At 46.5% G+C, this 57,671-nt stretch carries 52 protein-coding genes (1 of these 52 only partly in view); 37 read left to right on the forward strand and 15 right to left on the reverse strand.

Annotated elements, in window-relative coordinates:
* The 7 genes from ABCW47_RS00180 to ABCW47_RS00210 all read left to right on the forward strand — a co-directional run.
* Positions 1-8,406 carry the 3' portion of a GLUG motif-containing protein gene (locus tag ABCW47_RS00180; RefSeq protein WP_343207842.1) on the forward strand. The gene continues 7,686 nt to the left of window position 1, outside the view, so only the last 8,406 of its 16,092 coding nucleotides appear in the window; the start codon falls outside the window, past its left edge; the stop codon is at positions 8,404-8,406.
* Between the two features lie 12 nt (positions 8,407-8,418).
* On the forward strand, positions 8,419-8,928 hold the full coding sequence (locus tag ABCW47_RS00185; protein WP_343207843.1) for a hypothetical protein: 510 nt from the start codon (positions 8,419-8,421) through the stop codon (positions 8,926-8,928).
* Positions 8,925-9,527 (forward strand): hypothetical protein, encoded by a 603-nt coding sequence (locus ABCW47_RS00190; protein WP_343207844.1) that lies wholly within the window; start codon positions 8,925-8,927, stop codon positions 9,525-9,527. The genes ABCW47_RS00185 and ABCW47_RS00190 overlap by 4 nt, the downstream gene beginning before the upstream one ends.
* A gap of 50 nt (positions 9,528-9,577) precedes the next feature.
* Positions 9,578-11,353, forward strand: coding sequence for a peptidase associated/transthyretin-like domain-containing protein (locus tag ABCW47_RS00195; RefSeq protein ID WP_343207845.1), 1,776 nt, complete (start codon positions 9,578-9,580; stop codon positions 11,351-11,353).
* On the forward strand, positions 11,337-11,837 hold the full coding sequence (locus tag ABCW47_RS00200) for an immunoglobulin domain-containing protein (protein ID WP_343207846.1): 501 nt from the start codon (positions 11,337-11,339) through the stop codon (positions 11,835-11,837). Before ABCW47_RS00195 ends, ABCW47_RS00200 begins: the two co-directional genes overlap by 17 nt.
* A gap of 95 nt (positions 11,838-11,932) precedes the next feature.
* Positions 11,933-12,496, forward strand: a complete 564-nt coding sequence (locus ABCW47_RS00205; RefSeq protein WP_343207847.1) for a hypothetical protein — start codon at positions 11,933-11,935, stop codon at positions 12,494-12,496.
* 231 nt (positions 12,497-12,727) lie between these two features.
* Entirely contained in the window at positions 12,728-13,942 is a 1,215-nt protein-coding gene (locus ABCW47_RS00210) for an ABC transporter substrate-binding protein (protein ID WP_343207848.1), read from the forward strand.
* A gap of 226 nt (positions 13,943-14,168) precedes the next feature.
* On the opposite strand, the gene ABCW47_RS00215 is transcribed toward ABCW47_RS00210, so the two are convergent.
* The 5 genes from ABCW47_RS00215 to rpsL all read right to left on the reverse strand — a co-directional run bounded on the left by ABCW47_RS00215 (position 14,169) and on the right by rpsL (position 19,318).
* A complete protein-coding gene (locus ABCW47_RS00215) occupies positions 14,169-14,345 on the reverse strand; it encodes a DUF4250 domain-containing protein (RefSeq protein WP_343207849.1) in 177 nt (58 codons plus the stop codon).
* Between the two features lie 205 nt (positions 14,346-14,550).
* Complete coding sequence (tuf, locus tag ABCW47_RS00220) at positions 14,551-15,744, reverse strand: elongation factor Tu (protein WP_343207850.1); 1,194 nt, start codon at positions 15,742-15,744, stop codon at positions 14,551-14,553.
* 177 nt (positions 15,745-15,921) lie between these two features.
* Entirely contained in the window at positions 15,922-18,042 is a 2,121-nt protein-coding gene (gene fusA, locus ABCW47_RS00225; RefSeq protein ID WP_343207851.1) for an elongation factor G, read from the reverse strand.
* 156 nt (positions 18,043-18,198) lie between these two features.
* A complete protein-coding gene (gene rpsG, locus ABCW47_RS00230) occupies positions 18,199-18,669 on the reverse strand; it encodes a 30S ribosomal protein S7 (RefSeq protein ID WP_343207852.1) in 471 nt (156 codons plus the stop codon).
* A 229-nt stretch (positions 18,670-18,898) separates the two neighbouring features.
* Positions 18,899-19,318 carry a 30S ribosomal protein S12 gene (gene rpsL / locus ABCW47_RS00235; protein WP_343207853.1) on the reverse strand — a complete coding sequence of 140 codons (420 nt, stop codon included), beginning with the start codon at positions 19,316-19,318 and terminating at the stop codon, positions 18,899-18,901.
* A 355-nt stretch (positions 19,319-19,673) separates the two neighbouring features.
* On the opposite strand from rpsL, the gene ABCW47_RS00240 reads away from it, so the two are divergent.
* Positions 19,674-19,877 carry a DUF1858 domain-containing protein gene (locus ABCW47_RS00240; RefSeq protein ID WP_343207854.1) on the forward strand — a complete coding sequence of 68 codons (204 nt, stop codon included), beginning with the start codon at positions 19,674-19,676 and terminating at the stop codon, positions 19,875-19,877.
* Positions 19,878-20,009: 132 nt separating this feature from the next.
* Here ABCW47_RS00240 and ABCW47_RS00245 read toward each other — a convergent pair whose 3' ends face one another.
* Positions 20,010-20,795, reverse strand: a complete 786-nt coding sequence (locus tag ABCW47_RS00245; protein ID WP_343207855.1) for an adaptor protein MecA — start codon at positions 20,793-20,795, stop codon at positions 20,010-20,012.
* Between the two features lie 422 nt (positions 20,796-21,217).
* Here ABCW47_RS00245 and ABCW47_RS00250 point away from each other — a divergent pair, with 422 nt between their 5' ends.
* From ABCW47_RS00250 to ABCW47_RS00270, 5 genes are all read left to right on the forward strand, one after another.
* Complete coding sequence (locus tag ABCW47_RS00250) at positions 21,218-22,585, forward strand: serine/threonine protein kinase (RefSeq protein WP_343209562.1); 1,368 nt, start codon at positions 21,218-21,220, stop codon at positions 22,583-22,585.
* On the forward strand, positions 22,560-23,147 hold the full coding sequence (locus tag ABCW47_RS00255; RefSeq protein ID WP_343207856.1) for a hypothetical protein: 588 nt from the start codon (positions 22,560-22,562) through the stop codon (positions 23,145-23,147). The genes ABCW47_RS00250 and ABCW47_RS00255 overlap by 26 nt, the downstream gene beginning before the upstream one ends.
* A 17-nt stretch (positions 23,148-23,164) precedes the next feature.
* On the forward strand, positions 23,165-23,995 hold the full coding sequence (locus tag ABCW47_RS00260) for an SAF domain-containing protein (RefSeq protein WP_343207857.1): 831 nt from the start codon (positions 23,165-23,167) through the stop codon (positions 23,993-23,995).
* A 769-nt stretch (positions 23,996-24,764) separates the two neighbouring features.
* The gene (locus ABCW47_RS00265) at positions 24,765-26,504 is read left to right on the forward strand and encodes a glycosyl hydrolase family 18 protein (protein WP_343207858.1); all 1,740 of its coding nucleotides are present in this window, start codon (positions 24,765-24,767) and stop codon (positions 26,502-26,504) included.
* Positions 26,505-26,623: 119 nt separating this feature from the next.
* Positions 26,624-27,316, forward strand: coding sequence for an N-acetylmuramoyl-L-alanine amidase (locus ABCW47_RS00270; RefSeq protein ID WP_343207859.1), 693 nt, complete (start codon positions 26,624-26,626; stop codon positions 27,314-27,316).
* Between the two features lie 169 nt (positions 27,317-27,485).
* Here the strand turns inward: ABCW47_RS00270 and ABCW47_RS00275 are convergent, their stop codons facing one another.
* Positions 27,486-28,916: a four-carbon acid sugar kinase family protein gene (locus ABCW47_RS00275; protein ID WP_343207860.1), complete on the reverse strand. Its 1,431-nt coding sequence runs from the start codon at positions 28,914-28,916 to the stop codon at positions 27,486-27,488.
* 41 nt (positions 28,917-28,957) lie between these two features.
* Entirely contained in the window at positions 28,958-29,617 is a 660-nt protein-coding gene (locus tag ABCW47_RS00280) for an aspartate/glutamate racemase family protein (protein WP_343207861.1), read from the reverse strand.
* A gap of 264 nt (positions 29,618-29,881) precedes the next feature.
* Between ABCW47_RS00280 and ABCW47_RS00285 the strand changes: the two genes are divergently transcribed.
* From ABCW47_RS00285 to rpiB, 4 genes are all read left to right on the forward strand, one after another.
* Positions 29,882-30,766: a MurR/RpiR family transcriptional regulator gene (locus ABCW47_RS00285; protein ID WP_343207862.1), complete on the forward strand. Its 885-nt coding sequence runs from the start codon at positions 29,882-29,884 to the stop codon at positions 30,764-30,766.
* Positions 30,767-30,995: 229 nt separating this feature from the next.
* Positions 30,996-32,063 (forward strand): L-threonylcarbamoyladenylate synthase, encoded by a 1,068-nt coding sequence (locus tag ABCW47_RS00290; RefSeq protein ID WP_343207863.1) that lies wholly within the window; start codon positions 30,996-30,998, stop codon positions 32,061-32,063.
* A 30-nt stretch (positions 32,064-32,093) separates the two neighbouring features.
* The gene (locus tag ABCW47_RS00295) at positions 32,094-32,546 is read left to right on the forward strand and encodes an arsenate reductase/protein-tyrosine-phosphatase family protein (RefSeq protein WP_343207864.1); all 453 of its coding nucleotides are present in this window, start codon (positions 32,094-32,096) and stop codon (positions 32,544-32,546) included.
* Between the two features lie 99 nt (positions 32,547-32,645).
* The gene (gene rpiB, locus ABCW47_RS00300; protein WP_343207865.1) at positions 32,646-33,080 is read left to right on the forward strand and encodes a ribose 5-phosphate isomerase B; all 435 of its coding nucleotides are present in this window, start codon (positions 32,646-32,648) and stop codon (positions 33,078-33,080) included.
* A 96-nt stretch (positions 33,081-33,176) separates the two neighbouring features.
* Here the strand turns inward: rpiB and ABCW47_RS00305 are convergent, their stop codons facing one another.
* On the reverse strand, positions 33,177-33,659 hold the full coding sequence (locus tag ABCW47_RS00305) for a DUF402 domain-containing protein (RefSeq protein WP_343207866.1): 483 nt from the start codon (positions 33,657-33,659) through the stop codon (positions 33,177-33,179).
* Positions 33,660-34,311: 652 nt separating this feature from the next.
* Between ABCW47_RS00305 and ABCW47_RS00310 the strand changes: the two genes are divergently transcribed.
* From ABCW47_RS00310 to atpC, 10 genes are all read left to right on the forward strand, one after another.
* A complete protein-coding gene (locus ABCW47_RS00310; RefSeq protein ID WP_343207867.1) occupies positions 34,312-34,548 on the forward strand; it encodes an AtpZ/AtpI family protein in 237 nt (78 codons plus the stop codon).
* 10 nt (positions 34,549-34,558) lie between these two features.
* Positions 34,559-34,960 carry a hypothetical protein gene (locus ABCW47_RS00315; RefSeq protein WP_343207868.1) on the forward strand — a complete coding sequence of 134 codons (402 nt, stop codon included), beginning with the start codon at positions 34,559-34,561 and terminating at the stop codon, positions 34,958-34,960.
* 16 nt (positions 34,961-34,976) lie between these two features.
* Positions 34,977-35,708 carry a F0F1 ATP synthase subunit A gene (gene atpB, locus ABCW47_RS00320; protein WP_343209563.1) on the forward strand — a complete coding sequence of 244 codons (732 nt, stop codon included), beginning with the start codon at positions 34,977-34,979 and terminating at the stop codon, positions 35,706-35,708.
* 117 nt (positions 35,709-35,825) lie between these two features.
* A complete protein-coding gene (gene atpE, locus ABCW47_RS00325) occupies positions 35,826-36,092 on the forward strand; it encodes an ATP synthase F0 subunit C (RefSeq protein WP_343207869.1) in 267 nt (88 codons plus the stop codon).
* A gap of 23 nt (positions 36,093-36,115) precedes the next feature.
* Positions 36,116-36,670 carry a F0F1 ATP synthase subunit B gene (gene atpF / locus ABCW47_RS00330; RefSeq protein ID WP_343207870.1) on the forward strand — a complete coding sequence of 185 codons (555 nt, stop codon included), beginning with the start codon at positions 36,116-36,118 and terminating at the stop codon, positions 36,668-36,670.
* Entirely contained in the window at positions 36,658-37,224 is a 567-nt protein-coding gene (gene atpH, locus ABCW47_RS00335) for an ATP synthase F1 subunit delta (RefSeq protein ID WP_343207871.1), read from the forward strand. The genes atpF and atpH overlap by 13 nt, the downstream gene beginning before the upstream one ends.
* Positions 37,225-37,266: 42 nt before the next feature.
* Positions 37,267-38,781, forward strand: coding sequence for a F0F1 ATP synthase subunit alpha (gene atpA, locus ABCW47_RS00340; RefSeq protein ID WP_343207872.1), 1,515 nt, complete (start codon positions 37,267-37,269; stop codon positions 38,779-38,781).
* 78 nt (positions 38,782-38,859) lie between these two features.
* Positions 38,860-39,720: an ATP synthase F1 subunit gamma gene (gene atpG / locus ABCW47_RS00345; RefSeq protein ID WP_343207873.1), complete on the forward strand. Its 861-nt coding sequence runs from the start codon at positions 38,860-38,862 to the stop codon at positions 39,718-39,720.
* Between the two features lie 125 nt (positions 39,721-39,845).
* The gene (gene atpD, locus ABCW47_RS00350; RefSeq protein WP_343207874.1) at positions 39,846-41,243 is read left to right on the forward strand and encodes a F0F1 ATP synthase subunit beta; all 1,398 of its coding nucleotides are present in this window, start codon (positions 39,846-39,848) and stop codon (positions 41,241-41,243) included.
* 17 nt (positions 41,244-41,260) lie between these two features.
* Complete coding sequence (gene atpC, locus ABCW47_RS00355; RefSeq protein WP_343207875.1) at positions 41,261-41,668, forward strand: ATP synthase F1 subunit epsilon; 408 nt, start codon at positions 41,261-41,263, stop codon at positions 41,666-41,668.
* Between the two features lie 215 nt (positions 41,669-41,883).
* On the opposite strand, the gene ABCW47_RS00360 is transcribed toward atpC, so the two are convergent.
* The gene (locus ABCW47_RS00360; protein WP_343207876.1) at positions 41,884-42,264 is read right to left on the reverse strand and encodes a hypothetical protein; all 381 of its coding nucleotides are present in this window, start codon (positions 42,262-42,264) and stop codon (positions 41,884-41,886) included.
* A 202-nt stretch (positions 42,265-42,466) separates the two neighbouring features.
* On the opposite strand from ABCW47_RS00360, the gene ABCW47_RS00365 reads away from it, so the two are divergent.
* From ABCW47_RS00365 to ABCW47_RS00395, 7 genes are read left to right on the forward strand one after another with little or no spacing between them, the layout of a single operon-like run.
* Entirely contained in the window at positions 42,467-45,007 is a 2,541-nt protein-coding gene (locus tag ABCW47_RS00365) for a hypothetical protein (protein ID WP_343207877.1), read from the forward strand.
* A gap of 19 nt (positions 45,008-45,026) precedes the next feature.
* Positions 45,027-46,145: an aminopeptidase gene (locus tag ABCW47_RS00370; RefSeq protein WP_343207878.1), complete on the forward strand. Its 1,119-nt coding sequence runs from the start codon at positions 45,027-45,029 to the stop codon at positions 46,143-46,145.
* Between the two features lie 26 nt (positions 46,146-46,171).
* Positions 46,172-47,338 carry a phosphopentomutase gene (locus tag ABCW47_RS00375; protein ID WP_343207879.1) on the forward strand — a complete coding sequence of 389 codons (1,167 nt, stop codon included), beginning with the start codon at positions 46,172-46,174 and terminating at the stop codon, positions 47,336-47,338.
* Between the two features lie 15 nt (positions 47,339-47,353).
* Positions 47,354-48,064 (forward strand): purine-nucleoside phosphorylase, encoded by a 711-nt coding sequence (deoD, locus tag ABCW47_RS00380; protein WP_343207880.1) that lies wholly within the window; start codon positions 47,354-47,356, stop codon positions 48,062-48,064.
* Positions 48,065-48,092: 28 nt separating this feature from the next.
* The gene (locus ABCW47_RS00385) at positions 48,093-48,758 is read left to right on the forward strand and encodes an HAD family hydrolase (protein ID WP_343207881.1); all 666 of its coding nucleotides are present in this window, start codon (positions 48,093-48,095) and stop codon (positions 48,756-48,758) included.
* Between the two features lie 23 nt (positions 48,759-48,781).
* Positions 48,782-49,228, forward strand: coding sequence for a cytidine deaminase (locus tag ABCW47_RS00390; protein ID WP_343209564.1), 447 nt, complete (start codon positions 48,782-48,784; stop codon positions 49,226-49,228).
* 21 nt (positions 49,229-49,249) lie between these two features.
* A complete protein-coding gene (locus ABCW47_RS00395; protein ID WP_343207882.1) occupies positions 49,250-49,843 on the forward strand; it encodes a nitroreductase family protein in 594 nt (197 codons plus the stop codon).
* Between the two features lie 101 nt (positions 49,844-49,944).
* Here ABCW47_RS00395 and ABCW47_RS00400 read toward each other — a convergent pair whose 3' ends face one another.
* Together ABCW47_RS00400 and ABCW47_RS00405 are read right to left on the reverse strand one after the other, a co-directional pair.
* Positions 49,945-51,201, reverse strand: a complete 1,257-nt coding sequence (locus ABCW47_RS00400) for an MFS transporter (protein WP_343207883.1) — start codon at positions 51,199-51,201, stop codon at positions 49,945-49,947.
* A complete protein-coding gene (locus ABCW47_RS00405; protein ID WP_343207884.1) occupies positions 51,198-52,460 on the reverse strand; it encodes an MFS transporter in 1,263 nt (420 codons plus the stop codon). Before ABCW47_RS00405 ends, ABCW47_RS00400 begins: the two co-directional genes overlap by 4 nt.
* Before the next feature lie 310 nt (positions 52,461-52,770).
* Between ABCW47_RS00405 and ABCW47_RS00410 the strand changes: the two genes are divergently transcribed.
* Positions 52,771-53,556, forward strand: coding sequence for an alpha/beta hydrolase (locus tag ABCW47_RS00410; protein WP_343207885.1), 786 nt, complete (start codon positions 52,771-52,773; stop codon positions 53,554-53,556).
* A gap of 119 nt (positions 53,557-53,675) precedes the next feature.
* Here ABCW47_RS00410 and ABCW47_RS00415 read toward each other — a convergent pair whose 3' ends face one another.
* Complete coding sequence (locus ABCW47_RS00415; RefSeq protein WP_343207886.1) at positions 53,676-54,242, reverse strand: DUF6691 family protein; 567 nt, start codon at positions 54,240-54,242, stop codon at positions 53,676-53,678.
* A gap of 20 nt (positions 54,243-54,262) precedes the next feature.
* On the reverse strand, positions 54,263-54,832 hold the full coding sequence (locus ABCW47_RS00420; RefSeq protein WP_343207887.1) for a YeeE/YedE thiosulfate transporter family protein: 570 nt from the start codon (positions 54,830-54,832) through the stop codon (positions 54,263-54,265).
* Positions 54,833-55,099: 267 nt separating this feature from the next.
* On the opposite strand from ABCW47_RS00420, the gene ABCW47_RS00425 reads away from it, so the two are divergent.
* On the forward strand, positions 55,100-55,651 hold the full coding sequence (locus ABCW47_RS00425; protein WP_343207888.1) for a helix-turn-helix domain-containing protein: 552 nt from the start codon (positions 55,100-55,102) through the stop codon (positions 55,649-55,651).
* A gap of 93 nt (positions 55,652-55,744) precedes the next feature.
* Here the strand turns inward: ABCW47_RS00425 and ABCW47_RS00430 are convergent, their stop codons facing one another.
* Positions 55,745-56,404 (reverse strand): phosphatase PAP2 family protein, encoded by a 660-nt coding sequence (locus tag ABCW47_RS00430; RefSeq protein ID WP_343207889.1) that lies wholly within the window; start codon positions 56,402-56,404, stop codon positions 55,745-55,747.
* Positions 56,405-56,712: 308 nt separating this feature from the next.
* Here ABCW47_RS00430 and ABCW47_RS00435 point away from each other — a divergent pair, with 308 nt between their 5' ends.
* Positions 56,713-57,660, forward strand: coding sequence for a hypothetical protein (locus ABCW47_RS00435; RefSeq protein WP_343207890.1), 948 nt, complete (start codon positions 56,713-56,715; stop codon positions 57,658-57,660).
* Positions 57,661-57,671 lie beyond the last annotated feature (11 nt).

The following is a 57,671-nucleotide window of genomic DNA, read 5'->3' on the forward strand; positions in this document are numbered from 1 at the left end:
AATATAACGAATTGTTTTTCATCCGGAATGGTGGAAGGAACACAGTACGTAGGAGGGCTGCTCGGTTTTGGAGGGTCATCAAGCGGTAAAATATTAAGGTGCTATGCTGGAAATACTGTCTATGGAGTTGACACGGTAGGAGGCATTGCCGGAAGAACATATAATGTAGTTGAAAATGTTTTCAGTACTTCTGTTGTCAGGGCAGAGACAAACAAGGGTGCATTAATCGGATTCCAGTCACCTGCGGCTACTACAAACTCATGTTTTGACCTGCAAATGGCAGGCTGTACAAATGCAGTTGGAAATGCGACGGTTGGTGCTTCTGTTACCGGAAAATTAACAAGTGAATTAACCGGTACTTCTATCAGCGGTATGAGTTGGATTACAAGCAACAGCAGCTGGACCTGTTCGGAAGGACTCTATCCACGGTTAACTACATTTGCGGCCAGCGAGGAGGCGCTTGTAAGCGCAGTACCGCTTCTGCTTGCTGTGAATGCAGATGGCACATATGATTCTGCCGGAAATCTTACCCAGGCTTCGGTTGCACTTCCATCTGCGGCAGGCGGGCAGAATCTGACCTGGAAATTGGATGGAGAACCGGCAGATAGTTCGGTGCAGCTTATATTAAGAGAACAATTCCTTACTGTCTCTATCAATGGAGGAACGAGAGAAAAGATATTTTTACTTGTTAATTCTAACAGCCATACTATTCCGTTGAAAAATCTGGAGGATTGGGAGAAGTATCTTGGAAAAAATGCCGATCCGGAGTATTTAAGCTGGGATTATACTTTGGACTTTCCCGGAGAAAGCTGTGATTTTTCTGGATTGACAGCCAGTGTAGGAACATCAAAAGCACCTTTCACCGGATCTCTGGAGGGAAATAATAAGAGAATCACAGGTTTAACAAAACCTTTGTTTCTTTATATGAACGATGCCAGCGTCAGTAACCTGATTCTAGCGGGAGATATTTCTGAGTTCAGCTCCAATTATGTTGGGATGCTGGCGGGGACAATCGCCGGTGAGAGTGGTACAAGCATCGTCAATTGTCATGTATTCGGCAGTATTTCTGTGGAAGGCACTGATTATATCGGTGGAATCGCCGGTTATGTAAAAAGTGTTCCGGGAAAATCTGACAGAATTCATATCTTTCGGAATTGTTCTGTAAATGCCGAATTAACAGGGCAGAAATACATTGGAGGAATTGCGGGCTATGCCCAATGTACCTCATTTGAAGCGTGTTATGCGTCAAGTGCTATTACTGCAGATACCTATACAGGACAGATTGTGGGCAGGGCGTATGGATCTACAATGAAGAATTGCTATGGCAGCGGGAATATCAGCGGTAATCTTTCAGGTGGGCTGGCGGGGGATTTATACAATGGTATTATGAAAGACTGTTATTCGTCTGTCCAGCTTTTGTCTAAGAGTGAAGCAGGAGGTCTGCTGGGAAGTGTGACAGGAGAAGACAATACAATTGATCACTGCTATTATGATATGCAGCTTTCTGGCACTGATATCGGAATTGGAACAGGAACTATAAGCGAAACCATTAAAATAACCGGTATGGGGACTGACGAATTAATAAATCAGTCTGCTGCGCTATTTACCGCGGAAAGTCAGAATTATTGGCTGGACAATGCATCCCAATATCCTCAATTAAAACAGATTGCCGAATCAGCGGTACCTGAGGTAAAAATTGCATCAGAGGTGTCCTCCTATACAATTCTATTAAAAAATGGAGAATCTTCACGGCTGTCCAGGAGTGGTTTTGAATACAAGGAGGGATTATTTAACTGCAGTCAGGATCAACAGACCTTTCTTCTGAATAATGGATCTGGTACTGTATCAGACAGTATAAAGGGTGGAAAAGTTCAGACTACGCTTTATTTAGAGAAGGGAGGGTTCAAAAAGGCTATTTCACTTACCGTTGTTGGAACTCCCATACAGATAAGAAGTTTGACTGATTGGGAGACTTACTTCGGGACAGGAGCAGACCCTGAAAATCAAGGAAAAGTGTATGAATTGAACTTTGCCGGTGCAAAAGAAAACTTTGAAAATCTGTCTGCCACGACCGGTACAAACGATGAACCATTTTGCGGGATAATATATGGCAATAATAATGTTATATATAATCTTGATAAACCATTGTTTGGGGTTGTTGATGGAATGATTATTAACGATCTTACCTTAAAAGGTGACATAGCCTCCGACAGTAAAAGAATTGGGCTCCTGGTGGATAATGCTAAAACTGTTGCAGGGGATATTACTCTGAATAATTGTCATGTCTATGGAACAATTGAGGCAACTGGCACCAATGTTTACGCAGGCGGGTTTATCGGAGCCGCGCTGACCGGGACATATAATATAGTATTAAATGAATGCTCATCTGCTGTAAAAATGTCAGGATCATTATTAGCAGGCGGGGGATTTATAGGAAGAGCCCTTAGTGTAAATGTCGACAATTGTTTTACTAATGTAGAGATAAAGACGACAAATACTTCGGTTAATGGTGACGGCGGCGGTTTTATAGGCACCTGCGGCATTTTAGCAGTCTGTAATAGCTACACAAGTGGATCACTATGTGATTTCACCAGTATGGGCGGATTTGCAGGACAGGTTGAAGAGGAATTTACAGCTGAGAATAGTTATTCCGCAGTGTCTGAACAGGGGGCAGCACGCGCAGGTGGACTGATTGGCGAGGTAAACGGTTCCTATACAATTTCTTCCTCTTATTTCGACAGCCAGTTAAGCGGGGGTACGGCGGCAATCGGCGGATTAACAGATGAAAACAGTTGGGGAAAAGCAACAAATGAGATAACCAGCTCTGCTATGGCCGGAAATCTGGGAAGCAACTGCTGGTATTATGAGGATTATAGTTATCCCCAGCTTAAAGTAATGAAATCATCTGCCTCTGAGCTGGTCAGAAATGCGTCCGCTGTCTCGTCTGCGGCACTGTTTCTGAAGGATAAAGAAAATTCTCAGCAGGTTCAGAGTCCGATGACATATTGCACCACGGAAGGTACCTGGTGTTCTCAGATTCCGGAAGCAGTAAAGATAGTAAATGACCAAATAATCCCCATGAGATCAAACCGGATTAATATTACCTATTCCAGTCAGGGATTGACAAAGACCATAGCTATCCGGGTCATTGATAATTCTTTGGCAACTTCTATCCGCTCACTGGATGACTGGGAGCGGTATCTGGGCAGAGAGGCTACCGCTGACGATTTGAATGGGATATATCAACTGGATTTCACAGGTGATGAATGTGATTTTTCGACACTGGAAGTTAGCGTGGGGCTTACTTCTGATAAGCCATTTACCGGTATGTTATTTGGAAATAATCAGACAATAACCGGATTAAAAAAGCCACTGTTTCAATATATTTCAGGGGCGACATTAAGTGATATCATTGTAAAAAATGGAGAAATTCGGCTTAATACAACGGAAGAGCATGTAGGAATGTTGGTTGGAACCATAATTTCAGGAAAATCCAGCTGTGTAGAATCATGTCACGTTTCAGGTATTGTTGAAAATGGCGTGAAGACATCTTACTATTCAACAGACTTGGGAGGAATGATAGGAAGAGCTGAAGGAGGCGAGGGGAATCCTACTATAATCAGCAATTGTTCGGCCGACGTAGAAGTGACGGGGATGAGATCCAACAAAGCAGGAAAGGGCGGTCTTCTTGTTGGATTTACAAACTGGACTAATATAAGTCAATGTCATGTCATCGGGAGGCTTGCTGGCAATTTAGAATCGAACGGAGGTATATGTGGTTATTTCAGGAATGGAACAATAACAGGTTGTTCTGCGGATGTCGTCTTAAAGGATTGCAGGCAGACGGGTGGTATTGCCGGTGCGGCAGTAGATGACTGTAAAATCATAGATTGTCATGTGGAAGGAAGCATATCGGGAGATAATTACCTGGGAGGAATTGTGGGCTACCGTTCAGGCGTAGTCTCATCCTTCCAGATTGAAAACTGCTATATGCAGGGAAACATAGAAGCCAGCAATGTGTCAGGCGCGGGCGGCATACTTGGATATGGCGCTGCACAATTTAAAAACTGTTACTTTAACGGGGATATATATGCGGTATTCGGATCTGTTGGAGGGCTGTGCGGCTATGCGGGAATGAACCTATCGGCTGAGAACTGCTATGCAGTAGGAAATCTACAGGTGGAGTATCCTGGTTATGGCATAGGCGGATTAATTGGAAATACCAGCTATTCGTTTACTATGACAAGATGCTATTTTGCTGGTCTGGTAGAAAAGTACTATGAAAAACCAGATCAGCAGACGGCAGGCGGATTAATTGGGAACTCCAGTAAAAGTAATAATATGTCCTATATGACAGACTGTTACTTTGATAAGCAGCTGTCAGGAGTTGCTTTAGCGGTTGGAAATAAAAAGAGTGAAGATACAACTGCGCTTGGGCTCAATACTTCTGAGCTGACAGATACACCTTCGGGTTTTACAACAGAGAATGGCTGGTTTTTAAGAAAGGGATATTATCCCCAGCTTACTGTATTTGCCGGGTCAGATGTTGCACATCTGATAGAACAGTCGGCTGTTTCCGCTGTGGCTGTGTATCTGCCTGAGGGTAGTAAAGCAAACTGTTTTACAGGTTCTGAATTTACATATGACAATACGCTGCCGGGAACCTGGAAAGAAAGGAGTAACTATATAACTTTCGCATCCGGAACAGCGAACTTTCAGGAAAGCTTGAAAAGTAATCAGGAGCTTCGAATTGTTTATGAGGAAAATAATCTGGAAAAATCCTTTGTATTACGGCTGGCACAGGATGAAATTACGGTGATATCTTCATTGGAAGACTGGGAGCATTATTTAGGAAGCGGAGCAACTCCACAGACGCTGCTGTATAACTATCGGCTGGACTTTACGGACAATACATGTGATTTTTCAGAACTGAAGCAGAGCTCGGGTATAGTAAATTCATCCGGTGGCAAATACTTTGCTGGCGCATTAGATGGCAATAACCAGAGTATCACTGGACTGAGAATACCGTTATTTGATGACACATTGTCCGGCGCAGAGATAAAGGATTTGAAAATCGTTGGTACTGTAACGGGAAGAGGAATGTTGGGGAATACATTAACCGGGGCAAAGATAACCAACTGCCATGTCAGGGGAAGTGTTTCCGGTATGGGTAATGTTGGCGGACTTAGCGGCTATCTGGGCAGCTGTACCGTAACAGAATGTTCCTCGATGGTGGAAGTACATGGTACAATCAGTGCCGGCGGCTTTGCCGGAAGAATTAACACCGGAAAGATAGAAAAATGTATGGCCGGCGGAAACGTACAGGGAGAGGATTCAACAGGCGGCTTTGCAGGCATTACAAATAGCGGAACATACACCAATTGCTATTCTACAGGATCGGTAACTGCAAATGGCGAATACGCTGGTGGATTTGTAGGAACTGCGCTTAGCAACTTGAACGGAAAAAGCTGTTATGCTTCGGGAAACATTATTAATTTATCTGGAAATTCCGGTGGTTTCGCAGGTAAAGGCCAAAGCTCAGTAACCACCTTTATCTATGATCAGCAGATTTCCGGCGTTGAATTGTTTTCTTCTAATCTGGAAAAACGTACAGGGAAAGGAACCGCCGACATGACGGGAAGCGGAATTACATTAAGCGGATTTTCAGATAATGAAGAGTGGGTTCTGACTGATGGATACTATCCTCAATTGGCTGTCTTTGCGAACAGTATAGATGAATATGTTAAAAACATGTCTTCTGTATCAACAGCAGCAGTAATAATAGCTTCAGGTGAAACCGGCTGTTCCGTGCAGACCCCACTTACATTTTCACCAAATCTATCAGGAGTCTGGCGCGGTGATCCGGATCGTAGTTTAGATATTGATCCGGATGAGCATCGTATCACTCTGCTTGCGGATGATATTGTTCGTGTTATTTACGGCCTGGACGGAGTCGAGAAATCTTTTCTGTTTAGTAAAGGTGCGTTAAGAGATACGATTATCATTCATAACCTGGATGAATGGGAACAGTATCTGGGGACAGGCGCGGATGCGCTAAGTCTTTCCAGAAATTACAGGCTGGATTTTGGAGAAGAGAATAGCTGTGATTTTTCCGGTCTCAATACCTCCGTTGGCTATGGATCGGACACCACGTTTACCGGGACTCTAGATGGTAACAACCAAACTATTTATGGCCTTGATATCCCTCTTTTCTATATTTTAAGAGGAAGTATAAAAGATCTGACACTGATTGGGAATATCTCTTCAGACCAATATGAGGCAATGGGGATGTTAGCCGGTGTAGCCAGGGGCATGATGAATAAAGAATTAATTATCGAAAACTGCCATGTCCAGGGTAAAATTGCGCAGGTGGCTTTAGATGATCAAAGTAAAGAATCTTTCACCGGCGGGCTGCTGGGAAAGATTGACAATGTTGATGTTTCGTCGGCAAATTACCCGGCTGTATATGTAAAGGGCTGTTCAGCAGAGGCAGTGGTAGAAGGGCAGAATTATGTGGGTGGTCTTGTTGGAAACAGCCGGAAAGGGAAAATTGAAAACTGCAGTGCAGAGGGTAGTATATCCGCAAATTATTCTGTGGGAGGTCTGATCGGATATACCTTATATACGAATATAGACAACAGTTTTTCTGACGTAGAGATTGAAGCGAATAGTAACGCAGGAGGCTTGATTGGTCAGTCAAGTAATGCATTGGTTGTAAATCAAAGTTTTTCTCTGGGAAATATTACAGCCCAGTCCGCTACAGGCGGCTTCATCGGAAGCGCATCGTCGGGAATAGAGGTGTCGGATTGTTATTCTACAGGTAATATCAGTACAGAGCCAGGAGCAACAAAAGGCGGTTTTATCTGCACATTATATGGCGGATCTTCTTATACGAGCATTATTAAAAACTGTTATATGAGTGGCCAGCTGCGAAATTCGAATAATACAGGTAACCAGGGTAGCTTTGTTGGCAGTCTCTCCAGTCCCGGATATATAACCTTTGAGAACTGCTATTTTGATATCCAAAGATCCGGAATAACAAAGCCATCCGCCAATATGGCAGTAATTACAGGTATTTACGGAAAAACAACAGCGGAGATGGTAAATAATCCTCTGGATGGCCTTACTGCAGATCATGGCTGGGTAATGGAAGCTGGATTATATCCGAGATTAGGGGCTGCCGCTGACAGTCCGGAGGTTGTTACCGCCGCTATCCCGATTTATGCATATTGCAACAGTTCTAAAACGACGATTTTCGACAGCTTGTATGGGATCACAGATGATTTTAGTGTACCGGTCAATATTTTGGGGAAACCTGTGAGCTGGAGCAGTTCGGATGTGACGACTTTGGTGATCAATCCATCTGGTGAAGCGGCATTCAAAGGTAAAGGAACGGAAACTACTTTAACCCTGACTTACCAGGGGGTCAGCAGGGACCTTTTTATCCGGCTGATAAAACCTATGGAGTCCTGGGAAAAGGCAAATGTTACCCTGCCAATTGTTGATAGTGTGTCAGCTGAATTCAGTAAAGTACTGATAGGAAACATTAATGCGAGAACAGTGTCTTCTATTGATGTCAGCAGTGTTAACAGCGCCTTTGAGGAAGCGGCCGCTTATCAGGCGGAGCAGACTGATACCATCACCGCCAACTACAGCACCTATGGTACCGTAAACGCCAACGCAAAGCTGGGCTTTGCCCTGGAGACCTCCTCAGGCACAGAGGTTGACCTGTCCCAGGCCGTCACCACGCCGATCACCGGTGTGACGGGCATCAAGCTCTACAACGCAGCGGCCTACAACTGTGCGGAAGATAAGTATTTCCGTATTATCCTGGAGGTGCCGGATGACCGGTCGGTGGCCATCAACGTGACCATACCGGGAATAACGAGCAAAAAGTTAGACATCACCGTACCTACCCCGACGCAGATCAGCCTGCAGCCGGGTATCCGGAGTAAGTCCTATACGGACGAGTGGGAGATAAAAAATGATACGGCATATCCTCTGGCTGTGACGCTGGCGTCTGTAGTACCGGGGAGCGTGCCGGGCGAAGAAGGCACACTTGGCCTGGTCGATCCGAGCATACCGATCCGTCCGGGAGAGGAGCTGATCACCCAGGGAGTGAAGCTGGGCCTTGCCTACACGGAGGAGAACGAGGGAGAAAGCGTCGAGAAAGGGATCTATTATAATCCTGCAGAGGGAGCAGAGCAACCGGTACTGGGCCTGGGAGCGGGAAGAATCCAGAAGTTTAAGTACTTCCTGGAATACAGCCCCTACTATACAGGAACCCAGAGAACCTTCAACTATCAGTTAAAGTATGAGACGAAGATACCGGAATACGACATAGTACCGGGGAATCTGGAAGTAAAGGATGCGCCGGCGGGAACAGAGACCCCGCCGGCGGAGTAAGGGGGAAGAAGGTTGAGCAGAACGAAGAAGCGCCTTCTTGCCGCCGGAATCCTGGGAGGCCTGCTCCTGATACTGGGAGCGGGAATCCTCCTGGGCTTAATAAAGCTGCCGAAAAGCCTGCAGGCCAGTCTTGACATGAGAAAAGAGACGGATGCGGTAAAGGGAAGCATAAAAGAAGAGAGCAGGGGAAAAGAGAACTTCCGGATTATTCTGAACCAGGTCCCCACGATCCGGGAGGGAGAGAAGGAATGCAGCCTGGAGTATGAAAATCCGGAGGGAAATGCCTATCAGGCAAGGGTAAGCCTCTATGATGAAGAGGGAAACCTGGTAGGGAACACAGGGATACTGAAACCTGGAGAGCAGATAGAAAAGGTAAAGCTGAAGAAGAAGTATAAGGCCGGAGAATGGCCGGTCACAGTGCAGATCGACCTGTTTGAGGAAGATCATACGAATGCGGGGAAACTGACGGTGGGAATCACCCTAAGGGTACTGGAAGAGAAGGAGGAAGGGGAACAGAGATGAGAAGAAGAGGGAAAAAGCTGGCTCTGTTTGGCCTGGGAATCCTGATTGCATTGATAGGTACGGCGGGAGCAAAGGCATCGGAGGGGACGACAAGCCTGGAGATAACAATCGAGCCGATGCTGCTAAGCGTGACCCTGCCGGCAGAGGTGCCCTTTGTGCTGGATACGAATAAAGCGGTGGATGTGACAAAGGGGGAGACCCAGGCGATCAGCCCGTCCGAGGCAAAGATCATCAATGATTCCGCCCTGCCGGTAAAACTGAGCGTGACGGGAGTAAAGATAATAGACGGGCCGGAAGGATTTTACCTGGAGAAGAGGTTATCAGAAGTAAGAGCCGGGAGCGTCTTCCTGGCCCTTAGAAAGGCGGGGGAAACCTTTGAAAATGAGAAAGTCCTGGAAGCCTATGCCCTGCGGGTACCGGCGGAAGGGGAAGCCCTGTCCATCCCGGTGATGGAAGTAGGGGCAGAGAGGGAAGAAACCCTGTGTATCTATGGAAAGGGAGCGACCAATGCAAAGCTAGGGGTGTATGGATTCCACGTGGAGACGACCCTAAAGGTAGAGCTGGTGAGGGAGGAGCCTCCTCAGGAACCGACAGAATGAAATCAGGTATATGAGACAGGGAAAATGCCACGGGGAAAGGCGATAATGAGATGAGGAGAATAAGAATTCTGATCGGAGCAATTGTTTGTATGCTCCTGTTAGGGGGAAGCCGGGGAATAACTGCCGGAGGCCAGACCGTAAGTGGCAGTGGAAGTTCAACAGGAAGCATGGAGCTAAAGGGAGAAGTCAGGGAAGAAACCAGTGTGGAAATCACGGTAAAGGAGAATTCGGAGAAGGGCGGCGTCCTGGAAGGAGTTAGTATCAGCAGCGGCGGGAAAGAGATTGTAAAGACCGGTGCGAGCGGAAAAGCCCAATTAAAAGGCATACCTGAACTTACATATGAGCTGACTTTCCAAAAGACTGGATATCAGAAAAAAACCATTCAGTGTACATTCCCGAAGACGGGAAGTGAGGAGAAGACCGTGCTGTTGAGCAAAGACAGCAGCGGCGGAGACGGAGGGGGGATTATCATACCTACCCCCACGCCAGATCCGGATAACCCTGATCATCCGGACAATCCGGATGACCCGGACGACCCCAATGATTCTGGAAATACGGCGACCGATGGAGAAAACACGGATCATGACGGAAATACATCGGAGGAAGACGGCAGCAGCGGAGAATCCGGAAACAAAGGAGAGAATGGCAGCAGCAGTGGCAATAGCAGCGGGAACGGTAAATTCGAAAAGCCAACGGTAGATTTAGGTGATAATGAGCTGCCGGAGGGTGTCCCGGAGCTGACGCCGGAAGAGATGATTGGAGTGGACCCGGAGGAAGGGGAAAACCATGTCATATTGGACGCGGAGACAGTCAGGACATCGGTAGAAAAACAGTCAGGACTAAAGCTGAATCTTTCGGATGAAAAGGGGAAAAAGAAACCGATTGGGATTTCAGCATTCCGGGAAGAAGAATATAGAAGAATCAAAAGGAATACAATTAAGATTTCTTATAAAGAGGGAATTGTCATTCGGGTACCCTATGAGGAAGAAGGGCTGGTGGCGGATGGGTGGATTCCCCACAATCTGAGGGCACTGTCCAAAGAAAAAAGAATGCCGGTAACCGTATTATTTGAACAGGGAGAGGAAACGAAGGGACGTGTGGTCTTCGATCCGGAGTTCTTTGACCGGTCCGTTCATGACAGGCTGGAAGTTGGCGTGCAGTACGATGGCAGTCATGTTGATATTGTACTGGAGAAATGTACGGATTGCCGGGAAGAAGATGAACTGTTGGTTCCGCAGGAAGCCTTCCATAAGGTATCTGACGAAGGATTGGGGCTCAGAGTACGTATTTATAATCCGCAAGTAGAGGAAGACTTGTGGTATGAATGGAAGTTTGAACCGGAAGATCTTAAGATGATGACACAGGAAGATATTGATCTTTTTATCACCCCAAACCCAGAGGCAGAGGACAGGGTATGGAAGCAGACAAAAGGGAAAAAAGCACAGATTCTGACCTTTTCCCATCATGGAAGCCTGCCTGGGAAAGCAGTACTCAGGGTTAAGAATATGGCCGGTTTCCGGCAGGGCGATACGGTGAATTTTCTGTATAGCAATCCGGAGAGCGGAGCCCTGGATACGATGAAGGAAAATGTAGTTCAGGACGGGGACGGCTTCTACCTTATAGAGCTGGAACATTGTTCCTCTTATGTACTGATGCGGGAAGGAAGCGTCCTGTGGCTGTGGATCATAATTGGATTTATAACCATGCTGGTGATCCTGTTATTGTTTGTGCTAAGCCGTAGGGAAAGAAAGCGGAAAGAATTGACAGAATACACAGAAGGGACAAATAAGAGAGATGGAAGAGACAACGGTGAAACGGAACAATAAGTGGCTGATTATTATTATCCTCTTGCTGCTGGCTGTGACAGCAGGGGTCGTGTGGTATCTTTTGAGGGATAAAAAACAAGAGGATAAAATGGAAGCAAATGCGGTAGTAGGGACAATGCCTGGTAAAAGCAACGAGGAGATCGAAGCGGAGCTGAACAGGCAGGTTAGTGAGAAAATGATCGCTTTTACAATCAACGCGAATCCGGTTTATGAGGATGGAAAGGCAAAGGGAAACATCCTGTTTGAAAATCCGCAGTCAAATGATAAATATACAAAACTGGAAGTATTTCGGGATGATACCGGCGATTTGATATACGAAACAGGTCTTTTAGAACCTGGGAGTTACGTCCCGGAGGCGGAACTTGAGAAACCGCTGAAAAAGGGAGAATATGCCTGTACCGCATATATTCATGGATACCGGATCAGTGATAATGGTTATCTGGGAAAAGTATCGGCCGGTATCAAGATAACGGTTCAGAATTAAGATCTTGAAGGGAGCCACCCGAAGCGGGGGAAGCCTTTATGATAAAGAAAGAGACAATAAGCAAAAAAGGAAAAGAGACAAACGGAGGGATTGAAATGAGAAAAAGAGTTTTAAGTGGTATATTAGTGCTGGTGCTGACACTGACCATGGGAAGTACAGCGTTAGCTAAGGAGACTACAGATAAGACAACCAAAGAAGTAACCACAAATGAGAGCAGCAGTGAAATGAAGCTGGAGGGGAAAGTAGGCACCCCTGGAGCTGATCTGATCAGCGTTGTGCTTCCTTCAAGCATTAACTTCCAGATCGGTACAGAAGGCGAGCAGGCATTCAAAGAGATCATATCCGCGACAGGAACGATAGAGAACCTTTCAACAAGTGATGTGAATATTACTCTGGAAGAGGTAACCGATACGAAAGGGCTGCTGGGAATGGTGGACCTGGCGCTGGCTCCTGTTGATAAAACATTAACGGATGCAATGGCGTCCAATATGCTGGTTGTCGGAACAGCTAGGAATATGCTTCTGGGCAAAGTAGCGGCAGGAGGAGGCACACTGCCCCTTAAGGTATTTGGTCAGGCTAAGGCCAGCAGTAAGATCGTAGATGGAGAATATAACATAACAACGATATTGAAGGTGACTGCAGTTACTGCTACTCCATAAATGCAATAAATACATATAAAATGCTTGTTGTCTACATGAATAGGATCACGAAAAGGGATTATGCAAGATCAAATCTTGCGTAATCCCTTTTTTAATAATATTAGTATATCAATAATATATTAGACGTATTACTTGAAATATTATCAGTAAAATGCTATAATAATACTCAACACAAACTTGTCATACAAGTGGTGACGGAATATCAAAGGTTGATGAAAGGAGAATAGTAGTATGAAGAAAGCAATATGTTGTATTCTTGTGTTATTACTAGTGTGCGGCAGCGTTATTGGCTGTTCGAAAAAAGAGGATAACGGAAATCCTGGTGAAACCGGTCAGACAAGCGGAAACAAAGATAGTGAAAAATCAGATAACATGGATGCAGAACAGCCTAAGGAAGTAAAGCTTGCTCTGGTTGGGCCTATGACGGGAGACAATTCCCAGTATGGGATTCAGTTCGAACGTGGTGCCAAAGAATTTATGGAAGAATACAATGCAAGAGGTGGGACACAGCTTTCTATTGATATCTTCGACGACAAAAATGATGCCAAGGAAGCGGTGAGCCTTGCAAATAAAATTATTACAGACGGCAGCTATGCCGCTATCATCGGTCCATTTAGCTCCACCTGTGCGCTCGCCATGGCAGAAGTAACGGATGAAGAAAAGATGATTACGGTATCCCCCACCTGCTCTCATGCAGACTATGTAGCCCTGTATGATTATACTTTTCGGCTTCCCCATGTAAATGCCTATGAAGGAGAAGTGGCAGCGGAATATATGCAAAATACATGGAGCACGAAGAAGGTTGCGGGTATTTATTCAAATAACGACTGGGGAATCGGGATAGATGATGCCTTTGTAAATAAAGCGGAAGATCTGGGAATGGACGTTGTAGCCAACGAATCATTTATACAGGGCCAGACCAAGGACTTTTCTTCTATCATCACAAAGATCAAGCAGAATGGCGCAGAAGCCGTATATTATATGGGACAGTACACAGAGGCCAGCAGTGTCCTGAGGCAGATCAAGGATATGGGACTGGATATCGAGGTGGTTATTACGACTTCAGCCTATAAGCTGGAAACTCTGGAGCTGGCAGAAGGCGCAGCAGCAGATGCGGTATTCTTAAGTACCTTTTTTGAAGATCCTGATAATGAGAGAACCGCTGCTTTCAGCAAACTGGTCAAGGATAAATATGATTCTACCCTTGACAACTTTATTCTGCGATCCTATGAGGCCGCAGACTGGATCATGCAGGCATTTGACAAATGCCAGTCTACAGATCCCGATACCCTGCGTCAGGCTATGATTGACGTTGGAAAAGCGGGAATCGACGGTATGAGCGGACCGTTTACAATGGAAGACGACCGCAATATCAAACGGACCTTCTATTACTGTAAATGGAACGGCAAGAACGGGGCAGAACGTGGATTTGAACTGGTAAAATAAAAGGATAAGCGCCCTTTATAAATAAAATAACGCTCTGTCTCAGCCGAGACAGAGCGTTATTCTTTGTGATATAGGAAACTGCGTTCCCTATATCACAAAAATGCTCCGCAGGATGCACACTCGCGTGAGAAGAGAAAGTCAGCTAAGCTGACCACGCTCGGCGCGCAAAGAGTGCAAGCCCCTCATAAGTGAGGGACTTGCACTCTTTGATCTTTCAGAAACAATCTTAACGAAACTGATTCATTTCAGGTATATATTCATAATCAATTGCAGACATTTTCTGTAGAAGCTCATCTTTGTTGAGCTTTAAATCGTCGCAAAGTTTGTCCAATGATGAATACTGATCCCTCAGCTTCATATTTGTGAAACTGAGCAGCATTATAGGATCTTTTGGTATATACATAATTTCCCCCTGTCTGCCGCGGCGTGAAGATGATATAGATGGCCGGCGGCATGGTTTCCCCGGAGTTTCTCTTTGCTAACATTGTACGACAAAGACAAAGTTTTGTGTCTGGCTGTCCTTTCGATTTGACGAACACGCAAAACTCAAGGATATAAAAACGGTTCCTGGCCATAGGCCAGGAACCGTGATAGTTTAAAGCTGATTATTACTCAATAATTCTAGCAACACGACCTGAACCAACTGTACGGCCACCTTCACGGATAGCGAAAGTAAGACCCTGATCCATAGCGATCGGATGAATCAGTTCAATTGACATTTCAACGTTATCGCCAGGCATACACATCTCAACACCATCCGGTAATGTGATAACACCGGTAACGTCAGTTGTTCTGAAATAGAACTGAGGTCTGTAATTGTTAAAGAAAGGTGTATGACGGCCACCCTCGTCTTTTGTCAGTACGTAAACCTGAGCTGCAAATTTGGTATGGCATTTGATGGTACCCGGATGAGCAAGAACCTGTCCTCTTTCGATTTCGTTTCTCTGAACACCACGAAGCAGAGCACCGATATTATCACCAGCCTGAGCCTCATCCAGAAGTTTACGGAACATCTCGATACCGGTTACAACAACTTTACGGGTTTCTTCTTTGATACCAACGATTTCAACTTCTTCAGATACATGAAGGACACCACGCTCAACTCTACCGGTAGCAACAGTACCACGGCCGGTGATGGAGAATACATCCTCTACAGGCATCAGGAAAGGCTGATCTGTAGCACGCTTCGGATCTGGAATCCAGCTGTCAACAGCTTCCATTAACTCCAGAATCTTGTCGCCCCATTCGCTGCTCGGATCTTCCAGAGCTTTCAGAGCGGAACCCTGGATAACAGGTGTGTCATCGCCCGGGAAATCATACTCTGTTAACAGATCTCTGATCTCCATCTCTACTAATTCAAGTAATTCCTCATCGTCTACCATATCACATTTGTTCATGAATACTACGATGTAAGGAACACCTACCTGACGGGAAAGTAAGATATGCTCTTTTGTCTGAGCCATAACACCATCGGTAGCTGCAACAACCAGGATAGCACCATCCATCTGAGCTGCACCGGTGATCATGTTCTTTACATAATCGGCATGGCCTGGGCAGTCAACGTGAGCATAGTGACGATTCTGTGTCTCATATTCAACGTGAGCAGTAGAGATTGTGATACCACGTTCTCTCTCCTCGGGAGCTTTATCGATCTGGTCGAATGCAATTTCTTCGCCAGTTCCTAATCTAGCATTCAGGGTTTTTGTGATAGCAGCTGTTAAAGTTGTTTTACCATGGTCAACGTGGCCGATGGTACCAATATTACAGTGTGGCTTATTTCTTTCGAATTTAGCTTTTGCCATTTTTAAAGTCCTCCTTTACCTTGTCGGTACCGCATTCTGCGGAAAAATAATTTTTATTATTTTACTTTTTTTGGAAATGATACTCTTTTTGCAGTATCGTCATATATGCCTAATTATATTTCAACTCAGCATATTTTTCAAGTATTTATTATCCCAGGCAAAGCCTGTAAATACTGATTATTTCTCGGGTCTGCTAGCCAGAACCTTCTCTGCAATATTTTTCGGAACCTGCTCGTATTTCTCGAAGAACATAGAGTAGTTACCACGGCCCTGTGTCTTGGAACGCAGGTCGGTGGCGTATCCGAACATCTCTGCCAGCGGAACATAACCACGGATCAGACGGCCTCCGCCGATATCATCCATACCTTCGATACGTCCGCGGCGGGAGTTGATATCACCGATAACATCGCCCATATAATCTTCCGGAGTCGTAACTTCCACTCGCATGATAGGCTCAAGCAGAACAGGATTGCCTTTCTTCATTGCATCCTTGAACGCCATAGAACCGGCGATCTTAAATGCCATCTCACTTGAATCGACCTCATGGTAAGAACCATCGTATACATTCGCATGAACGCCCAGTACAGGGAATCCGCCAAGAATACCGGCCTGAGTAGCTTCTTCAATACCCTGGCCGACAGCAGGGATGTATTCCTTCGGAATAGCACCACCCACAACAGTGGATTCGAATTTAAAGGTTTCCTCACCATTGGGGTCCATAGGCTCAAATTTAACTTTACAGTGACCATACTGACCACGTCCACCAGACTGTCTTGCATATTTGCTGTCCACGTCCACCGGATTTGTAAAGGTTTCTTTGTATGCAACCTGAGGAGCACCAACGTTAGCCTCTACCTTGAATTCACGAAGAAGACGGTCTACGATGATCTCCAGATGAAGTTCACCCATACCGGCAATGATCGTCTGACCGGTCTCTGTATCTGTGTGAGCACGGAAAGTAGGATCTTCTTCCGCAAGTTTTGCAAGAGCTTCGCCCATCTTGCCCTGGCCGGCCTTGGTCTTAGGCTCAATAGCCAGTTCGATAACAGGCTCGGGGAATTCCATGGACTCCAGGATAACCGGATGCTGCTCATCACAGAGAGTATCACCGGTAGTCGTAAGTTTAAACCCTACTGCGGCAGCGATATCACCTGCGTAAACTTTATCCAGCTCGGCACGCTTATTCGCATGCATCTGAAGAATACGGCCTACACGTTCTTTTTTCTCCTTTGTTGCATTCAGTACATAAGAACCGGAGTTCATAGTACCGGAATACACACGGAAGAAAGCAAGTTTTCCTACAAACGGGTCGGTCATAATCTTGAATGCCAGTGCGGAAAACGGTTCGTCATCAGAAGAGTGACGCTCTACTTCATTGCCGTCCATATCCACACCCTTGATAGCAGCGATGTCGGTAGGAGCAGGCATATACTCAAGGATTGCATCCAGAAGTTTCTGAACGCCCTTATTTCTGTATGCAGTACCGCAGCAAACAGGCACGGCTGTACATTCACAGGTACCTTTTCTAAGTGCTTTCTTTAAATCTTCCACGGACGGCTCTTCGCCCTCCAGGTAAGCCATCATTAAATCATCGTCTAATTCACAGATCTTTTCGACTAACTCTGTTCTGTAAAGTTCAGCATCATCCTTCATGTCTTCCGGGATCTCGGTAATGGAGATATCCTCACCCTTCTCATCATTGTAGATATATGCCTGCATCTCAAACAGATCGATAATACCCTTGAACTCATCCTCTTTGCCGATTGGCAGCTGAAGGATAATAGTGTTTTTACCTAATCTTGTTCTGATCTGCTCAACTGCGCCATAGAAATTGGCTCCCAGGATATCCATCTTATTGATGAATGCCATTCTGGGTACGTTGTAGGTATCAGCCTGACGCCATACATTTTCAGACTGAGGCTCCACACCGCCTTTAGCACAGAAAACACCCACAGCGCCGTCCAGTACACGAAGGGAACGCTCTACCTCGACGGTAAAGTCAACGTGTCCAGGAGTATCAATAATATTGATACGATGCTCTAAAGCACCCGGTTTTGGCTGATTGTTTTCCTGCATGGTCCAATGGCAAGTCGTAGCCGCTGAAGTAATTGTGATACCTCTTTCCTGTTCCTGCTCCATCCAGTCCATGGTAGCAGTACCTTCATGAGTATCACCAATCTTATAGTTAACACCGGTATAGTACAAAATACGCTCGGTAAGAGTTGTCTTACCGGCATCGATATGTGCCATAATACCGATGTTTCTGGTTCTCTCTAACGGATATTCTCTTCCAGCCAAAGATTTTTCCTCCTTGTTATTCATACACCAAATGCTGTCCGTCTCCGGAAGCAGCAAAATCAAATAGGCTGAAACTAAGTTTCAACAAATGCAGACAAGACATTCCGGCAGACCGGCCTGCTTGTCATGAATCAAAGACACAAAGGCCTGAACAGATTACCAGCGGTAATGAGCGAATGCCTTGTTTGCCTCTGCCATTTTGTGCATATCTTCTTTTTTCTTAACAGATGCACCGGTATTGTTGGATGCATCAACGATTTCATTTGCAAGTCGTTCGATCTGAGTTTTCTCGCCTCTTTTACGAGAATACTGTGTGATCCAGCGAAGTGCCAGAGCCTGTCTTCTTTCCGGTCTTACCTCGATCGGAACCTGATAGGTAGCACCACCGATACGTCTTGCCTTTACTTCCAGAACAGGCATGATATTATTCATTGCTTCTTCAAATACTTCTACCGGATCTTTGCCGGTTTTCTCCTGTACCTGATCGAATGCTCCGTATACGATTTTCTGAGCAACACCCTTTTTGCCATCCAACATGATATTGTTGATGAGCTTTGTAACAACTTTATTATTGTATAAAGGATCTGCTAATACGTCTCTTTTTTGGATATGTCCTTTACGTGGCACGTTACTTCCCTCCTTTAAGAATATTCATTCTCTTGTCTCGGACTGATCAGTCCGGGTGTGAAAAATACATTTCCACACATAGGTACTCACATGAACTCCTGTGTTCGCGCACGGTTAACATTTATATCTGAACCCGCAGGCTAAATAGTAAAAATTAATCCGGCACTTTTAACAATCAGAAATGACTGTTTACAGATTAGTGAAATCCCTATCACCGACTCCAGGTTTATTATTTACCTGCTTTCGGTCTCTTAGCGCCGTATTTGGAACGGGCCTGTCTCCTGTTGGCAACACCTGCTGTATCCAGAGTACCTCTGATGATATGGTATCTGGTACCAGGTAAGTCTTTTACTCTGCCGCCACGGATCAGGACAACACTATGCTCCTGTAAGTTGTGGCCTTCACCAGGGATATAACTCGTAACTTCCACACCGTTGGAAAGACGAACTCTGGCAATCTTTCTAAGAGCTGAGTTAGGCTTCTTAGGGGTTGCTGTTCTAACTGCAGTACAAACGCCTCTCTTCTGAGGAGAAGACTGATTTGTCTGTTTCTTTCTCAATGAGTTGAATCCATGCTGAAGAGCTGGAGAAGTAGATTTCTTTTCGATAGTTGTTCTACCTTTTCTGACTAATTGGTTAAAAGTTGGCATTAATTTTCACCTCCTGCATTGAAATATGTTTTTGCAATTTACAAATGGGCGCACCTATATCGTATACCTATAAAATGCACGCTTATTGAGTATAAAGCCATTTCTGGTAATTGTCAAGGGATATTTTCCTTGTGTTTACCGGCCTTTTTTCGCTTTTTAACGAAATGGAAGAGATGATTGACATATAAATAGGAAGAAAGTAATTTGATTCAGACACAAAATATGGCGGGGAACTGTTCTATACTACAAAATATGGAGTGGTTTGGCGAGACTACTTGACGCGGGCACAGAAGAAGGAATATAATGAATTCCATATTGAAATGTAATTCCATTATTGGACAAGGAGGAACCAGACATGGCTGTTATTACGAAGGAAATGACGATCGGTGAAATTCTTAGAATAGATCAGGGGCTGATTCCGGTGCTCATGGCATCGGGAATGCACTGCATTGGCTGCCCGTCAGCACAGGGGGAGTCTGTGGAGGAAGCTGCTATGGTTCATGGCATTCCGGCAGATGAGCTGGTAGCTAAGCTGAATGAATATCTGGCTACAAAATAGCACAGAAAAACAAACGCCGGTACACTTGGTGAACCGGCATATTGTAAATAAAAGCCTCCGGGATAACCCGGAGGCTTTTATTTACAATAAGAATTCCGCAGACGGAATTAAATGGACTGCTGTTACAGACATCTACATGACGGAAAGAACCTGAAGAGCACTGTCCTTCACTATGGGTTCGTAGTGTTCGCGGATGTAGTCGCATGTGGCATACGTGGCGGAAACAGATCTGCCGTATTCGGTCATGATGTTGCAGATCTTATTAAATTCTTCCGGGGTATGGTCCGACTTATCCACAATCAGATAGTAGACGGAGGAATCGGTATCTTTATAGACACTGTTTACTCCATGATAGAAGTTTACAATGACACCGGCAAGGTGAATGATATCTTCCAGGGAGGAGAAGGAATAAATCTTGGTCAGATGTATCTGAATATTAGATTCTGTACTCTCTCCATCCACTGGTGCATCAGAAGAATCGGACGGTTCCGTGATCACGGAATCCGAATCATAGTAATCATCGTCCTCTTCTTTTTCTTCACCGTTTAATATCTGATTTATATGTTCAAAACAATTTAGTATCTCATCTGCATAGGATGCAGACGGCTCTTCTTTTTCTTCAGTAGGTTTATCCTGCGTAAACTTGGAAAAACGGGTATCCAGTTCATCCGGGTCCTCAATCTTGGTAATGACAAGAACCAGACATTCTCCCGACACCGGGATTGCCTCGATCATCAGAGGAATATCCTCTGCTTCAAAACCGAATTCTGCAGCAGCCTGCTGCATCATATCCCGGAATAATTCCTTGGCCCGGTCTGTACCGTAAGCCAGTTCGCTAAGACGAAGATGTCTTCCCAGCAAGTCATCTTTGTTCAGGGTACAACGAATCTGATTATCACTGATTTTTTCTATCTTCATGGTATCACTTCCCTTTTCACAAAAACAATTATCCTTGCCTTCACCCAAAGTATAAGGGATAAGTTTCTATAAGTCAATACTGAGGGCCGATGGCCAAATCTGGCAGAAATCATAGTGCCTTTTTAATACATTTATGCAGAAACCCGCAAAAAGATAATAAATCATACACGTCAGGAAGAATAAATTATCTTTATAAAACGGGGATAATATAATCAAAACAATAAATATGCTATACAACATTGCTAAAAAATCAAATATAGTATTGTAGAAATGCACATATTGAAAAATAGTCAGACAGAAGCTATAATAGGGGCATGAGATTTAAGGAAGACAGCAGTTCTGACTGAGAGAAGCTGTCTGAAACGGGTGCGGCAGAGGAAAGGGGGAGTATAGCAACCGTATGGTTTGAAAAGTACCGCATTATCAGTCCATTGGGGCAGGGAGCCACTGCCCGTGTTTTTCTTGCAGAGCATATCAGGATTCATGCACTCAGGGCGATCAAGCAGATACCGAAGCAGGACATTACAGCCCGGCAGGTGATGCAGGAAGTGCAGATTCTGAAAAATCTGAGACATCCGGGAATTCCTCTTATCTATGATGTGGAAGAAGATGAAAAATATTCTTATATTATTGAGGAATATCTGGAAGGCAAATCTTTAAAAGCTTACCGTCTTGAGCGGGAGAGCATCAGGGAGAAAGAAATTCTCCATCTTATTATTCCAATATGTGAATTAATCCAATACCTGCACGAATGTGAAAACCCAATTGTCTATCTGGACCTGAAACCTGAAAATATTATGGTTTGCGGAAACAGTTTAAAATTGGTTGACTTCGGGGCCTGTGCGTTTCTTAAGGAGCAGAAAGATCAGCGAAAATTTTCGATGGGAACCGTAGGTTATGCTGCCCCGGAGCAGTATCTGGAACAGAAACCGGACAGAAGAAGTGATATTTATGGAATCGGAGCGCTTCTTTTGTTTCTGATGGGAACCAGATCCGGTTATTCGGAATGTTTGTGCGGGATAGTGGATCGGTGCATGCAGCAGGAACCGTGTCTGAGATTTCAGACGATACGGGAACTGAGAGAAAACTGTATGATATTGCAGCATACCGGAAGCCTTGAATCTCTGGACATCTCAATCGCAGGAGCCCAACCCAGAACAGGAACAACCTATGTTTCGCATCTGATCACTTCCTATTTAAATAGAAACGGCATTCAGACGATTTATAAAGCGTACAATTTGAAAACTTTAAAAGAAAGCAGAAACAGATATGATGAAACGGAAGGATGGCCCGCGCAGCAGCACACAGAGGCCAGAGAGCATCCAGGTATATACCGCTGCGGGGCTTATCCTGCCAGGAAAATGTTAACCAGAAATAAAGTAAAGGTCACAGTACGGGATTTTGGCGTTTTAACGGAACAGAACAAAGCGAATTTTCTGAATGCAGACTTAAAGTGTATTGTGATGGGAAGCAATGATAGAGAACTGGAACAAGGTGAACAGGCTATCCGGAGGCTGGCGGAGCTGGCTGATGTGCAGTATCTGTTTAATTTTACAGGAAAAAAGCGGTTTCGATGGATCGAGCAGAATATGAAAGGACACCGCTGTGTAAGGATACCTTTGATTCCCCGGGGAGAATGGGGATGGAATAACAGAGAAATAACTGCTTTTGCAGAAAGACTGTTAGAACAAACTGGACTCCTGAAAAGAAAACGGTACAATCGGGCTGGAAAACCTGACAAAAATAGGAAAGGACTGGAATCGGATGAAAAAACGAATTCTCTGGAGTAAGATACGCCGGGAAGGCACCAGGGTTCAAAAAAAGATGATTGGAATCCTTGGAACCGGACCGGGGGCCGGAGTCACCCATACCGCGATAGCGGTTGCCATGTGTCTGACAAAACGGGGAGAGAAGACAGCTCTGCTGGAAATGAATCACAAGGGAGCATTCTCCATACTGAGGCAGGTTCTGTCAAAAGAACAGGAAAATGGATGGTTTTGCCTGAAGAATACGGCGTTTTATCCACAGGTTACCCGGAATCGGCTGCCGGAAGTCCTAAACCGCAGTTACAGTTGTTTTGTCCTGGATTTTGGCTGCGATGAGATTTGGCTGCGGGATGAATTCCTGCGATGCGGTACGAAAATAATAATTGGCGACTTGTCGCTTTGGAAACTAAAAGAGACAGACGACTTTTTAATGAGGATAAGGGATATTGAAGCTTATAAAACATGGAGTTATCTGGCTGTGTTCGGCAGCGTCTGGAATAAGCCGGGATTCCGTAAGATCCCGTTCTTCAATGACCCTTTTCTTCCAAACGAAGGGGCAGACCGGTTGTTCTGTTCTGTTTTGTAGGGAGGGATGTGATCCTTTTGCTTAGACATAATAAAATAATCCGGGCTGCTCTGACTGGAGCGGGCCTGACAGCCCTGTTTTTTTCTGTAGTCATCGGAATTATCTATTTTAATAGGAAAGAAAAAAACAGTCTGGAGGAACCTGATCCTGTACGGACTCTTGTACGCCTGAGCAGGGATGTGCAGGAGGGAGAAGAGATTTCGGATAACGATGTAGAATTGATAACTGTCCGCTCAACGGAACCGTCAATAGCATCGGGGAACCTCAGAGAAGTTGTTGGAAAACGGGCCAAAGTCTCTCTGAAACGCGGCGGCATTCTGAATGGTGATGTTTTATATGATGGAGAAAAGATAGAGGATGATCTGAGGCTGAGACAATACCGGTTTATCCAGCTGACGGATAAATTAAAACCTGGTGATTATGTCGATGTGCGAATTTCATTTTCCAGCGGAGCAGATTTCATCCTGCTGTCAAAAAAGAAGATCCAGGACATTACATTTCAGAATACGGAAGCCGGGACCGAAGACGGGCTGTGGATTCAGGTCAATGAGGAGGAAATGCTGCGCATGTCCAGCGCGGCGGTGGATGCCTATCTCCATGAAAACTGTACAATATATGCCATCTCATACATATTGGAGACACAGGCAGAAGCAGCCGTAAACTATCCGGTAAATGAAGTTGTGGAAAAATTACTGGAGGACGACCCGAATATTGCAGTAAGAGCGGAAAATTATCTGGCCGATCGTAAAGACCGGAACTCAATCGGCAGCCGGGATGATCCGGCAAAAGGAGAAACGAATCAAAATGTGCCGGAGGAAATACCAGATCCAATCCGGTATTTCGACTGATTGTTTTACCTGATCAACATAACACATATACCATCTCACTTAGTTATATTTAATAACCTTCTATCTGAACCGGCAGGAAGGGGTAAGCTATCTGCCGGAGAAGTATAAACTGCAGCTGTTGTTAATAGTTGTTGGTGTACCCCCGAATATTCAATGTATACGCTATTAGTCATTTTAACAGAATCAGGCGCCGTGTAATGAAAAGGAAGAAATTCCGTAAAGGTACTCCATACCCGCGGCAGTCTGAAGAGATTGAAAAACCGCCGGCAGTCAGATTGCCGGCGGCTTTTTATTACATACGGCGTGCAAAGCGTATAAGCCTCTCAAAGATTGAGGGGTTGGGGTGCCAATGTGGACTTGCCCACTTTGTTATACAAAAAATTGTCGAAATACAGTGACTCCTAAAAAGAAAAATGGTATAATGAACAATAACTGAGCGATAGCGAAGTTATTGTTCACTACTCAAAGGCGAAGCATTTGAGTAGAACCCGAAACCTGAGCGATAGCGAAGTTATTGTTCACTACTCAAAGGCGAAGCATTTGAGTAGAACCCGAAACCTGAGCGATAGCGAAGTTATTGTTCACTACTCAAAGGCAAAGCATTTGAGTAGAACCCGAAACCTGAGCGATAGCGAAGTTATTGTTCACTACTCAAAGGCGAAGCATTTGAGTAGAACCCGAAAATTTGTGAGGTGCGAAAACAGGAATTGAGCGGCATATTAGACGAACCGCTGAAAATATAGAGCAGAGTACGAGAAGGAGGCACACCGTGGAGGACTATAGAACAAGACATATGCGCCGGGCCAGAGAAAGAAGAAGGAAACAGATGATAACACTTGCTGTGTTGGTTGCGGTGGTTATTATCGTAGCAGTTTCTGCGATTATGCTTAAGAAGATGGGGCCGAATAAAGAACCGGCAGACCTGAATATGCATTATAAACTGGGGTCAGACGAGGTTATGCTGCTGCTGGAGAATAAAGAAGCTGAGGAACGGGGCCGGCTGATCGACGGACAGGTTTATGTTGATTATGAAACGGTGATCAATCATTTAAATAAGAGATTTTATTGGGATTCTAATGAAAATCTGATTTTGTACACAACGCCTACTGAGATCATAAAGGCGGAAGTAGGAAGCAAGAATTATTATGTTGTTAACAGTAAGGAGACGCTTAGCCACACTATAGTGAAGACAGAGGGCGATAAGGCGTATCTCTCACTGGAATTTGTGAAAAAGTTTTCTAACATAGAATATCAGGTGTATCAGGACCCGAACCGGGTGACGATTCAGTACCAGTGGGGCAATGAATTCCTGTACTCTAAGGTGAAGAAAGCCACACAGCTTCGGACTGAAGGAAACGTAAAGGGAGCGATTATCAAGGAACTGGCCGCCGGTGATGTTGTCCGTTACCTGGATGGGAATGTTGAAGGTAAGTTTGCGGAGATCATGACGGAAGATGGCCTGATCGGCTACGTGAACTTAAAACACCTGGAAGATTCTTATTATGACAGCAAGACTTCGGATTATGAGGAACCGAAGTATAAGAGTATAAGCAAGGATGAGACGATTAATCTGGTTTGGCATCAGGTTACGAACCAGACGGCAAACGATAATCTGCTAAATATGCTTTCTGGTACGAAGGGGGTTACTACCGTTTCGCCGACCTGGTATTCGGTAAATGGCAGCGATGGTTCCATTTCATCCCTTGCGAGCCAGAGATATGTGGACAGAGCTCACAATCTGGGCATTGAGGTGTGGGCGCTGGTAAACGATTTTGATAAAGATGTGGATATGATGAAAGTGCTGTCCACCACATCCAGCCGGGAGAAATTAAGCAATGAGCTTCTGGCGGAAGCAATTAAATATGGTTTTGACGGTATTAACGTGGACTTTGAAAATATTAGCCTTGAAATGGGCAGGCATTATATTCAGTTCCTTCGTGAATTGTCCGTCAAGTGCAGGAATAACGGTATCGTTCTTTCTATTGATAATTACGTTCCGTCTCCCTATTCAGAGTACTATGACCGGGAGGAGCAGGGCATTATCGCTGATTATGTTATTATCATGGCATATGATGAACACCATGGGACTTCGGAAGTGTCGGGGTCCGTTGCTTCCCAGCCTTTCCTGGAGAAAGCAATTGAGGATTCGCTGACAATGGTGCCTGCGGATAAGCTGATTATGGGGATTCCGTTCTACACCAGACTGTGGCAGGAGAAGGCAAAGAAGGACGGAACCGTCAAGGTGTCCTCCAAGGTTTACAATATGACAAATGCCCAGAAGCTGATGAAGGACATGAAGGTCGATCTGATCTGGGATGAAGACTGCAGTCAGTATTATGGCGAATATACCACCTCTGAGGGTACCTTCAAGATGTGGCTGGAGGATGAAAAATCCATTGAAGCCAAGATGAAGGCTATTTATAACAATAAGCTGGCCGGTGTGGCAGAGTGGAAGCTGGGACTTGAGTCGGACGGCGTGTGGAATGTCATTCAGAAGTATGTAAATTAAATAGTATTATATCCGGGAGCTGCTGCGCGAAAGCAACAGCTCCCTTATTTTGCAGGGAAGTAATAAAGGAAACGGCTGTCTCATAGAATAAAAGGAAGAGACAAAGAGCGGTTTGCAAAATGAAAATAAGAAAAGTTTTGTTGCTTGTCATTCCTCTTTTACTGTTTGCTGTGGGCATAACAACCAGTGCCGTAGTCGCCACGAGGGGAGAGATTCAGGACGACAGAAAAATTGTGATTGCGCTGGATGCAGGCCACGGGGGCGATGATCCGGGAAAGATCGGAATTAACGGCGCGCTGGAAAAGGACATTAATCTTTCCATCTGTTATTATTTAAAGGAGTTCCTGGAATTAAATGATATTGAAGTGGTACTGACCAGAACGGATGAAAAGGGACTTTATGAAGCCTCTGATCAAAATAAGAAGACTGCGGATCTGAACAGGAGGCTGAAAATTCTGGAAGATGAAGATGTGACTTTTGCTGTGAGCATCCATCAGAACAGCTTTGAACAGGAGAGTTCAAAGGGGGCTCAGGTCTTTTACTACACCGGTTCGGAAGACGGGCGTCAGATGGCGGAGATGATTCAGCAACAGATCATTACCGGTATCCAGCCGGATAACCACCGGGTAATTAAGCCGAATGATACGTATTATCTGTTAAAAAACTCCTGTTGTCCTCTTGTAATTGTGGAGTGCGGCTTTCTGTCGAACCAGAGCGAAGCAGAACTGCTGTGTGAGGAAGACTACCAGGAGAAAATGGCATGGGCCATCCACATGGGCATCATGCAGTACATAAACAGTGAAATGAAATAGATTCCTGGACCATGGAATGGGTTCAGGCATAATCATAGCGCCGATGTACGAAGGTGTGAACCCTTTCGTAATCGGCGCTAAACTGTGCGTCTGGTATAGTCTGTGTTCTTATTTATAGGCGAGTTTATAGGCGAGACCGGGCAGCAGATCAGTTTATTGAAATTTTCCGTTACTGCCCCATCAGAATCTGGGCTGCCTCCCGCAGCGTAGTAACTTCTCCCACGTTGCCGGGGAAAATCACATAGGGGGTGTGGGGGAACAGACTTTCTTCTCCTGTCTGCCAGACGGGAATGCCGGGACGGATCTGTCCCATAACAGTTGCCCGCTTAACCCGGAGGGCCTTCGTTCCCACATCGCTGGATGTAATACCTCCTTTTGCAATGACAAAGGCGGGAGCGGTTTTAAGATTGCCCACAAAAGACTGTACCGCATCCGAGATGCGGACAGAGCGAAGCAGGGCTTCTTCCTTTGTATCGTGATCTATGGTCAGAAGTTTCCGGTTCGTATAGACAACAGCGGTCTTCCCTGCGTCGACGGCTTCCTCACAAAGCTCCTGAACCCGGCTGATTTCATCCTGCCATTGTTCTGGAGAGGCAAGAACAAGATCCGAGCGGAACTCAATTCCAAGGAGACCAGAAAGGGTCAGGAGTTCGTTCAGCTGAGCGGTCGTCTTGGCTGTATGGGAACCGACTACAATGATACCTCCCTTTGAGGTATCACGGGTTACCATATCCTGACGGGTCAGCAGAGGCTTGTCTGTAATGCCGCCGAGGACTTTGACGATAGCGGCGGCCGTCCGGAACAGGTAACGTTTTCCCGCGGCCATGGCCCGGTAGAGGGCAGTACAGAATACTTTTATATCACAATAATCTATGGCGTTGACGATGACCTTCCGAAATCCGGTGACATCCAGCAGCAGACGGGTTATCCCATCATAGTCCATAGAACGCAGAAGATCCAGAGAGATGCAGGTAACCTCTGAGGCCGGAAACCTGCCGCCGGTTTTTTCTTCAACATAAGCGGGCAGCCCGGAAGAGTGATAACCAAAGGTCTTATCCCCGGCAAACTCTGTTTCCCCGGCGGGAACCAGTTCATCACCATACTGCACATAATGGATATTATTTAATGTAAAACGGCCTCCTTCTTTAAAGAAGGGGCAGAGAATTTCGCCGTCAATGGTACGTCCGCTTTCTTCCTCGAAAACCTCTTTCAATACTTCGGTTTCAAGCGGATAATGCCCTCTGAGCGTAGAGTCGCTCCGGCTGATCACAATCACATCCAGGCCCATTTCAGCAGAGACTCTGTGAATACGTCTTGCAATCTGTGTATGTACCTCTCTGGTCTGCGAGGCGGTAAATCCCCTGGAATTTGTCAGAATATAAAACAATTTATTCTGTTCACCCAGACCCTGGCGGATACTTTCCTCTTCCCAGTCTGTGTAGACCGAAATGCCGTGGACAGTCTGGACACCGGTAGGATCGTCATCCAGTACAATAATTTTGCACGGGTCAGATGCAATTTCTTTCTGAAGCAGAATATCTGCGGCAGCTTCATCAATGGATGGAAACTGGTTTAAAATATCGGTACGGATCGAAGCCATAGTAAATACCCCTTTCAATATATGATTTAACTATACCTTTTTTACTCCAGCCCATCAATGACCGATTTCAGATATTCAATCCCAATTCTGGGACTGGACAGTACCGGTTTATCAATATGGGCCAGCAGCGGCAGCAGGACAACCATGCTGCCCTGGGCGAGGACAACCACGTCGTTTTCCCTGGCGGCCTGCTCGACGGCCCCAATTACCATTTTATTGTGTGTTTCTGCGTCTCCTTTTTTAATCAGGATATCCATCGCTCCATCTACCAGGTATGGAGTCAGAGTTATTTCTTTTCCCTGCTCCTTTGCAGTTCTGATAATATTGCTGCTGCTGGGCTTTACTGTGGTGGCTACGGTGGCCACAAGGCCAATCTTCCTGCCGCTGTTTACTGCCTTTACCGCCATCCCCTTGTCTATGCTTACAATCGGAATGGAGCAGAAATTCTGAGCCCAGGCGGCTACCTCGCTGACAGAAGAACACTGGTTCAAAATGACATCAGCACCCATTTCCTCCGCAAATTTAAAATACGTGGACATGCGGTGACGGATATAAGGGGTAACGCCGTGATTTGCCACCACTTCATCCAGCAGGCTACTGTCGATAATTTCCTGTACCACTGCCTTCGGAATGATTTCGGCAATCAGATCTTTTAAGTCTTTGGAAGAAACCGCACTGGTTTCAACAATCACAATTTTCATAATATCGTCATATACGGGCTGCTGCTGACAAGAGACCGGGAGGGTGCAGTCCGCATAACTCCTTGTTCCTGAATTTCCCGGCCCAGAACGGAGTATAACTACTAAGTTTAAATTCATAACGAAGTTATACTGCGCAATCTGTATCCTAACACAATTTTCATGGTTTGTAAACAGAAATCTGATATGGATTTGTCGGAGGTAACATTGACAGGATACAGAAAAAAACCTATAGTTGAGTTAAGATAATGAACAAAGGAGAATCGTATGAGCAAGGGAATATCTCAAATCCGGAACAAGTATAATACTCTGTCCAGAAAGCAGAAAGAATTGGCCGATTACATTCTTCATAATATGGAGCAGGTAACGCTGATGACTATGAAGGAACTGGCCGACAGCTGTGAGACAAGCGAGGCTACCGTAGTGCGGTTCCTTCACAAGCTTGGATATGACTCCTACCAGCTGTTTCGTATGGACATGGTAAAGGAATATTCCGAATTGATGGGAGCGCCGGCACAGTACCGCATCCAGATTGAGGACGGCTATCAGAATGTCTCTCCCACCGACTCGGCCGGAGAGATAAAGTGCAAGGTAATGCATGCGGCATCTGCGGCAATTTTGGGCATTGAAAGTCTTGTGGATTCCGAACAGATTCAGAAAGCGGCGGACTGGATTCTCCATGCCGGGCAGATACAGTTTTTTGGTTCGGGAGGATCTTATATCATTGCCCTGGATGCGTTTCACAAGTTCTTTCGTCTTGACCTGCCTGTTTTCTGTGATTCAAATTCCCATTTTTCCCTGGTCAAGGCCGGTATGCTCACAGAGAGGGATGTAGTCCTGCTGATATCTCATACCGGAGAAAGCCTGGAGATCCTGGCCTGTGCAAGAAATGCCAGAAAATGCGGGGCAAAGGTGATTGCGCTGACTAGTTATATGAATTCCAGCCTGGCTAAGATGGCAGATCTGACTTTATTCAGTTCCCATAATGAACTGGAGTATTACACGGATGCAATGGTTTCCCGGCTTATCCAGCTGGCGGTACTGGATATGATCTACCTGGTGGTGCGTATTCAGATGGGGGATAAGGCCACGGAAAACCTGGCCAGGGCAAAGGGATCTATCACAGAGGTAAAAACCAGAAGACATTCGTAATCAGGAATGTTATGCCGCGCGGGCGGCGCCTGATGCCACGGATTTGACTTAAAAATGGTATATTTTATCATAGAAGTAGATAAGACTCCCACCTCTATAGGCGGGGAGTAAATAACAAATTCGTCTTGGTGGGAGCCCAGTCTCCTTCCAAGATAAAGCCTACGGCGGCTCGCAGCAAGTACGCCGAGGCGTACTTGAAAAGAGATAAAGGGGAAGGAAGTAAATCCACATGGATACGATTGTGCAGAAAATAGATTTGGACCGGTATACCGGAGAAGAGCTGCAGGACGCTGTGAAACTGCTTCGGGAGGGAGAACTTGTGGCATTTCCTACCGAGACCGTTTATGGGCTTGGGGCAGATGCCCTCCGGCCGGAGGCTGCCGCAAAGATTTACCGGGCCAAGGGGCGGCCTTCCGACAATCCGCTCATTGTCCATATTGCGTCTATGGAAAGCCTTCCTGTGCTGGCGCGGGAGATTCCTGAGAAAGCTCTTAAACTGGCTGATACATTCTGGCCGGGACCGCTTACCATGATATTTCCAAAGCAGGAACGGGTTCCTTTGGGGACCACGGGGGGCCTTGATACAGTGGCAGTCCGGATGCCAGGTCATCCGCTTGCCAAAGACCTGATACAACGATCCGGCTTATTTATCGCGGCGCCCAGTGCCAATATCTCAGGACGGCCGAGCCCGACCATGGCGGAACATGTATATGAGGATTTTAAGGGAAAGATACCGCTGATTCTGGATGGCGGACCGGTTGGAATCGGTCTGGAATCTACCGTCGTGGATATGACCGGCGATATACCGGTTATTTTAAGGCCCGGCTACATTACAAGGGAAATGCTTCAGGAGGTCGTTGGCAGAGTGGAGACGGACCGGGCTATCCTGGAAGAGAATGCGCAGCGTGATTTCGCACCCCGGGCTCCTGGGATGAAGTATAAACATTATGCGCCGAAGGGCAGTATGACTATCGTCGAGGGAGAGCCTGATGAAGTGGTTAAAACCATTAACCGTCTGGTGGAAGAGAAGCTGAGCGAGGGGTTCCGGGTAGGCGTAATTGCCACAACCGAGACGAAGGACAGCTATCCGAGAGGCATGATCCGCGTGATCGGAAGCCGTGCTGATGAGGATTCCATAGCCAGAGGGCTGTACGGGGTTCTGCGTGAGTTTGACGATCTTAAGGCAGATTATATTTACACGGAAGGGTTCGAGGAGGAAGCAAGGCTGGGACAGGCAATTATGAACCGGCTTTTGAAAGCCGCGGGTCACCAGGTGTTAAAGTTGAAGCGGTTCTGAATATGAGACAATATTGACAGAGGTGTGGGAATGGCAAAGTATAGTAAAGTGATATTTATTTCCAGGGATGATGTAACCCGGGGACCTATGGCGGAGGCTATCTATAAGCGGCTGGATACCACAGGGGAGACGAAGGTTTGTTCCAGAGGCCTTGTAGTGCTGTTTCCGGAACCGGTTAACCCCAAGGCGGAGATGGTTCTGGAAAATCATGAGACTGCATGTACCAAGCGGATATCACGCCAGCTGACGAAAGATGATTGTACAGAAAATACTCTGTTTCTGACTATGGACCGCAGCGAAAAAGATATGCTCATCCGCAATTACGGACAGGCGGAATATGTCTATACTTTGACAGAATATGTGGCTGAGACGGAGGAACTGGCCGATCCCTACGGCGGAACACTGGTGGATTATCAGGAATGTTATGCTCAATTGGTACGTTTGCTGAAAAAAACATTGTATCGTATCAACGAAGTGGAGTAATATAAGGAAAGCAGGCGCTGCAACACACAGGTATATTTCTGTGTCAGGCGGTGTGCTGTTACAATAGAATTGTAATTTCAAGAAAGGAATGAATGGAATATGAAAGTAGCAATTGGCTGTGACCATGGCGGATATGAATTAAAACAGGAAATTAAGAAATATTTAGAGGATGCGGGATTTGAATATGAGGATTTCGGGTGTGACAGCCCGGCGTCCACCGACTATACCATTTATGCCAAGAGAGTAGCGCGGGCAATTCTGGACAAGAAGTGTGACAAGGGGATCTTGATCTGCGGTACCGGAATTGGGATATCCATTACGGCAAATAAGTTTAAGGGAATCCGTGCGGCGCTCTGCAGCGACTGTTTCAGTGCTCAGGCTACCAGGGAGCACAATGATGCCAATATCGTTGCCTTCGGCGCCAGAGTCGTAGGACCCGGTCTGGCAATTAAGATTGTAGATACATTCCTTCATACCGAGTTTTCCGGGGATGCAAGACATGTTGAGAGAATTTCTCATATAGAGGAAGACTGATTGCAGGACCAGACGTGATGAATGATCAGAGGACAGGACGGCAGATGCATAGCGCCGGTTCCTGTCCTCATTTTTGCTGCTTAGTAAAGTTCTTATTCAAGGCTCGTTGTCTTCCAGCACCTTCTTTAAACGTTCAATCTCTCCCGTATAGGCGTAATCCAGAAGTCTTCCGAGGCGGCGCATTGCCTTTATGGCAAATTCCTGTGAGACAATCCCGGTTTCCAGGCAATCCGCCAGTTCATCCAGATCCATAACTTTCAGCGTGCCGTCCGGACGGATAATCAGATCCAGAATCAGATCATGAAATATAATGGAATTCTGCTCTGCGCGGTATTCTGTGTCAATGATATCGCAGTACCAGTAAACCAGGTGATCCTCCCGGTCGTATATTTTGCTGATTTTAAAACCATCTTTTAAGAAGTATGCAGAAACGCCCCGAACAAAGTCGGGACGTGGTTTGAGCGTGTTCCAGCTGGTCAGGATCAGATCCTTCTGGCACAGCAGTATTACATCGTCTTTTAGATGGACGATTTCGTTTGGTATGTAGCGTTTTCGAAACAGATCCAGATTTTCACACAAAGTGTGTTCCTCCCCTCTCTGGGAATTATTTTTCCTGTACCGCAGCAGCCGGTCATGATCAGCTGATGCACGGCCGGAATTGGATAAAATTGAATAAACTTTTGATAGAAACCGGATGATTCTGAATCAAATGAAATTTAACTGTATTATATCAGAATTCATGCAAGATTGAAAGCGTTAATTACAATAAGACGGCACCCGAAGCGCGCCGTCGTTTGTTGCGTACTTTATGAGAAGAAAGTTCGTTATTTATCAAACAATTCAGCAAAAAAAGCCGGGAATTACAGGATTATGGAAGAAATCTCCGCTTTCCGGGCAGACTTAAGTTATTGGACAGAAAATAAGAATTGAATTTGTAAGATATATGTTAAAAAGTAAACAAAGCAGGATGGGATTTCCTTCATATTTTAGTTATATTTACTAGACATTTTTCGGGAAAGAAGATATAATAAGGATGTTTGTTCAGACGGTTATCCTGCGGCGATCTGCTGTCAGGATGAAGGTACAAGAGTGTATTCAGGGTGGAGAATCGGCAGATTTTCCAGGAATATTGACCGGGACATGAAGGGCGGACTTTTAATCTGAGCCGGAGGTGCTTCCTTCCAGGCTGAGCGCGGCGGTATTTGACAGTATAGAAAAGGAATATGTGGCCATGAAGAATAAGAACAGACCGGTGGTTAGGGCATTGTCACTGATTTTACAGTTGGGTATTACGATGATGGTGCCGATTTTTCTTTGTCTGTTTGTGGGAAGCTGGCTGGATAAAAAGCTGAACACGAACTTTCTGGTCATTCTTTTTTTGATTCTCGGTATGCTGGCCGGATTCCGGAATGCGTATTACAGTGTGAAGAGTTTTTTGAAGGAAGAAGACAAAAGCGAAACGAAGTAGAGGATTGAGTATGGCAGAAGAAAAACGGACGTTGATTGGTATGCTGGCGGGAATTGTGATTTATGGAATTGCAGCCGGTGTGGCAGCAGGTTTTCTTGTGCAGGATAAGGGCCCTTTTATCGCGGGAATTATTTTCGGCTGTGCCGTAGGGGGCGGATTAGCGGTTCATATGCTGTGGGGCCTTGACAGGACCCTGCTGCTGAACGAAGAATACGCAGCGCGCTATGCCAGGAAACTGACCGCAATACGAATGCTTCTTATGCTGGCGGCAATTGCAGTGGCGGCACTGCTGCCGGAGATCTTTCACGTACTGGCCGTGGTGATCGGCCTGTTCGGGCTTAAGATTTCGGCATATTTGCAGCCATTTATGGACAAATTGATTTTTAGAAAAATAAATAAAAAAGGAAGGTGAGAATGTGAATATAGGGATGGCAGGCCTTGAAGTGGCAAAGGCCTCCGCGGACTTGGATGTGGGTATTAACGGATATCTGGAATATGAGCTGTTCGGCCAGAAGCTTTATCTGACCAATACGCATATCTGTACGTTGATCATTATGCTGACCCTCATCGTGTTCGCCGTATTTGCCAACCGGGCGGTTAAAAAAGCAGATCCGAACAAGGTCCCCGGCCCATTTCTGAATATTGTAGAATATCTGGTTTCGGTGATAGATAACATGACGGTAGGATCAATGGGGGAAAAGCACGGGCATAAGTTTTCCAATTATATTGGAACGTTATTTGCATTTATTCTGCTTTCCAATATTTCGGGCATGTTTGGCCTGAGACCGCCGACCGCCGATTATGGTGTAACACTGGCGCTTGGACTGATAACATTTGTGCTGATCCATTACAATGGATTTAAGCACCAGAAATTCGGACATATTACCGGCCTGTTTAAACCGCTGCCGTTTTTATTTCCGATTAACCTGATCGGGGAAATAGCGACACCGCTCTCCATCTCGCTGCGTCTGTTCGGCAACGTTATGTCCGGCACAGTTATGCTGGGAGTGGTCTATGCGATTATACCGAAGCTTATGCTTCTGGTGTGGCCGGCTTTTCTGCATGCCTACTTCGACCTGTTCTCCGGCGCGATCCAGACATACGTTTTCTGTATGCTGACGATGGTATATATCTCCAATGTATTTGAGGAGGAAGAGTAGGCCGGAAAGAGTAAGACCGGGCAGGGCATACTGTCTGTGGGGGACGGCGTTTGCCGGACTTTACACAGTAACATAATAAACTGATATTTTAGAGAATGATTAAGGAGGAATTAAATCATGGGTAATATTACGAATGAAGGTTTTGTTTTGGCATTTTCTGCTTTGGGTGCAGGCATTGCAATGATCGCTGGTTTAGGCCCTGGTATTGGACAGGGTATTGCGGCAAGCCAGGGTGCTGCTGCGGTTGGCCGTAATCCGGGTGCAAGAAGCCAGATCATGTCCACCATGCTTTTGGGACAGGCAGTTGCCGAGACAACAGGTCTTTACAGTTTTGCTATTGCTATTATCCTGCTGTTTGCGAATCCGTTGATTAAATTATTGTAATGGATTAGAAAGGGGACAAAATAGTGGGAAATCTTATAATGGATCAGAGCCTGTTTCTGATGCAGGACAGGATCTTCGGACTGGATTTACAACTGCTAGCGGATGTCCTTGTTACAGCACTTGCTATTTTTGTATTGTTTTTTGCGTTATCCTACCTGCTGTTTAATCCGGCCAGGGAACTGCTCAAAAAGAGACAGCAGAAATTGGCCGATGAAATGGCGGAGAGCCGAAAGAATCTGGATGAAGCGGCTTCTTACAGGGAAGAGTACGATGCGAAGCTGAAAAATGCGAATTTGGAGGCGGCTGAAATCCTGGAGGATACAAGAAAACGCGCTTTGCGGAAAAAAGAAGAAATTGTCGGTGAAGCGAAGACAGAAGCCTCACGGATTGTTGCGAGGGCTGAGCAGGAAGCTGAATTGGAGAAAAATAAAGTCAGAGATGAAGTAAAGCAGGAGATGATCTCGGTTGCTGCGGCGATGGCCGGCAAGATCGTTGCGTCCTCCATTGATCCGAAAACACAGGAACAGATGGTGAAGGATACTCTGGAAGAAATGGGTGAGGACACATGGCTAAGTTGATATCCAAAACATATGGGGATGCCCTGTTTCAGGCAGCTGTGGAAAAACAGATGCTGAATCAGATGGCAGAGGAAGCTGTGCTGATCCTTAAGATTCTGAAGGAGAACGAGGACTTGACGAAGCTTCTGGGGCATCCGAGAATTGACAAAGAAGAAAAAATCCGGGTAGTTGAAACTATATTTAAGGGGCGGATCTCCGATTCCATGACCGGGTTCCTTGTACTGGTAATTGAAAAGGACAGGCAGGAAAAGCTTAAGGAGACTCTGGACTATTTTCTGGAACTGGTAAAGCTGGAACATAAAATCGGCACCGCGTTTGTAACGAGTGCGGCACCGCTCAGCGAGGCCCAGAAACAGCAGGTGGTAAAGCGCCTGGAAGAGACGACCGGATATCGTTCATTTGAAATGAATTATAGAACAGACCCTGACCTGATCGGAGGTATGGTAATCCGGATCGGGGACCGGGTGGTGGATAGCAGCATCAGAACCAGGCTTGATAAGATGGCAAAGGAGCTGTCGAGGATTCAGCTATCGGCCGGAGGGCAGAATAAGTAGGCCCCAAAACAGGATGAGAAGGAAAGAAGGTGCACAAGTATCATGAATTTGAGACCCGAGGAAATCAGTTCCGTGATTAAGGAGCAGATCGAACGGTACAGCGACAAGCTGGAAGTGTCTGATGTGGGAACTGTCATTCAGGTTGCGGATGGTATTGCACGTATTCATGGATTAGAGAAGGCTATGCAGGGTGAACTGCTGGAATTTCCCGGAGAAGTTTACGGCATGGTGCTGAATCTGGAAGAGGATAATGTAGGTGCTGTTTTGCTGGGCGACCAGGTCAGCATCAGTGAAGGGGACGTTGTGAAAACCACCGGCAGAGTTGTTGAGGTTCCGGTGGGCGACTGCATGCTGGGACGAGTCGTGAATGCCCTGGGCCAGCCGATTGACGGCAAAGGACCGATTGACGCCAAGAAGTTCCGCCGGATTGAGCGTGTTGCTTCCGGTGTTATATCCAGAAAATCCGTAGATACGCCGCTGCAGACCGGTATCAAGGCGATTGATTCCATGGTGCCGATCGGAAGAGGGCAGCGTGAGCTGATTATCGGCGACAGACAGACCGGTAAGACAGCAATTGCAATTGATACGATCATTAATCAGAATGGACAGAATGTAAATTGTATTTATGTAGCGATCGGCCAGAAAGCATCCACGGTTGCAACGATTGTTGCTACCCTGGAAGAGCACGGCGCGATGGCCTACACTACCGTTGTTGCGGCTACAGCCAGTGAACTGGCTCCGCTGCAGTATATTTCGCCGTATTCCGGCTGTGCAATCGGAGAAGAGTGGATGGAATCCGGTAAGGATGTGCTGGTGGTCTATGATGATCTTTCCAAGCATGCAGCCGCCTACCGTACCCTGTCGCTGCTCTTGAAGAGACCGCCGGGGCGTGAGGCTTATCCCGGTGATGTATTTTATCTGCATTCCAGACTGCTGGAGCGTGCAGCGAGATTGAATGACGAGCTGGGCGGCGGTTCGCTGACCGCGCTTCCGATCATTGAGACACAGGCGGGAGATGTATCCGCCTATATTCCGACTAATGTAATTTCTATTACAGACGGTCAGATTTATCTGGAAACAGAGATGTTTAATGCCGGTTTCCGTCCTGCTATTAACGCCGGTCTCTCTGTCTCCCGTGTGGGCGGTGCGGCGCAGATTAAGGCGATGAAGAAGATTGCGGGACCAATCCGTATCGAGCTGGCTCAGTTCAGAGAGCTGGCGGCATTCTCCCAGTTCGGCTCCGATCTGGATAATGAGACCAGAGAAAGCCTTGCACAGGGTGAAAGAATCAGAGAGGTGCTAAAACAGCCTCAGTATCAGCCGATGGCGGTTCAGTACCAGGTTATTATAATTTATGCGGCAGTTAAAAAGTATCTGCTGGATATCCCGGTGGAGAAGGTTCTGGAGTTTGAGAAAGAGTTTTTTGAATTCCTGGATACCAAATATCCGGAGATACCGGATTCTATTCGGGATGAAAAGATAATCAGTGAGAATACGGAAGAACAGCTGAATCACGCGATTGAAGAGTTTAAGGCTGAGTTTGCACGGCAGTTGTAAATCATGTAGCACGGTCCGCGGCGAAGAAGACTTTTGCATGCGTACTGTGAGAACAAAGAAGGAACGGGAGCAAATGATATGGCCTCAATGAGAGATATCAAACGAAGAAAGGAAAGTGTACAGAGTACCAGCCAGATTACGAAAGCGATGAAGCTGGTGTCTACTGTGAAGCTGCAGAAGGCCAGGGTAAGGGCGCAGAACTCGAAGCCGTACTTTTCTGCCATGCAGCATGCTGTAACCAGTATGATTGCACTTTCTGAAAATATGGAGCATCCTTTCTTGAAGGGAAATGCTTCGCCGAAAAAGGCGGTCATCCTGATTACTTCCAACAGGGGTCTTGCAGGCGGGTATAATTCCAATGTAACGAAGCTGCTGATGGAGAGCGGCATTCCCGCTGAGGAATGTATGATCTTTGCCGTTGGGAAAAAAGGCAGGGATATTCTGGCTTCCCGGGGATATGAGATCAGGGAAGAATATAACGATGCAATCAACGCGCCGTTGTTTTCCGATGCGGCCGCAATCGGAAAGCAGGTGCTGGATGCCTACGTTTCAGGCGAGGTTGGAGGAATTTATCTGCTCTATACCGAGTTTAAAAATACGGTCAGCCATATTCCGGTGATGGAGAAGCTTCTGCCGATCAACAGAGAAGATTTTTCCGAGGAAGAACTGGGAAATCATCTGACCTTTATGAATTTTGAGCCTGCTCCGGATGAGGCGCTGGATATGATCATTCCGGGATATATCAACAGCCTGATCTACGGCGGCCTGACAGAGGCCTATGCCAGTGAGAACGGCGCCAGAATGCAGGCAATGGATAGTGCGACCAATAACGCGGAAGAGATGATGGATGATCTGGCATTGAAGTACAATCGTGCAAGACAGAGCTCCATCACGCAGGAGATAACAGAAATTGTGGCCGGTGCAGCTGCGATAAGCTGATTGCGGACAGCAGCAGGATACCGGCAGAGATATAGAAGCGAATGAATAATGGACAGGGAAATCGGTTCTCGTTTTTCACTCTTCATTCTTCGTTCTTCATTATGTAAAAGGGGTGAGCGAAAAGAATGGCAGACACGAATATAGGTAAGATCACTCAGATCATCAGTGCGGTTATCGACGTGAAGTTTGAAGAAGGACACCTTCCTGAAATATATGAAGCGGTTAATGTACAGCGCAGAGAAGGCGGAAATCTGGTTCTGGAAGTCGCACAGCATCTGGGTGATGATACGGTACGCTGTATCGCAATGGGACCGACCGACGGACTTGTCCGCGGGATGGAAGCCGTGGCTACAGGCGCGCCGATTACCGTCCCGGTCGGGGAGGAAACCCTTGGCCGTATGTTTAATGTTCTGGGAGAGCCCATTGATGAAAAGGAAGCTCCCAAGGTAAAAGAATATCATCCAATACACAGAAAAGCTCCGTCATTTGAGGAGCAGTCCACTTCCACCGAGATGCTGGAGACCGGTATCAAGGTAGTTGATCTGCTTTGTCCTTATCAGAAAGGCGGTAAAATCGGTCTGTTCGGAGGCGCCGGCGTGGGTAAAACCGTGCTGATTCAGGAGCTGATTACAAATATCGCCACAGAGCACGGCGGATATTCCGTGTTTACGGGTGTTGGAGAGCGTACCAGAGAGGGTAACGATCTCTATTATGAAATGATAGATTCTGGTGTTATTGACAAAACTACCATGGTTTTCGGCCAGATGAACGAGCCGCCGGGAGCCAGGATGAGAGTAGGTCTTACCGGTCTTACTATGGCGGAGTATTTCCGTGACATGGGTGGTAAGGACGTACTGCTCTTTATTGATAATATTTTCCGTTTTACCCAGGCAGGTTCAGAGGTTTCCGCCCTGCTTGGCCGTATGCCGAGTGCCGTAGGCTATCAGCCTACCCTGCAGACGGAGATGGGTGCGCTGCAGGAGCGTATTACTTCTACTAAAAAAGGTTCCATCACATCGGTCCAGGCCGTTTATGTGCCTGCGGATGACCTGACGGACCCTGCGCCGGCGACTACTTTTGCCCATCTGGATGCCACGACGGTACTGTCACGTTCTATCGTGGAGCTGGGTATTTACCCGGCGGTTGATCCGCTGGAGTCCACTTCCCGTATCCTTGATCCCAGAGTGGTGGGAGAAGAGCACTATCAAGTGGCCAGAGGCGTGCAGGAAGTACTTCAGAAATATAAAGAACTGCAGGATATTATTGCAATTCTGGGTATGGATGAGCTGTCGGAGGAGGACAAGATTACGGTAGCAAGAGCCAGAAAGATTCAGAGATTCCTGTCCCAGCCATTCTCAGTGGCGGAGCAGTTTACAGGCCTGCCCGGCAAATATGTGCCGATTTCTGAGACAATCCGGGGCTTTAAAGAGATTCTGGACGGCAAACATGATGATATTCCGGAGAGCTATTTCCTGAATGCAGGCAGCATCGACGATGTACTTGCCCGCACAAAACGTGCTTAGAGCACAGGGAGGAAGCAATGGCTGAAAACGGATCTTTTCAATTAAAAATCATTTCTCCGGACCGCGTTTTTTTTGAAGGAGAGACTGATTTTGTAGAGTTAAATACAACGGAAGGGGAACTGGGGATTCTGAAGAATCACATTCCGCTGACGGCGATACTGGCTCCCGGAGTTCTGCGAATCCACAATGGCGGCGATGTAAGAGAAGCGGCGCTGCACAGAGGGTTTATGGAGATCTTGCCGGAGGGCGTTATGATACTGGCCGAGGTCTGCGAATGGCCGGAGGAAATTGATATTAACCGGGCAAATGAAGCAAAGATCCGGGCTGAGAGACATTTAAAGAGCCCGGGATATGATTTTACCCGGGCCAACGCGGCTCTGATGCGGTCTCTGATCAGACTCAGGGTTGCGAGGGATAAAAATTAAGAATGAGGGGTGCGTTCGATATTGCAAAGAGTGGGATTTGCAGTATCGAATGCACCCTGTTCTTTTTATCATGGAAGTAGATAAGACTCCCACCTCAATAGGTGGTGAGTAAATAACAAATTCGTCTTGGTGGGAGCCCAGTCTCCTTCCAAGTACGCCGAGGCGTACTTGAACTGACTGTATAACAATGTATATCAGATGGGAGGGAGTGCCTGTCAGGCCTGCCTTAAGTAGTTGTTTCGCATCTGGTGGTGCCGGTAACGGAAGCGGCGGTATACCAGTTCATTTAACAGCATGGAGGTTACCAGTTCATCCGGATAGGCGGCGTCCTCGGTCGTTCCGCAGTTTCCAATTACTGTTTTCACAATCCCCAGAATTGTGACTTTATCTGGATATTCATCAAATATTACGCTTCCGGCAAATTCTAATTTATCGCATTCATTTTCTATACAGGATTGCAGATCTCTCAGATGAAGCGGAAGCATGCTCTTAAAGTAAAGCCAGTCGTCTTCCATATCGGCGATGTCATTTCCGTAAAAACAGTAGAATCCATAGGGAAAATTGTTGCCCTTTGCATATTTTTCCATTTGGGACATAATTAGCTCCTGAAAATCCTTGTTATTGTATTCTATGATCGGGACGCAAAAACAGTGCAGAATTTCACAAAACAACCGGTTTTGTGCGGTTATGGAAACCCCTTCTCCCCTTGCACTTTGCAAAAAAAGTCGGTACAATGAATTTTATCGGACCTATTGAGAAAAATAAAACTGATGGCAGCGCTTCGATATGGAGGAAAGAATGAAGCATATTTATAGATTTCTGGTATTTTTTCTGGTGTTTGGAGTATCTTCTTTTTTGTGGTACAAGGTTCTCTGGGCAGGAACTCAGGATTTTGACGTGAATTTAACAATTACGGAAATGGCAGATGCATCGTTTCCTCTTGTTACGATAAAAACAGGGGAGGAGACGATTAACAGCCTCCACGGCTATGCATCTGCTCTGGATGCCTCTGCGGTGCGGAATAATATTACGCCTGTGGATAAGGAACAGGCTTTTTTTGTATATATGGAAGAGGCCGCTGCAAGACCTAAGAAAGTAAATTATGAGATCAGAAGCGCAGACGGGGATAGTATTCTGGAGTCTGATTCGATTCTGGCCCTGGAGAAGGATGACGATGGTAACCGGTACGTGAAGATTAAGATACAGACCGGGCTGACCGAAGGAGAGGAATATCCGGTACGGATTACTCTGGTAACTGATACGAATAAAAAGATCCATTATTATACACGGGTGAAATACTATGAGGATGGCCACCTGGAAGAAAAGATTGATTTTGCCCTGGATTTTCACAGCAAAACGCTGGATAAGAAGAAGGCGGAGGAGCTGTCCCGCTATCTGGAACCAGACCATAAAGTCCAGTCGGAGTCTCTGCATGAGGTTACCATTGGTTCTCAGCTGAATCTGGTGAGCTGGGCGGAGATGGCGCCTGAGGTAGTCACACCTGTCGTACCTGCGGTAAAGGAAATGAACCCGGAAACAGCCTCCATTGAGCTGGATTATATGGTCGCCTCAACCGGACCGGCCGGGCAGGAGCTGTATACGGTAAAGGAATTTTTCAGAGTAAAATATACGGCGGACCGGATGTATCTGCTTAGCTACAGACGAACCATGGAGGAGGTCTTTGACATCAGCCAGGCGAGTCTTGCCAAAAGCGAGCTGAAGCTTGGAATTATAAATGAGGATCATTTTTCCTTCCTGGCAGGCGAGGACGGCAGCAGAGTCTGTTTTGTGGCGAATCATGCCTTATGGAGTTATGATCTTAATCTGAATAAGGCGTCGCTGGTCTTTTCCTTTTATCAGAATCCGGAGACTTATAAATGGGAGGGATATGATCAGCATGAAGTCCGTATCCTGAATATGGATGATGACGGCAACATAGACTTTATGGTTTACGGCTACATGAACCGGGGGGATTACGAAGGGAAGGTGGCTGTTATTCTGTATCGGTATTATGCGGCAGAAAACCGGATGAAAGAGAGGGTATATATCCCGGTTTCCGTTCCCTATCAATTTTTAAAGGAAGAGATTGAGCAGTTCGCCTATGTATCCAAGTCGGAGATATTTTATTTCTCCGTGAATCACCAGATTTATGCCTATAATATGACGACCAGGGACTGTGAAATTATCGCGCCGGACGTGTCGGAGGAGAGCTTTCTGGCATCTTCGGAGGGCGGGTATGCCATCTGGCAGAACAACGTGCAGGCCCAGGAGTCTACGGAGCTGATACTGCAGGATATGGAGACCGGCAAGCAGAATCGATTCAGCGCCAGGAAAAATGAAAACATCGTGCTCCTTGGTCAGACGGAAACGGATATGGTCATCGGTTACGTGAAGACCAAGGATATCCGGGAGAATATAGACGGTTCTGTTACAGTTCCGGCCTATGAGGTCGCAATTATAGACAGTGCCGGAAATACTCTGAAGAATTATAAGAAGAAGGGGATCTACGTTGCGGGGGTTCAGGTGGAGGACCACGTGGTTTCTCTGAATACCGTAAAAAAGAATGGAAACGGCTACGAGGCGAGAAAGACAGAATATATTATCAGCCGGTCGGAGAACGGCAGCGAAGCGGTAACGCTTTCCTCCAGAGTGACGGACCGGGCTTTGACCGAATATTATTTATCCCTGCCGGAAACATTTAAGATGGAGGGGCTTCCGGAGCAGGAGAAGGCGCTGAATACGGTAATCGTCGAGGATCTGACTTTGCGTCTTGAGATGCAGCAGAACGATACCGGACGGTATTATATCTATGCCTGGGGCAGCATTATGGGACACACAGATTCAGCTGCCGAGGCAATTACACTGGCGGACGAAAATATGGGAGTTGTGGCGGATGGAACGAATCGGATTATATGGGAAAGAGGCGGCAGGGAAAGCCGCCATGGTATCCAGAATATTGCCGCCCAGTATTGCTCTTCCGGTGTTACCAGCATGGGAGCCTGCCTGGCTATGATTCTGGACAAAGAATTTGTAACTGCCGATGCTGCGGATCTTTCCGCGCAGAAGGGCTCTGCCCTGAAACTGCTGAATGAAAACCTGTCTGCTTTGCCGGTTAACCTGACCGGATGCAGCCTGGATGAGGTCTTATATTTCGTGGGGAAGGACCGTCCGGTCATTGCTTTGAAAGAAGGTCAGAATGCAGTATTGATTATTGGATATGATACCGAATATATTAAATTTGTGGACCCTGCGGCGGGCAGAACCCAGATTATCCGCCTGAGTGCCGCACAGGCCCAGTTTGAGCGTGCGGGAAATGTATTTATCAGCTACGTGAAATAAATCCGGACAGGAGGAACGTATGGACGAGAGAATCAAACTACTGGCGAAAAACCTGACAGGTTATTCCATGAAGGTAAAGCCGGGTGACAAGGTATATATCAATTACACGGGAGCCAGCACCGCAGAACTGGCGAGGGCTGTGATCAAGGAGGTCTACGCGGCCGGCGGCCTGCCCTTTGCCCACTATATTGATCCTGCGGTGGAGCGGGAGATACTTCTGGGATGTACAGAGGAACAGATTCGCCTGATGGGAGAGCTTGCATCCCGGGAGATGGAGCAGATGGACTGTTATGTGGGGATACGCGGGACGGACAATGTGTCAGAGTATGCCGATGTCCCCTCCGGAAAAATGGAGCTATACAGCAGGTACTTCAACAAACCGGTGCATACGGACCGGAGGGTTAAGAATACCAGATGGGTAGTGTTACGGTATCCGAATTATTCGATGGCTCAGCTGTCCAATACCAGCCTGGAGGCCTTTGAGGATTTCTATTTTCAGGTCTGTAACCTGGATTATTCTAAAATGGCGGAAGCGATGAAGCATCTGGTACGCATTCTGGAACAGACTGACCGCGTGCATTTGAAAGGACAGGGAACGGATCTGAGCTTTTCGATCAGGGGAATACCGGCGGTGGCCTGTGCAGGGGAGATGAATATTCCGGACGGGGAAGTATTTACCGCGCCGGTGAGAGATTCGGTCAATGGGACGATCAGCTACAATACACCGGCGGTCTACCAGGGTTTTACCTTTGAAAATATTTCTTTTACCTTTGAAAACGGCAAGATTGTAGATGCCAGAGCCAACGATACTAAGAGGCTGAATCAGATCCTGGACACGGATGAAGGGTCCCGTTATATCGGGGAATTTGCCATAGGAGTAAATCCATATGTGACGAAGCCGATGAAAGATACACTGTTTGATGAAAAGATAATGGGTTCGATCCATCTGACTCCGGGTTCCTGCTACGAGGGGGAAGCAGACAATGGAAATCATTCTGCAATCCACTGGGATCTGGTTTATATTCAGACTCCGGAGTACGGCGGCGGTGAGATCTATTTTGATGATGTACTGGTGAGAAAAGACGGAATGTTTGTTATTCCTGAACTGACGGCGCTGAATCCGGAAAACCTGAGGTAACGATATAAGGAAGGACGTGAGAACGTTTGCAAAATAAAAAAAGAGTTATTTTAATCGTCCTGGACAGCTTTGGCATCGGGGAGATGCCGGATGCAGGAAACTATGGGGATGAGGGCAGCCATACCCTGAATGCTGTGCGCAGGAGTCCGTCTTTATCGATTCCCAACCTGGAAGAGATGGGGCTGTTGGCCATTGACGGACAGGAACAGGCTGGGAAGGCGGCAAAAGGTGCCTTTGCCAGAATGAAAGAACAATCTGCCGGAAAAGATACTACAACCGGTCACTGGGAAATCGCCGGTTTGATCTCTCATAAGGCTTTTCCAACCTTTCCGGAAGGATTTCCGGCAGAGTTGCTTGAGCAGCTTGCCAATGAGACCGGAAGAGGCATCCTGTGCAATAAGCCGTATTCCGGCACAGATGTAATCCGGGACTATGGGGAGGAACACGTCCGGACCGGGAAACTGATTGTTTATACCTCCGCTGACAGTGTGCTTCAAATTGCGGCCCATGAGGATGTGGTGCCGGTGGAAGAGTTATACCGGTACTGCGAAATAGCAAGAAGGCTCTGTACGGGACCTTATGGTGTCGGCAGGGTGATTGCCCGCCCCTTCATCGGGGAGCCCGGGAACTTTACCAGAACCACAAGACGGCATGACTTTTCCCTATCTCCGGGAAAACCCACAGCGCTTAATGTGCTGAGCGAAGCCGGACTGGATGTAATATCCGTGGGGAAGATCTATGATATATTTGCGGGCAGCGGAATAACAGAGTATGTGAGGACGGCCGGCAATACGGAGGGGATTGAGCGGACGCTGGAATATATGGATCAAGACTTTAACGGCCTGCTGTTTACCAATCTGGTGGATTTTGATATGCTGTACGGCCATCGGAATGACGTGGAGGGCTATGCAAAGGCACTGACGAATTTTGATGGTTTTCTGCCGGAGATCAGGAAAAGGATGAGGCCGGATGATATTTTGATGATCACGGCAGATCACGGCTGCGACCCAAGCACACCGTCTACGGACCATTCCAGGGAGTATACACCTCTTCTTATGGCAGGCGAACGGGTGAAAGATATCAATCTGGGAACCCGGGAGTCCTTCGCCGATATCGGCAGGACGATTGCCGACTATTTTGAGGTGGGCAGTCAGCTGGACGGAAAATCATTTCTGGAAGAGATAGAACAATAAAAGGAGGAACAGATTATGGCAATGACACCTACCCCGCACAACGAGGCGGTCAGCGGCAGCATCGCAAAGACGGTATTAATGCCGGGGGACCCTCTGCGTGCAAAGTTTATCGCAGAACAGTACCTGGAACATGTAACGTGCTTTAACAGTGTGCGAAATATGCTTGGATTTACCGGAACCTATCACGGCAAAGAAATATCCGTCATGGGAAGCGGCATGGGGATGCCGTCCATCGGGATTTACTCCTATGAGCTGTTCCACTTTTATGATGTGGATGCGATTATAAGAATCGGCTCTGCGGGGGGAATTGCGGATGATGTAAAGGTGCACGACCTGGTCATCGGCATGGGAGCCTGCACGAACTCAAACTATGCCCTGCAGTACCGCCTGCCGGGGACCTTTGCCCCGATCGCGGACTACGGTCTGCTTCGCCGGGCCGTGGAGGAAGCAGAGGCTAGAAACCTGACCGTAAAGGTGGGGAATCTGCTCTCATCCGACACATTTTATGATGATAATAAGGAAGCCAATGAAGCCTGGAAACGAATGAATGTATTGGCGGTGGAGATGGAAGCGGCGGCACTTTATATGAACGCGGCCAGAGCAGGGAAAAAGGCGCTCTGCATTGCGACGATTTCCGACCATGTATTTACAGGGGAGGCGCTTTCCTCCAAAGAACGGCAGGAGGGCTTCCGGGACATGATGGAAGTGGCGCTGGAACTGGCATAGCAGAGGGATGGAGAGGCTTGGTAAACGGATGATAAAAGCGGTAGCTATGGATATGGACGGCCTGATGTTTGATACGGAGGCGCTTGCGCTGGAGGGCTGGAAACATGTAGGAGAACAGCTGGGGATAGACATACCGGAGAGTTTGATTATGGAGATGGTAGGTCTGGACGTGGATCAGTCCGCGGCGGCCTGCGAACGGCATTACGGCTGTCGGGTTGATTTTGACAGCTGGCGCAAAATGCGCATCCGCTGGGTATGGGACTATATCGAAGCAAATGGGATGCCGGTGAAGCCTGGCCTTATGGAACTTCTCGGGTATCTGAAGGAGCGCGGTTATCTGAGTATTGTGGCGACTTCAAGTCATCGGTACGCGGTGGATTTTTACTTTGAGAAGGCGGGGCTGACAGACTATTTCGATCAGATTGTAAGTGCGGAGGCTGTACGCCTGAGAAAACCGGACCCGGCTATTTATCGGAAAGCAAGCGAAATGCTGGGAGTAAGGCCGGAGCAGTGTATGGCGCTGGAAGATTCTCCTGTGGGGATTCTGGCGGCCTGCCGGGCAGGAATGAAGCCGGTTATGATTCCTGATCTGATCCGGCCGGATAAGGAGACAGAGAAATTGCTGTATGCCTGTGTGAATGATTTAACGGAGGTGATACCTCTGCTGGAACGGGACAGACAGAGCCATGGCTGATTGTATAAAGGAGAGTGGAAACGATAGAAGAAGTAAATGTAAAAGTATTGATTGCGGAGGCCTATGAGGCCGTTAAAAAAGCATATGCGCCCTACTCGCATTTCTGTGTGGGAGCTGCCCTGCAGGGCAGCAATGGCAGAATCTATCATGGATGTAATATAGAAAATGCTTCGTTTGGAGCGACAAACTGCGCAGAGCGGACTGCTATTTTTAAAGCAGTTTCTGTTGGAGTCACGGATCTGAAGGCCATAGCCATCGTGGGCGGGCCGGAGGAAAAAATAAACGGGTCGGAGAATCCGGTTCTGGAGTACTGTGCGCCCTGCGGAATCTGCCGCCAGGTTATGATGGAATTCTGTAACCCGGATACCTTTCAGATTATCCTGATCAAATCGCCGGAAGAATACAGGATCTTCACCTTAAGGGACCTTCTGCCGGAGGGTTTTGGACCGGGCAACCTGAAATCGGAATAACAGTCGGAGGGAGGCTGGAAGTTGGAAGAAAACAGAGTACTGGAAACCATAAAGAAACGCCGGAGCGTGCGGCAGTATAAGCCGGATCAGGTAGCGGAGGATGAATTGCAGGCGGTGCTGGAAGCGGGGCGCTGTGCACCCAGCGGAGGGAATAATCAGACCAGCCACATTCTTGTGATTCAGAACAAAGAGGTATTAGAAGAACTAAAAGAACTTGCCCGGCTGGAATTTGCCAAAATGGAAATACAGGAGGGAATGTATAAAAGCCTTCGTTCCACCATCCTAAAGTCCAGAAGAGAAGGATATGATTTTACATATGGAGCGCCGACTCTGATAGTGCTTGCCAACCGAAAGGGATACGGCAACGCTATGGCGGACTGTACGGTGGCCCTGGAGAACATGATGATAGCGGCGGTTTCCCTGGGCCTTGGAAGCTGCTATATTAATCAGCCTCACTGGCTGGATGAGAACCTGAGTGTCCGCGCGTTCTTTCTTCACCTGGGCATGAAGGAAGACGAGACAATCTGCTGCGCGCTTGCCCTGGGATATCCCAGACAGAAGGGCGGGATGCCGGAGCTTCTTCGAACCGGAAATCCGGTGACTTATATAAAATGACAGTGCAGCAAATAAAAACAGCGTCACAATATGCGGCGCTGTTTTTTTGTTAAGACCGCCTTGCGGCAGTGAAACTGTTATGTCAACCGTTTGTATTTCATTTAATAGTGCTGCAGCGGTGTCTTTTCATTGGTTGTTACGAGGAAAATAGCAACACCGATGGCAGTACAGATAATACAGAAATAAAAGACTGCATTCATACCGAAAGCGTCCAGGATAAAGCCTCCGCCCAGATTACCGATCACATTCGATACACTCACCATCGCCACGTTGAGGAGCGCCTGGCCCTTCACCTTGTCGCTGCCCTTCATAAGGCAGTTACAGTAATAGGTTACCGCAGGGATAAACAGGGCAAAGGAAAGCATCTGGAAACACTGGGCAAAATAGACCATGCCCACGCTGGATGCCTGATAGGTAAGAATTGCCTTGATCAGGAAGAAGAAGGCGGAAATCTTTAACAGCAGCCCGCAGTTAACCCGGCGCAGAAACACATTGGAAAAGGCCATAACCGGCAATTCCAGAACGGCCGCAATACCCACTGCCATGCCGAGGTGAGAACTGTCGCCGCCCACCCGTTCGATGATGGAGATCAGATACGTGTTAAGCGTCTGATGACTTGCTTTTAAGATAGCGATACCGATCAGCAGAAAACAGAACATTTTATAGTCCCGGAAGAACTGGAGAATACTTTTTTTATCCCCGCCGGGTGTTACTTTTACGGAAGTCTCCCTCTCCGAATTACCCGGCATATGGAACATCAGCTTCTTGCCGGAGTGGATGTGCTTAAATGCCGGATGAAACGAGATGGTAACGGCAATCAGAAGTATGAAACCGAAGATGAAAACCGGAAGAGTCACTTCCGGGCTGGTAACGGCAATCACATAACCCATACCTGCGGACATGAATGCACAGGCGGCGCTTCCGATCCCTCTTGCAAGGCCGAAGTTTACGTCGATGCCGTGGTTGATATAGGTATAGCCCATCGCCGTGATAAATGGCTGTATCGTATAGAGAAGGCAGAGCAGTATACAGTATAATATTCCGGCCGTCAGAATATGGCGGGGCAGAATGAGCACCAGCGCTACTATGGCGATAGAAATAACCGCGATGGAGACGACTACCGTGTGAGCGGTAATCTTCTCTGAACGGTCCACCAGAGCGCCCAGATAAGACTGGAGAAGAATGGATAATACAGCAGCTATGGATATGACGATACCCACCTCGGAACTGTTAAATCCACGGCTTTTCAGGAAAACGGTCACAAAGCTGAAGATACAGACGTGAGAGCACCAGTAAATCGCCTGGACAAAGGAATAGTGAAGTGTCAGCTGTTTGGCAAGTCTGCGGAATGTGTTCATGCTGCCGCCATCCTTTCTTTGCGCTCTACCTTTTTCGTGATATACCAGGTGAGTATAAACCCGGCGGCCGCAATTGCCACACATATGATAAGCAGCACCTTAACGCCCAGTGTATCTATAATCTGCCCACCGAACAAACTGCCAAGGGTGGTGCTTAAACCGACTGTGGATGCACTCAGCAGAGCCTGCGCCTTCACCTTGTCGCCTGAATCCACCAGAATATTCGCAAAGTGAGTGGAGGCTGGCAGGAATACGGCAAAGCTTCCTGTCTGCATAATGGCGGCTAAATAGATCATTCCGGGGTTTAGGGCAATCAGCATACCAGCCGCCTTCAGAATGTAAAATATACCGGAAAAGCGAAGCAGCTTTGTGCAGGAGAACTTCTTCATGATGACAGTAAAGAACATCATAACCGGAAGCTCACAGGCGGCAGCAATCGCCAGCGTATTTCCTACGGTTGAGCTGTTTCCGCCTACATTTTCCGCAATGTTATATAAATATGTATTAATGCATTGATAAGCAGTCATCAGCAGGCAGCTGGCGATCAGGAATATGGTAAAATCTTTGTTCCGTTTCAGCAAAGCGAAGGAACCGGAGCCTGTCTGATCCAAAGAATTATCACTGAGCTGCTGATATATAGTATTAAAGCGGATCTTTATTTTTTTACGTGAGTGCAGGTGCTTGGGTGAAATGGAGAAAAACAGCACCAGTATCAGAAGTATGGTAAACATCAGTATCAGAATCGGCATAATGCACTGAGAACCCCAGTCTACGATCAGATATCCCAGGATGGTGGAAGTACCGGCACAGCAGATGGAACCGATCCCTCTTGCCAGGCCGAAATTAACATCAATTCCATGGTTAATATATTCATAGGAGAGAGACGTTAAAAACGACTGCAGTGAATAGAGCAGAGCAGTCAGCATCATAAAGAGTGTAAATATAATTGAAATCACATTGCCTGGATAAATCATAGTAAGAACAGCAAAGACCAGAGATGCAAAAATAAGACCGCCCGTCAGAAAACGCAGCGGCAGACGCTTGGAACGGTCTGCGACAGCCCCAAAGACAGCCTGGAAGATAATAGAGAGAATAGAGGCGGCAGCCACCAAAACCCCAATCAGGGAATAGGAAAATCCCCGGTCGGATAGATAGACGGTGGTAAAACCTCGAATACACATAAATCCCATCCAGAAAGTAGCCTGAATGAAAGAATAGTGAACAGTAAGTTGCCTGGCTAATTTCGTCGTTTGTTTCATAAATTGTATGCCCCCATGTCCCATCCCTGTTGAAAACCGCCGGTATAAAAACCGGCTGCGTTTGGTGTTAAATCCTTGTTAAAACCCACATGTGTTATTTTAGTATAGTTTAGCTGGAAATACAAGAAGAACCCTTAAGAAAATATGCTTATTTCCAGAAAAATATTAAACTGTTTGCTGAGTATATTCAACATCTGGAATATGACTGACAGAGCAGAAACCAAGAGGTAAATTGTCCTGAAAATATTGTGCGGAAACCAATAATCAAGTATACTATATAGTATTAGAATAATTGGAGTGGAGGTTAAATATGATACAATTTAATGTAATTATGAAATCGGCAGCTCTTCAGACCAGAGTCCATGTGAATGTGCTGCTTCCGGAAGTTTTTGATACCCACCGGTTCGGTGAGCTGATGCCGCTCTATCCGTTTGATACGAAATTTAAGACACTGTACCTGCTTCACGGGGCATATGACGATTCTACCTGCTGGATCAGACGTACGAACATTGAAAAAATTGCGGATGAGAAGGGATTTGCCGTCGTTATGCCTGAGGTGGGGAACAGTTTTTACTGCGATATGGTACACGGCCCCAACTGGTATACTTTTATGACAGAAGAACTGCCGCAGGCAATGCGCAGGAACTTCCCTCTCTCCGACAGGAAAGAGGACAACTTTATGGCCGGCCTTTCTATGGGCGGCTATGGAACTATGATGATTTCTCTGAATCATCCGGAGCGTTTTCAGGCAGTTGCCAGCATGTCAGGCGCTCTGAATATGGCAAGGCAGATCACGGATCTGGAGCAGAGGATTCCGGTGAATGATATCTGGGGATCTATAGAAAACTATAAGGGAAGTCAGTATGATATCATACATATGCTTGAGAAAGCGAAGAATGAGGGAGTTGATCTGCCCAGGATGTTCCAGGTGGTAGGCACCGAGGACTTCCTGTATGACCAGAACATGGACTTTAAGCACACCTGTGAAAAACTGGGGATTCCGGTTCACTATGAGGAACTTCCGGGCGGTCATGACTGGGCGATATGGAGAAAATATCTGCCGATCATCGTAGACTGGATGTTTGACGAGAAATAATTGAATGATGAAAGGGTATCGGGTCAATGTCTGACGCCCTTTCATAAGAATATATAATAGGAAGCGCCAGGCTGCCCGATCAGCCTGGCGCTTCTTTCTCAAGTAACTGCCTAAGGCTGTTACTGTTTTGCCTTCCTTGCATTTGCAGGCAGGAGCACTGCAAGAGTCATAAAGAGCACACCGGTAATCAGCAGTCCGCTGAAACCGAGACCAAGAAGCGCAGGGTATTTTTCCGACAGAGTGAATAGCGTCATCTTTCCGAGATCCATTGTCCCAAAGAGACCAAGTGACTTCCAAAAGCCGTAAGTTATGCTGAAGGTGAACGCCCCCGCCAGACCACCCAGCACAGTGATAAGTGCCTTGCGGATACCACCGCCGCCGGAAGCGGCTACACAGGTGCCGGGGCAGGAGCCGATCCAGCCGAAGCCGACTCCGAATATCAGCCCGCCTGCAAGCACACCCAGGTTCGCTGTCTTAATGCTTAGATGGGAGAGATCAAAGATCCCCAGTGCATTTGCAGCAAAGAGCAGAACGCTGGACAGTCCAATAGCAAAGAGAATAATTTTCATAAGTGAAAGATCCCGCAGCCTTAACATAGACACAAGCTTTACAGGATGGGATGCCCCTGTAAGATAGAGAGCAAAGCCAAACAGACTGCCTAATATAATTGCCAGTATAATATTCATATTTACCTCCTTATATCCTCCTATGATTGCTTTCTGTGAACCAGAATAGCCGTCGGTATCGCCGCTGCAAAGACAGCGGCGGCAAATAAATAGCCGCTGACGCTGCCCTGCATCATACCGCTCATCATATGACCGCTGGTACAGCCGTCAGCCATTCTCGCCCCATACAGCAGGATGAAACCGCCGATAAATGGCGGCAGATACCGCCTCCAGATACTTTTACGGACAATGGGGCATTGCTGATTTTCAGTTATTTGGCTGCCGTTTTTCTTTTTGCGCAGCAAATGTGCGGCATAAGCACCAAGCGGAATTGCCAGCACAAAGATAAAGTCGTAATTCATTGGGTTCTTTATATTTGCCGCCAGCTTCCCCTCACTTTTGTCATAGTAGGCATTCGTGCTTTTGTAACCCGACTCCCTTTGAGCATCCTCGGCAATAACCGAGGGGTCAACCGTACTGTGTATCATACCGCTGAGTACCGAAAACTGTGTGGATACGCCTACAGGTTTTACCAGCAGAACAGCGAGAAAAAATGTCAGGCCCAGCAGCGCAGCCGCACCCATCCATTTTTGTTTTCTAAACCATTTCATAAAATCAACCTCGTTTCTGTTTCATGTATTTTGCCTGCTCAGTATAACCTGAAACGCAATGAGATACTGTGACAGGATCACAAAACATAAGAGGTTAATATTCCCATTTTATAAAATGAAGTTGAGTCTGCGATAGAGACAGGATAAGTTATAAGCAGCGGTTGATCAGTTAGATGCAACTTGAAGTTGCACGATTGCAACCCTGTGTTGGTAGATATATACGAGAATGTGCAATAATATAAAAGAAAACAGAAAGGGGATATGCATATGAGTTTTGCGGATAACTTAAAACAGATCAGAAGGGATAAAGGCCTGTCCCAGGAGGATCTGGCTGAGCTTCTGGACGTGAGCCGCCAGGCAGTATCCAAGTGGGAACAGGGTATAGGATATCCGGAGGTTGAGAAACTGTTGGTACTGTCCAATCGTTTGAATATATCTCTGGATGGACTGATGGCGGCTGAAATTGCCAAAGAGACCAGCAGAGAGAATCCCGAAATAACAGGTAAACTTATTATTACATCGCCCAATGAAAATGTGATTGTAAACTGCTATAAAGTGGTTTCTTCTCAAAAAATGAAGGGAAGAAAAGATTCACCGAAATATGCCTTATTTGGCGTGAGCAGTGAGGCTTCCTCTTATTGGGGAGAGCCTACAACATTTCTGGGATGGTACGCGCAGGAGGAAGATATAGCGAATGAAATAAGCGGAATTCAAAATGCTATTTTGAAAGGAATTCCCTCTTATGAACTGAAATATAGTGTGAAGGTAGAAAGACATGGCTTAAGCATGAAGATTGTACAGGAAAAAGAATCAGAATGAAAGGATGAGAGATAGAAGAATGTTAGTGACCGAAAAAAGCAGGCGTGCGCATTATATAAATACTGCGCACGCCTGTTTTTATTATTTGCATAATTAGTTTAGCTTTTTCTGTTTCACAGCCTCAATAGCGGCAGAGTATAACATAACCAGGGCAGCTGAGAGTAGAATTCCAGCGGCAATATCAGTAGCCCAATGCACGCCCGAAATCAGCCTTCCGACTACCGTTACTGTAAGCAGCACAACCGATAGAATCTGCATCAAAACTCTTAATCCGGGTTGTTTTATTCTTCTATGGAACTGTATCATCGCGGTGCCTAAAATACATAGTACAATGAAGGTATGTGAGGAAGGATAGGACGCTTCCAATTGGCCTTCCATGAGAATAGGGCGATAATTTACAATAAAAATTTCGAAAAAAACATAGATAGCGGCAGCTGCGGCGTAAGAGGCGCCCAACAGTAAAATATCCGTATCTACTTTCGCAAAGCTTTTTCGCTTTATTAATTGCATGAGACCAAAGGCTCCGAATCCAACTGCCTCCAGCAGTGCAATCACGCTAACCCAGTCCGTAATCTTGTCCCAGATAAGATGAACCCCTATTTTCTCGTGCATAAACTGGTTCATAGATGCCAGACCTACAGACGAACTCTGAGGGCCCACCGATGCAACATCCACTTTCATAACCAGAAAGGTAAAAATCAAAAATAATAAGAACAGCAAACCTGAAATAATAAACTGCCTGCGAGCTTTCATAACAGAACCTCCATAATTATCCAGGCCTTTGTGACTGCCTGTACAAAGGATATTCTACCATATTATTTGTCAATTTAAGCACCATATTTATGAAAATTGTCTTAAGGTTCCTTAGTTGTTGCAAATTCTTTAAGCTGGAATTGGGACAAAATAACGTATTATTGCAGGAATTTTAACAAATATTAAGATATACTGAACTTGGATGCATCTTTATTGAGCCTGTGATATGATAAAAATATAGTATTGACAGCGTGTATTCGATCGTTGCCGATGCGAATACCTATGAATGAGAGATAGGAGGAAGAACAATGAAAATAAAGAGATTAGCTTTTCTGATGGCAGCCGCACTGCTGATTTTTACAACAGCGTGCAGCAAGCAGATTGATGAGCCGAAGGACGATCCCAAACAGGAGGAACCGAAGCTTCCAGACACGTCATCCGGACAGGATGACGAAGATTCGAAACCTTCCGGAGAGGATTCGGAGAAAGGGTACTACGGAACATTTAAGGTAACACAGCTGGTTCGTACCGCACCGGTATCAACCTTTGCTGCCGGAGATGAAGCAAAGTATATCGGTACTATTCTGACCTATGATAAAGGACAGTTTTCCTGGGGAGACCAAAGCCACAGTGATCCCGTTTATACAGAAACTACTGTTGCGGGGGAAGATTTTTCAAATGACTACAAGAATCAGCTGACCTTTAAAGATCTGGGCCTGAATGAATCGGAGGTCGTACATGTGTCGGCAGGAGCAGATTTTTTCGGTTCTGATTTTTATGTAAAAGATCAGGATACCTTGATTGTCAGCATGGACGGTGCTTTCTTTGAAGCGGTGCGAAGTACAGGAGGAGATTCCGACCAGCCGTCTAAGGAACCGGTAGAAAGAGCAAAACTATATGAAGGTATTTATTTTGACGACGATGTCTATCGATATGCAAGCGGGGAGGAAGAGCCGCCGGAGTATTTTTATCAGATCAGCATTGCAAATGTGACAGATACTTCGTTTGACTTTATCGTCTATAAGTATTACGAAGCCACCGATAAAGAGGAGAAGGTATTAGATAAGAATACTGCCGTTATGAGCGAGGATGGGACTAAGGCAGTATGTGAAAGCGGAGATAAAACCATTACGTTTACCTTCCCGGATAACCATAATGCCTATCCGGATGTGACAGATTTGGAAGTGACCGGGATTGATTTTCTGAAGGGTAAGACCTTTGTAAACAATAATATTCCGGGGCATGAATTTGGATGATCCAGAAACAA

Origin of the sequence: Anaerolentibacter hominis, assembly GCF_032380675.1 — a bacterium.
Taxonomy (GTDB): Bacteria; Bacillota; Clostridia; order Lachnospirales; family Lachnospiraceae; genus Anaerolentibacter; species Anaerolentibacter hominis.

Coding starts and splice junctions, on each gene's coding strand:
- ABCW47_RS00255 (WP_343207856.1), top strand. CDS start 22,560: ATGAAAAAACGAATTCTCTGGAGTAAGATACGCCGGGAAGGCACCAGG.
- ABCW47_RS00210 (WP_343207848.1), top strand. CDS start 12,728: ATGAAGAAAGCAATATGTTGTATTCTTGTGTTATTACTAGTGTGCGGC.
- ABCW47_RS00315 (WP_343207868.1), top strand. CDS start 34,559: ATGGCAGAAGAAAAACGGACGTTGATTGGTATGCTGGCGGGAATTGTG.
- tuf (WP_343207850.1), bottom strand. CDS start 15,744: ATGGCAAAAGCTAAATTCGAAAGAAATAAGCCACACTGTAATATTGGT.
- atpG (WP_343207873.1), top strand. CDS start 38,860: ATGGCCTCAATGAGAGATATCAAACGAAGAAAGGAAAGTGTACAGAGT.
- ABCW47_RS00270 (WP_343207859.1), top strand. CDS start 26,624: ATGAAAATAAGAAAAGTTTTGTTGCTTGTCATTCCTCTTTTACTGTTT.
- ABCW47_RS00280 (WP_343207861.1), bottom strand. CDS start 29,617: ATGAAAATTGTGATTGTTGAAACCAGTGCGGTTTCTTCCAAAGACTTA.
- ABCW47_RS00360 (WP_343207876.1), bottom strand. CDS start 42,264: ATGTCCCAAATGGAAAAATATGCAAAGGGCAACAATTTTCCCTATGGA.
- ABCW47_RS00240 (WP_343207854.1), top strand. CDS start 19,674: ATGGCTGTTATTACGAAGGAAATGACGATCGGTGAAATTCTTAGAATA.
- ABCW47_RS00290 (WP_343207863.1), top strand. CDS start 30,996: ATGGATACGATTGTGCAGAAAATAGATTTGGACCGGTATACCGGAGAA.
- ABCW47_RS00310 (WP_343207867.1), top strand. CDS start 34,312: ATGAAGAATAAGAACAGACCGGTGGTTAGGGCATTGTCACTGATTTTA.
- ABCW47_RS00365 (WP_343207877.1), top strand. CDS start 42,467: ATGAAGCATATTTATAGATTTCTGGTATTTTTTCTGGTGTTTGGAGTA.
- ABCW47_RS00385 (WP_343207881.1), top strand. CDS start 48,093: ATGATAAAAGCGGTAGCTATGGATATGGACGGCCTGATGTTTGATACG.
- ABCW47_RS00295 (WP_343207864.1), top strand. CDS start 32,094: ATGGCAAAGTATAGTAAAGTGATATTTATTTCCAGGGATGATGTAACC.
- ABCW47_RS00190 (WP_343207844.1), top strand. CDS start 8,925: ATGAGAAGAAGAGGGAAAAAGCTGGCTCTGTTTGGCCTGGGAATCCTG.
- rpiB (WP_343207865.1), top strand. CDS start 32,646: ATGAAAGTAGCAATTGGCTGTGACCATGGCGGATATGAATTAAAACAG.
- ABCW47_RS00420 (WP_343207887.1), bottom strand. CDS start 54,832: ATGAAATGGTTTAGAAAACAAAAATGGATGGGTGCGGCTGCGCTGCTG.
- ABCW47_RS00400 (WP_343207883.1), bottom strand. CDS start 51,201: ATGAACACATTCCGCAGACTTGCCAAACAGCTGACACTTCACTATTCC.
- atpB (WP_343209563.1), top strand. CDS start 34,977: ATGGCAGGCCTTGAAGTGGCAAAGGCCTCCGCGGACTTGGATGTGGGT.
- deoD (WP_343207880.1), top strand. CDS start 47,354: ATGGCAATGACACCTACCCCGCACAACGAGGCGGTCAGCGGCAGCATC.
- ABCW47_RS00415 (WP_343207886.1), bottom strand. CDS start 54,242: ATGAATATTATACTGGCAATTATATTAGGCAGTCTGTTTGGCTTTGCT.
- ABCW47_RS00430 (WP_343207889.1), bottom strand. CDS start 56,404: ATGAAAGCTCGCAGGCAGTTTATTATTTCAGGTTTGCTGTTCTTATTA.
- ABCW47_RS00410 (WP_343207885.1), top strand. CDS start 52,771: ATGATACAATTTAATGTAATTATGAAATCGGCAGCTCTTCAGACCAGA.
- atpD (WP_343207874.1), top strand. CDS start 39,846: ATGGCAGACACGAATATAGGTAAGATCACTCAGATCATCAGTGCGGTT.
- ABCW47_RS00285 (WP_343207862.1), top strand. CDS start 29,882: ATGAGCAAGGGAATATCTCAAATCCGGAACAAGTATAATACTCTGTCC.
- ABCW47_RS00215 (WP_343207849.1), bottom strand. CDS start 14,345: ATGTATATACCAAAAGATCCTATAATGCTGCTCAGTTTCACAAATATG.
- ABCW47_RS00435 (WP_343207890.1), top strand. CDS start 56,713: ATGAAAATAAAGAGATTAGCTTTTCTGATGGCAGCCGCACTGCTGATT.
- ABCW47_RS00425 (WP_343207888.1), top strand. CDS start 55,100: ATGAGTTTTGCGGATAACTTAAAACAGATCAGAAGGGATAAAGGCCTG.
- rpsL (WP_343207853.1), bottom strand. CDS start 19,318: ATGCCAACTTTTAACCAATTAGTCAGAAAAGGTAGAACAACTATCGAA.
- atpE (WP_343207869.1), top strand. CDS start 35,826: ATGGGTAATATTACGAATGAAGGTTTTGTTTTGGCATTTTCTGCTTTG.
- atpC (WP_343207875.1), top strand. CDS start 41,261: ATGGCTGAAAACGGATCTTTTCAATTAAAAATCATTTCTCCGGACCGC.
- ABCW47_RS00205 (WP_343207847.1), top strand. CDS start 11,933: ATGAGAAAAAGAGTTTTAAGTGGTATATTAGTGCTGGTGCTGACACTG.
- atpA (WP_343207872.1), top strand. CDS start 37,267: ATGAATTTGAGACCCGAGGAAATCAGTTCCGTGATTAAGGAGCAGATC.
- ABCW47_RS00245 (WP_343207855.1), bottom strand. CDS start 20,795: ATGAAGATAGAAAAAATCAGTGATAATCAGATTCGTTGTACCCTGAAC.
- ABCW47_RS00370 (WP_343207878.1), top strand. CDS start 45,027: ATGGACGAGAGAATCAAACTACTGGCGAAAAACCTGACAGGTTATTCC.
- ABCW47_RS00405 (WP_343207884.1), bottom strand. CDS start 52,460: ATGAAACAAACGACGAAATTAGCCAGGCAACTTACTGTTCACTATTCT.
- ABCW47_RS00195 (WP_343207845.1), top strand. CDS start 9,578: ATGAGGAGAATAAGAATTCTGATCGGAGCAATTGTTTGTATGCTCCTG.
- atpH (WP_343207871.1), top strand. CDS start 36,658: ATGGCTAAGTTGATATCCAAAACATATGGGGATGCCCTGTTTCAGGCA.
- ABCW47_RS00275 (WP_343207860.1), bottom strand. CDS start 28,916: ATGGCTTCGATCCGTACCGATATTTTAAACCAGTTTCCATCCATTGAT.